The sequence below is a fragment of the Pseudoalteromonas sp. JC3 genome (assembly GCF_030291895.1).
GTDB lineage: Bacteria > Pseudomonadota > Gammaproteobacteria > Enterobacterales > Alteromonadaceae > Pseudoalteromonas.
In genome coordinates, this window is record NZ_CP127855.1 from 3,870,687 (window position 1) to 3,928,357 (window position 57,671).

Here is a 57,671-nt window from a genome sequence, read left to right on the forward strand (position 1 = left end):
GAAAAAAGGGGGAACGTAAAATTAGAGTAAAACGTTCCCCCTCACCGCAAAAACTCAAAAAGCAATTACCCTTTTAGTTACTCCATGCTTGGGGCACTGGAATACACCAACTCAACCAGATTATTCATCGTTTTTGACTTCTGCATGTAAGCCTTTTCCATATGGGCAAGCTCTTGCAGTTCAAACAAGGTTGTTTCCACCAGTGCTAACCATTTGGTTGTGGTGTCTGGCACCTCGTCACCCTGCCTTGCCGCCTTCTTGAGGGCATCGTAATAAATCGTTAAGTCATGATATTGGCGTAGATAATCCATATTGCTCTCCAACATGTCACTTTATTTCACACTAAAGTAACAAAAGCTTCGGGCAAAAATCTGCGCGAAGAAAATTTTTTTGAATTTATTTGTAAATTAATTAAAAACGCCAGCACCATCATAGCAACACCTCCGTTGACTCAAGAGTTACTCATCTCAGGCTTCGCCTAAAAAATCGAGCGAAGACTCATTAAATGCAACAAAATGTTCATTTTTCGACTGAATAGGCTTGAAAAAGAAAATTTCTACGATAGACTCGCGTTTACGGTTTAGATACAAAAATGCAACTTGGTTAAGCGAACAATAGAGACAAACAAATAGCATACATCCGGCTACATAGGGACTAATGCTGTTTGTGACGCGAGTGCGACAGGCAAAAAGGATTGAGTTGGTGGGGAAATTTGATAAGCGCTTTACAGGAGACGACCTGCGCCGCATGCGCAAAGTCGCCGGCAAAACCACGCAAGAAATGGCTAATTTGGCTGGCGTGGAGCGTGGCACTTACGAAAACTACGAAAAAGGCGTCAGCAAATTTCCCTACGAATATTTTGAAGTATGGTGCGACGCCTGCGGCATCAACCTTAATCCACTTAGAGAACAAATCCTTGCCTTAAGAGACAAAATTGACGACGCCAAGTTATGGCGCAAGTCTCCAACACCACGAAATAGCAAATCAAGTAACGAGGATAATAGCTAATGAAAGACGCGCACTTTCATTGCCCCTCACCACAATGGCAAACAATAAAGTTACGAATAAGGTCCATTTGCAACACAATGTTTTCAACTTTATTGTTAAGGAGTAAAGTGGAGTGGAAACTAAACACCGCAAAACTTAACTTAGAAAGGACGTCATTATGCGCTTTTTTATAAAAAATATAGCTAACCGACTCGTAACTTTAACAGCACTTTCCCAAAAACAAGCTAACAGGGTATCTGGTGGATCGCTTGGGCCAAAAGTAAAAGACCCAAAAGTCGAAAGTGACTCAGCAGCGCCAAGTAGACAATCATCACTTAGTGCTGATTCAGTTAATCAGGTGATTGGTGGCACAACAGGAGGACAAGCTGATGACCCTAGAGTACAAAACGACTCCATAACACCAAATAAAAAATCATCACTTAGTGCTGACTCAGTTAATCAGGTGATTGGTGGAAGCCATGCAGATAAAGGCAGCGATCCGAGAGCAAGAGGCGCAACAGTTCAATTAGATAAAAAGTCACCTCTAGAGGCTAGTTCATTCAATAAAGTCGTTGGAGGAAGTACTGGTGGTCAAGCTGAAGACCCTAAAGTAAAGGAAGGTGGCTAAGTTATGAAAACACAACAAAATAGAGAGGAATAAATGAAGCGTTCTTGGTTTGTGTTGCTACTCTGTGCAGTTCTAGCCCTTATTTTTATCGGTTTGCACTATCAGTCTATAAATGCCCTACATTTGTTATTTATGGGTTGTATAGCTATGACTAGCTTCTTTTTAAGAGGCCAAGAAAATATTAAGCATATTGTGCTGATACTATTGGTGTTGAGCTTTATTGAATATGGTTTTTTTAGTTACTTTATGAATCTTAACAAAGCAGGACTACCGGCCTATCAGACAAATGCATTCATATATAGCTTACACCTAGTATGTGATTTTATTGCACTAATGATTCTGAAGTACCGAGTTCGACTTTCCTTGAGATATGTGCGCTTTACTAATCCAGATAATTGGCGCGCAGTCTATATGACATACGCCGACCCAATACTATACGGAATTTACTTTGCGTTTGTAATAGTGGATTTAGCAGCCTTCGGTGAAAATATTATTCGTAATTTAGAGTATGTCGGCGTAAATGAAAGCTTTGCTAAACAGTTTTGGAGCTGGAGTTTCATCTACCAAAACTACGAAATCTTAAAGTCGATTTTACTTTCATGTGTGATCACCACTCTACTGGCCACTATCTTTGTCGAACGACAGCGCCCTGATACGCCAGATGAGGAATTGGAAAGCGAACCCAAATAGGGCAATAGCTTGTAAAAAATAAAGCCCGCTCCCGCGGGTTTTATTTTTTATTCTACTCAGGTGTAAGGCTAAAACTGCATCCCTTCTTCAAAATCGGACACTTTGACTAAGTTAACGCCAGTCGCCTTCTCCTCAAAAAAGATATCCGCAATTTTTTGATGGACAAAGACATACTTCAGACCACCAGCTTGTTTAAATATCAAACGCTCTTCCTCTGGGATTTTATCCAATACTTCACTATCTAAGTGGTATTTATAAACGTCGATTCTCGACATAAAGTATGGATCTGCTAATTCTTCTTTCGTCGCTTTCTCTGTTTTAGACTTTTCTCTATCCCAACAATCCAGTTCTTGCCAAAAGTTCATGCACCAATAATCTTCGTGATAGTTACCACCATCGTCAATGTAAACAGCTGGATATAGCTGCATCCCGACAAAATTAAAAAATTTTAGCCGCTCTCTAATTCGGCTACTAATTATAGGAGTCACCATGTTTAGCATAACGGTTGGGATAGGCCTTTTGATATTTCTTTTGATATCTTCTTGTTTGTAGCTATTTTCAAAGAAAAGCGGCTCTTGCCCCCAAGTTAATCGCTCAAATTCAAAGTCTCTATCCGCTGACTTTTGCAAAGCTGTAAGGTGCAATGTTACTTCGCTATACTTTTTTAAAATGATGTAATATTGGTCGTTAAAATCTCTTGCCATTGCACTGCCAATTATTTATTTAACGTAGTCTAATGACTAACTAAAACTGCATCCCCTCTTCAAAGTCGGATACTTTGACTAAGTTAACGCCTGTCGCCTTCTCTTCAAAAAAGATATCTGCAATTTTTTGATGGACAAAGACATAACCCATATCATCGGGCTCCATTTTAAAAATCAGCCGCTCTTCTTCTGGAATTTTATCCAATACATCGCTATCAAGGCTGTATTTATAAGTCGTTAAGTCATCTGCGTCTGGGTTCACTTTGAGCTTCTTTAATGTTGTCTTTGAAAATTTTGATCTCTTCCTATCTAGGCAATCCAACCTTTCCCAGAAGTTCATGCACCAATATTGCTCGTGATAGTGACCATCATCATCGATATAAACAGCGGGATAAAATTGCATTCCTTTAAAATCAAAAAACTTAAGCTTCTCCCATATATTTCTACTTATGATTGGGATCGTCGTATCGAGCATAACGCTAGGTATTGCTCTTTTGACACCTGATTTTAAGTCTTCATCCTTGTATCCATTTTCGAAAAATAGAGGCTCTTGACCCCAAACTAAACGTTCAAACTCAAAATTTCTATCCGCTGACTTTTGCAATGGTGTTAAGTACAGTGTGCTTTCAGTAATTCGGGGGAGAAAAATAAAATATATTTCATTATAGTTCACTAAAGTTCCTTGTAATATATAGTGCAAACATTACATCGTGAGTATTTAATTATAGAGCTTTAAAACTGCATCCCCTCTTCAAAGTCGGATACTTTGACTAAGTTAACGCCAGTCGCCTTTTCTTCAAAAAAGATGTCCGCAATTTTTTGATGGACAAAGACATAACCCATATCATCGGGCTCCATTTTAAAAATCAGCCGCTCTTCTTCTGGAATTTTATCTAATACATCACTATCAAGGCTGTACTTGTAGGTCGACAAACCGTCAGCTAGAGGATCTAATTTTAGTTTTTCAAGTGTCAATTTAGAAAACTTCGAGCGATTTCTGTCTAGACAATCCAGCTCTTCCCAAAAATTCATACACCAAAAGTTTTCATGATAATTTCCTTCATCATCTATATAAACCGCCGGATATAACTGCATTCCCTCAAACGCAAAAAACTTCAACTTTTCTCTTATCTTTGAGTTAACTACTGGAATAGTAGCACTGAGAAAGACATCAGGAACTTGACGACTCCTATTTGCCTTGAGATCTTTATCTCTATGTGCATTTTCAAAAAATAAAGGCTCTTGTCCCCAAGTAAGCTGTTCAAACCGAAAGCGACGTTTTGCAGTTTGCTTCAGAGGCTTAGGATACAAAGTATCGCCATCAAACTTTTTTAAAATGATGTAATATTGATCGTTAAAATCTCTTGCCATTGCACTGCCAATTATTTATTTAAAGTAGTCTAATGACTAACTAAAACTGCATCCCTTCTTCAAAGTCGGATACTTTGACTAAATTAACGCCTGTCGCCTTCTCCTCAAAAAAGATATCCGCAATTTTTTGATGGACAAAGACATATTTCAGACCGCCAGCTTGTTTAAATATCAAACGCTCTTCCTCTGGGATTTTATCCAAGACTTCACTATCTAGATGGTATTTATATATATCGCAACCTTTTAAATAGTCAGGCTCTAACATCTCCTCTGCAGTGAATTTTTCTATTTTTGACTTTGCTCGATCCCAGCAGTCAAGCTCTTGCCAAAAATTCATGCACCAAAAGTCTTCGTGATAGTTATCACCATCGTCAATGTACACAGCAGGATATAGCTGCATCCCAACAAAATTAAAGAGCTTTAACCGTTCTCTAATTTTTGAGCTAACGATAGGGATCGTAGCGTCTAGTAAAACACTGGGGATAGGACGTATAACTCCATTCGCATTATCTTTATCTCTATACGCATTTTCGAAAAATAGCGGTTCTTTCCCCCAAACTAACTGTTCAAACTCATAATCTCTATCCGCCGACTTTTGCAAAGCAGTAAGGTGCAATGTTACTTCGCAATAATTTTTTAAAATGATGTAATATTGGTCGTCAAAATCTCTTGTCATTGCACTTCCAACCTTTATGTAAAGTAGGCTCCTAACTAGTTGGCAAACTAAAACTGCATCCCTTCTTCAAAGTCGGATACTTTGACTAAGTTAACGCCTGTCGCCTTCTCCTCAAAAAAGATATCTGCAACCGTTTGATGAACAAAAATATACTTTACACCACCAGCTTGTTTAAAGATCAAACGTTCTTCTTCTGGGATGTTGTCTAACACTTCACTGTCTAAATGATATTTATATATCTCACAGTCCTCTAAATAATCTGGATCTAACATTTCTTCTGCTGTGAATGTTTCTATCTTTGACTTTTCCCGATCCCAACAGTCAAGTTCTTGCCAAAAGTTCATATACCAATAGTCTTCTATATAAGCTCCTTCATCATTAATAAAAACAGCAGGATAAAGTTGCATATCTTTTAGATATAAAAACTTTAACTTATCTCTTATTTTTGAGTTTATAATAGGTACTGTAGCATCAAAAAATACGTCCAAAATTGGACGTGTAAAATTATTTAAAGCATCCCTTTCCTTGTAACAGTTCTCAAAAAAAAGAGGCTCATCTCCCCAATTAAGCTTTTTAATACCAAAGTGACGAGTCGCACTTCGCTCTAGCGGCATTGTATACAATGTATTTTCATTGTAATTCGTGAGAAGTATATAGTATTCTTCATTGTAATTTTTTGACATTTAATTTTATAGTTCTAGATTTGCATCCCTTCTTCAAAGTCAGATACTTTAAAAAAGCGTATTCCTGTAATATTATTTTTCAAGAAGTAGGTGACAAGTTTTTCATGTATAAATATATGGCTATAAAAATCCCCACCCATCTTAAATATCATACGATTATTTTCTGGGATTTTATTTAGTACACTTTTATCAAGGTGATATTTTAGTACTTTCGTATCTTCAATATCTCTTCCAGCTTTTAGAGGTCGAGTGATCGATTTATCTTTATCCCAACAATCAAGATACTGATAAATATTTAAATACCAGTATCCTTCATCCCACCCTGTTGATTCAATAACTATAGCAGGACATAGCTGAATACCGTGCAAATCATATTTATCCAACTCTTTTTTTATATTGTTGTTAACAACAAAGCTCGGCCCGTCGAACATTACGTCTGTTTTTACTGAAGCAATACCCAGCTTTTTATTTCGCTCTTGAAAGCTAGGCTCAAAGAATATAGGCTCTCCTTCTTTGGTTAATTCACCATAAAAAAATAGCCATCAGACTTTTTATTAATTGACAATCTCATTTGCTCTTCATAGCTATTGCCACAAGCAACGTAATAAACTTCATTGAACCCGCTCATTCCCTTGCCCTTAAATTACATTTTACCGTTGCAATCTCGATAGTTTTTACACATTTTCCACTGCTAGCTTTGAATGTATTTCACTACTATGCTCTCTATCACTTACGTCACAATTCGATGCATCCAGCTAATGCTATAAAGCTAAAACTGCATCCCTTCTTCAAAGTCGGATACTTTGACTAAGTTAACGCCAGTCGCCTTCTCCTCAAAAAAGATATCCGCAATTTTTTGATGGACAAAGACATAACCCATATCATCGGGCCCCATTTTAAAAATCAGCCGCTCTTCTTCTGGAATTTTATCTAATACATCACTATCAAGGCTGTACTTGTAGGTCGACAAACCGTCAGCTAGAGGATCTAATTTTAGTTTTTCCATCGCTCGCTTTGAAAATTTGGACTTTTCTCTATCCAAGCAGTCCAACTCTTCCCAAAAATTCATACACCAAAGATTTTCATGGTAGGTATTATTGTCATCAATAAAAACCGTAGGGTATAACTGAACATTACTAAAGTTATAGAATTTTAGTTTGTTTCTTATACTATCGTTTAAAATCGGGATAGTCGCATAAAATGATACATCAGGTAATACGCAACAACGGCCTAAATTTTGATACTCATCCTTAAAAGCATTTTCAAAAAACAAAGGCTCTTCTCCCCATTCCAACCTCTCAAAGTCAAAATTCCTTCTCGCTGTTTTCTTCAACGGTTTTAAGTACATTGCCAATTCATTAAATCTGGGAATAATTATAAAATAAGCCGCATTGTAGTTCACTAAACTTCCTTTTTTGTAATATACAACGAAAAAATTATAACATGAGAATTTAATTATAAAGCTTTAAAACTGCATCCCTTCTTCAAAGTCGGATACTTTGACTAAATTAACGCCTGTCGCCTTCTCCTCAAAAAAGATATCCGCAATTTTTTGATGGACAAAGACATATTTCAGACCGCCAGCTTGTTTAAATATCAAACGCTCTTCCTCTGAGATTTTATCCAAGACTTCACTATCTAGATGGTATTTATATATATCGCAACCTTTTAAATAGTCAGGCTCTAACATCTCCTCTGCAGTGAATTTTTCTATTTTTGACTTTGCTCGATCCCAGCAGTCAAGCTCTTGCCAAAAATTCATGCACCAAAAGTCTTCGTGATAGTTATCACCATCGTCAATGTAAACAGCAGGATATAGCTGCATCCCAACAAAATTAAAGAGCTTTAACCGTTCTCTAATTTTTGAGCTAACGATAGGGATCGTAGCGTCTAGTAAAACACTGGGGATAGGACGTATAACTCCATTCGCATTATCTTTATCTCTATACGCATTTTCGAAAAATAGCGGTTCTTTCCCCCAAACTAACTGTTCAAACTCATAATCTCTATCCGCCGACTTTTGCAAAGCAGTAAGGTGCAATGTTACTTCGCTATAATTTTTTAAAATGATGTAATATTGGTCGTTAAAATCTCTTGTCATTGCACTTCCAACCTTTATGTAAAGTAGTCTCCTAACTAGTTGGCAAACTAAAACTGCATCCCTTCTTCAAAATCGGACACTTTGACTAAGTTAACGCCAGTCGCCTTCTCCTCAAAAAAGATATCCGCAATTTTTTGATGGACAAAGACATACTTCAGACCACCAGCTTGTTTAAATATCAAACGCTCTTCCTCTGGGATTTTATCCAATACTTCACTATCTAAGTGGTATTTATAAACGTCGATTCTCGACATAAAGTATGGATCTGCTAATTCTTCTTTCGTCGCTTTCTCTGTTTTAGACTTTTCTCTATCCCAACAATCCAGTTCTTGCCAAAAGTTCATGCACCAATAATCTTCGTGATAGTTACCACCATCGTCAATGTAAACAGCTGGATATAGCTGCATCCCGACAAAATTAAAAAATTTTAGCCGCTCTCTAATTCGGCTACTAATTATAGGAGTCACCATGTTTAGCATAACGGTTGGGATAGGCCTTTTGATATTTCTTTTGATATCTTCTTGTTTGTAGCTATTTTCAAAGAAAAGCGGCTCTTGCCCCCAAGTTAATCGCTCAAATTCAAAGTCTCTATCCGCTGACTTTTCTAATGCCATCGGATACAAGGTATAATCATTAAAATCCTTTAAAATTAAATAGTATTCTTCATTATAATTTTTAGCCACATTAATTCCCTACTTTAAGTTTATAGTAAGATTTCTCATATTTTATTTCTTGAGGAACCTTACGAACATTACCATATGGGTATAAATAATTTATCTGACCTACATGCTTCCTCTCATGGTTACAACGCGTTACCTGTTCTTCGCACTCATCAATTTCATTATTATTAGAACAACCTATTTTGCTTGAAGGCTTAAAGTTTCTAAAAACCGAGCTTAATGGGACTCTGAACTCTGCGACTTTTTTTAATATAGCCTTACTTTCAAGATCCAAGATATTTTGAATTTCACTTGTATCTTTTTGAGTTCGAGGTGTGCATTTTTTTAGATCTGATTTTATTTTGTTTATACCTGAAGCAACTTGATCGTGATAAGCCTCTTGTTTAGGCAGAGCATATGTGTGATCGCCACGATGCAATTGCACTCTCAGCTGACAAGCACCTTGTAAGGTGCTGGGTAAAAAGACCAAGTTTTCAACTAAATTTATGTTGTAACCTCTATGAATTAGTAAGCTCCCTAACTGAGCGACATTGACAGCCTCTTTCGAAATCAGATGATGAGCCGCCATATGAATACCATTATGGAACGGATGATCCTTCTTGTGTTTGATATTGGCGATCAGCCTATCTCGATATTTTTTGTCCTTATCAACCATCCCTTCAATTTGTTCTTCAATTTCTTCACTCATGAATCACTCCTTATTCATAATGAACAATGCCACGTAGACTGCGTGGTGTTGTGTGATCTGTTTTGCCACATAAGCGGCATCGTGTCTGTCGTTTTGTTGTTTGCTTTTTCGCAGTTAGCGTCGAGTTGGTTTTGCCTTTAAGTAGCAACCCACTTGAACGCGCGGTTGTAAGCTTTTTCCCGAGATTTTTTAAGGTTGTAGTGCTGTCGTTAAAGTCTTCAAGCGTGCGGATAAAAGCGCGGATTGCCGCTTGTGCTTTTTTAACTTTTACTGATGTACTTGCGGCTCTGGCACCGTTGGCTGATAACTTGGCAGCAAGTGCTGTTACTCTTGCGGCTGTACCCGCTCCTAATGTAAGTAATGACGTTGCTAGTAACAAACAAACCTCTATCGCGACATAAGCGCCGCCTTTTCCGCCAATGTATGCATAAAAATTAGGAGGCACAGCTTCCATAAAGAGTGAAGCGTAAGCAACATAAGTTAGTGCACTATCATGATCGTCTATGAGCGCCAACACTAAATAGAAATCAGGAGTGCTTTTTATGCTAGCGGCTAATTCAGGGTCAATATCAACTAAAGTGGTATCAACAAATTGTTGTACTTTAGCGACCTCCCCTTTCGCGATATCATCAAGTAAGTTGGTAATTGCATGACGATGCGTGTATAACGCATTTGCATAATGGCTTGTATTTTTAATTGCGTCTGCAGCGTCGTTAAGGTACTGAGTAGTATCATGATGTACATCGCGATAAGCCTGTTCGGCTGCATCTAATGCTCGCTGTGTATTGGCTTGATACCAGTTCCAACTGAGCAAGTCTTCACTGGCATCCTCTTCAATCCAATTGGACATTTCATTAGCACTTTGTCGCAATTGCTCAAAGCGCTCGCTAGCATAATCTGCGGTGGTATCATATGCGCTACCTGCGACGGACTTAATGGTTTTTCCTAAGTCAATCCATGTTTGTGCTTCGAACAAATCTGCTTGGTCTTCAAGCCACTTACTTCCACCTTGATACGCACCTTGCGCGCCATTAATTGCAATTGCAGCAAAACCATATTCGTCCCAATCAGATTGAAACCCACTCATATTCGATACGGTATCTCGATATGCACCATCAAGCTGCATGTGTAATGATGATTTGAGGTTATTGATTTCCGCTTCTAGCGCTTCGTTACGAGCAACTTCTACAGTGACTTGCCCCTCTTGTGGTAAGTCGCTTTTTACCACAACTCCAGCCTCATTTGCCGTTGACTCTGCTCGTTCAAGTGCATTTGCATCTGTGCTTTTATCACCACTTGAATTGAGTTTAAGTTTTCCGTGGATAAGTGTATTACCTAAATGAATATTGACTTGTTCAAGGGGAAGCGCGGTCTGCCATTCATCATCGTAATACGCCCTCACTTTTATCCATGCGGCACTTGACTTAACACCGAGTACTTCAACGTCAATACTATGATTGGCTGAACCTGCGCTCGCGGTAAGAACATAAACGCCGGGATCGAGTTTAAGTCGAGTGTCCCAAAAGTGTAATTGATCTGGTGGTAGTTTTGGTACATCAAGCACTGCGCTTCCCTTGCTTGGACCTTGCCACTGCAACCTTACTGCGCGGGCATTACTTACCGAGCCACCCACTTTAGTATCCCAACCACTCGGTACCCGTAAACGATCACCAGCCTTTGGAGGATTGTTGCGATTGACATGGTCGTTGTAACCATAAATCAGCTTAGGATCGGGCCTACCCGCATATTGGTTAGCGACGGACTCTACGGTATCTCCAGCACGAAACATGTGATCGCTAAAACGCATATAAACTTGTTGGGAGCGTTTTAGTTCCACTTTGGAATTGTTATTTGGATTAGAAATAAAAACTGTTGGCTCGAGTACCACTTCAGATTTTATTGCTTTACTGCCACCAAGTAAGGCGCGATTAATTTCAGCTTGACTAAGCCCTCGAGGCATATCTGCTTGCACCAAGCTATTAAAATCTTGCGCACTGCGATTTCCTCCCCCATAGCTTGTCAGTTTATCTTTTACATCAAGTGATTGATATGGCACAAAGGCATATCGCTCACCACTGTGGTGACTAAAGCTAGAATAATTCACTCGCTGCCAGCGCTTGCTTGCAAGTATCCAAAATTGAGCCTGAGAGTGATATCTAAAAAGCGGTGCTTGTCTAAACGGAATGATGCTCCAAATACGACCATGAAGCACATGCATGATTTCAATAGGAAGCTTTCGTCTTTGAATGGAGGACATCGCTGTTGCAGCAAGAAGTTGTACTTCACTTGACGCTTCATGCTCAGTGCTATTACTGGTGCTTTCCTGATTATCACCTAAGCGCGAGATGAGATCATCAAATGCCATTTTTTAGTCCTTTAATAGCGTTATGAAATGAGAGGTTAGTACCTAATCTGAGCCTCGGATAATTAATGTCTTCTTTCAGCTGGTTTCAGCCTGCACTATTGCCTACCGAATAAGCCCACCGATTAGATGCTTTAGCCGCTATTGATAGCGAGCAAATATTGTCCACATTTAAATTAAATGTAGGCTGAATATCTTACAAGTCTCAGACATTAAAAAAGGCGCTTGCGCGCCTTTTTTAATTCCTCAATTTACCGCTGATTATTCAGTTTCTGGTAAATTGCGACCGTAGAACACTTCCTGAATTTCACGATTCAGCTTAAGACGAATTTCTTCCTCTTCATCTGCGTCTAAATCATCAGTACTAATTCCAAATAGATATGCATTTAGGTCTGTTTCCTTAAGCATCATCTTAGTGTGGAATAGGTTCTCTTGATACACGTTTACGTCTACCATGTGGTATGCGTCTTTAGTATCTTCCGTCATGTAATTCTGGATCGAGTGAATTGCGTGGTCGATATAGTGTTTTACACCATTAACGTCACGAGTAAATCCACGAACACGATAGTCGATCGTCACCACATCTGACTCTAAAGAGTGAATTAAGAAGTTAAGCGCTTTAAGTGGCGAAATAATGCCACACGTTGAAACTTCGATATCTGCTCTAAAAGTACAAATGCCATCATGTGGGTGCGCTTCAGGATAAGTATGAACACAGATGTGACTCTTATCCAAATGTGCAACCACTGAATCAGGCAATGGTCCTGGTGCTTCATTACTATCAAAAGTCTGCTGTTCAACAGGCTCTTCTGATACTAAGATCGTCACACTCGCCCCTTGTGGTTCATAATCTTGACGCGCGATATTCAGTACGTTTGCACCGATAATATCCGTTACGTCTTTTAGAATATCCGTCAAACGATCGGCACTGTACTGCTCATCGATATATTCTAGATATTCTTTACGTTGCTGCTCGGTCTTGGCGTAGCAAATATCGTAAATGCTAAAGCTTAAACTCTTAGTTAAGTTGTTAAAGCCATGGAGTTTAATTTTATCAAAGGGCTTGTTCACGATAGACCCACCTTAATACAAAAAATCTGCGCTGCAGAAACAAAAGTTCGCGGATTTTATACGAAAATAGCGCTATGAAAAAGCGTTATTTTTCGTCAATTTCAACCACTTCATGGCTATGCGTAATTTCTACTGCTTTTTCAAGCATTAATGCCACTGAACAATACTTTTCAGCGGATAAACTTACGGCTCTTTCTAGGTGTTTTTCAGAGACATTACGCCCTTTCACCACAAAGTGTAAATTGATCTTGGTAAAAACCCGAGGTGCGCTTTCTGCGCGCTCTGCGGTTAATTTTACTTCCACGTCAGTCACATCCTGACGCGCCTTTTGTAGAATGCTGACTACATCGACTGACGAACAACATCCCGCTGACATTAATACCATCTCCATTGGACTTGGCGCGGCACTATCAGAACCGGCATCAAATACCACATTATGTCCCGACGCAGAGCGACCGATAAAGGTATCTCCTTCAACCCATTTTACGCTAGCTAACATAGTTATCCTCTATAAAGCATAACACCGCCAAATGGCGGTGTATCTTAAACCTAGAATTGCCTCTAAGTGTGTTTTCTACACTGTCGATAGTGATTGTGCCAAGCTATACAGCAGAATCAAACAGGTTTTTGACCAAACCTGCGAATTCTTCGATAAACTCTTTTTGTTCTACGGTGACACGTCTATCAACAACACTTGATAGCACTTCTTGTAAGTCGTACACAATGCCATCTACCTCACGCACGATCATGCTGCGCTGCTCTGTAGATAACTCAGTGTGCTGCTCGCATATACGGATAACGTTTTCAGCGATCACATCTTCGATTAATTCCATGACTGTTGGAGCCCCTGGTTCAACCGTCCCAGACTTCTCAAACAAGGCTAAGTTTTGCGTCAAATACATGACTAAATCATCGTACCCTTGTTTATCTAAAACCATACTTTGCTCACCCGAACCTATCAAAGACATCTCCTATTGATTTAAGCAGAAAGTTTTTTCGATTGCTACTTTTGTAGTCAACTAGACACAAAAAAGCAGCCGAAGCTGCTTTTCTAATCAATTTTTATTGAGTAAACCTCAATATTGGCATTTTAATCCAAAGATAAACCTGGGCTCAAGCTAGAAGGTAAAGTTACCTTTTCTAGTTCCACAGAAGCCACTGGGTATGCACAGTAATCTGCCGCGTAGTATGCACTTGCACGGTGGTTACCTGATGCACCGATACCACCAAACGGAGCTGCACTTGAAGCACCAGTGATTGGGCGGTTCCAGTTTACGATACCTGCACGAATACGACGTAAGAAACGGTCGTAATCAGCTTCGTTGTCGCCAAGCAGACCTGCTGATAAGCCAAAGCTTGTCTCGTTCGCTTTTTCAATAGCAGCGTCAAAGTCTGTGTAACGGAATATTTTTAACAGCGGACCAAAGTGCTCTTCATCAGGGAAGTCTGCAATGTTAGTACATTCGATGATACCTGGCGTCACAAAGCCTGTGCCTTCTGTGTGCGTCAGCTCGATAAGCGACTCACCACCGAGCTCAACAAGCTGTTGCTGTGCTTTTACCATGCCAGCGGCTGCTGCATTTGAGATCATTGAGCCCATGAACGGTTGATCAGCATCGTCAAAGTTACCCACTTTAATCGCTTTAGTTGCTTTGATCAGTTGCTCAAGGATTGTGTCACCTTGTTCACCTGCAGGAAGGAATAGTTTACGAGCACAAGTACAACGTTGACCACTTGAGATAAACGCAGATTGAATAATGTCGTGTACTGCCGCTTTGGTATCCGCTACATCTTTTACGATGAGTGGGTTATTACCGCCCATTTCAAGCGCTAGGATCTTACCCGGTTGACCTGCATATTGCTCATGTAGCAAGTGACCCGTACGAGAAGAGCCAGTAAAGAATAAGCCGTCAATACCCGCGTGTGACGCAAGTGCTTTACCTGTTTCAACTTCACCCTGAACTAGGTTAATCACGCCAGCAGGAAGACCCGCTTGTTGCCAGTATTTAAGCGTTAGCTCAGCAACATATGGCGTTAGTTCAGATGGCTTAAAGATAACCGTGTTACCAGCAAGTAGCGCAGGTACGATGTGACCATTAGGTAAGTGACCAGGGAAGTTATATGGGCCAAATACAGCAACTACACCATGTGCCTTGTGACGGATCACGGCACGGCCAACTGGCATTGGATTTTCAACAACACCTGTACGCTCTTGATAGGCTTTCTCAGAAATCGCGATTTTACCTACCATAGCACCCGCTTCTGTACGAGTTTCCCAAAGTGGCTTACCCGTTTCTTTAGCAATTGCAATAGCCAGCTCTTCGCTATTTTCTTTTAATACTTCAGCGAAACGCTTAACAATTTCTAGACGCGCTTCAAAGCTCATGTCGCTCCATGAATAGAAAGCTTCACGAGCCGCTTTTACCGCGCCGTCAACTTGCTCAGCAGTAGCTGCGTTTGCGCTCCAAATAACGTCGTTGTTTGCTGGGTTTACAGAGCTAAAGCTTGCGCCTTGTCCTGCAATCCACTCACCATTTATTAGTTGTGCTGCATGTGTTGTCATAATCTGTTCCCAATCTTAAATCTTTACTAGGCTTACTTGATCGCCTTCTTCAACTTTTAGCCCCGCGGCAACATGTGGAGCAAGCGTAACTTCATTGCCATCAGTCAGGGCTAACTCAATTACTGTCGCGCGATAATCAACAAGTTTACCATTTGCGACCATAACAGGGAATCCACCGTTGCTTTCGCCTATTTTCACAGTACGAGTTTCACTATTGCGAACCGTGCGGATATTCCCCACTTTTGCTTCTACCGTTGGACCCGCGTCGAAGATATCAACATAACCATTAAATGTGAAACCTTCGCTTTTTAGTAGCTCAATAGCAGGACGCGTATTGTCGTGAACTTCACCAATCACCGCTTGTGCTTCTTTACTAAGCAGGTTTACGTAGATTGGGTACTTTGGCATTAATTCAGCAATAAAGACCTTTTGGCCGATACCCGTTAGATAATCCGCTGTCGGGAAATCCATCGAGAAGAAATGCTCTTCAAGCCATTGCCAGAACGGGCTTTCGCCTTGCTCGTTAGAAACACCACGCATTTCCGCGATAACGGTTTCAGCAAAACGAGCACGATGTTGGTTAATAAACATAAAGCGAGAGCGAGATAGCAGTTTGCCGTTTGCGCCTTTGCGATAGCCATCTTTCAAAAACAGGGTGCATAATTCCGTCGCGCCAGTGTAGTCATTACATAGCGTTAAAATATCCACTGCTTTATAAACATCGAGTGTGCGTGAAGAGTGGATCACTTTGCTTAGGTGATAATGATAAAACGCATCATCTAAACCAACCGCTGCTTCGATACCGCTGGTACCAACCACCTCGCCTGTTTCAGTATCTTCTAATACAAATAAATAGCCTTCATCAAAAGGCTTGTCTGCTTGCTTGCCAAATGAAGCAACAGAGCGTGCAATCTTCTTCTGTAATAGCTCTTCGTTAACAGGCAAAGAGGTAAAACCGTGGCCTGATTCGTGAGCAATGTTTAAAAGCGCTGGATAATCGCTTTCTTGGATTGGGCGAAGGATCATCATGAGCCCGCTTACTCCTCAAAAATGTGGATAACAACAAGGCCACCAAAAGGTGACCTTGCAACCAGTATTAAGCGTTGTTAGCAACTACCGCAGCAACGGCTTTTTCAAAACGTGCCATCCCTTCGCGGATGTCAGCTTCTGGAATAACAAGAGATGGAGTGAAACGTACTACGTTTGCACCTGCAACAAGTGACATCACACCTTGCTTGATACCTTCAACCAAGAATTCTTTTGCTTTGCCTTCGTACTTTTCAGTGACTACCCCACCAAGCAGTAGACCTTTACCACGTACTTCGGTAAATACGTTGTACTTTTCGTTGATGTCGTTTAGTAGTTCACGGAACAGCTGCTCTTTTGCTTTTACGCCATCAAGTACTGCTGTTGTGTTTACTGTGTCAAATGCCGCTTCTGCAACCGCACACGCCAGCGGGTTACCGCCGTATGTAGAACCGTGAGTACCCACTTTTAGGTGCGCAGCAATCTCAGTTGTTGTGATCATCGCGCCGATAGGGAAACCACCGCCAAGTGCTTTAGCCGTTGTTAAAATATCAGGGGTTACGTTTAAACCTTGGTATGCATACAAATCACCAGTACGGCCAACACCTGTTTGCACTTCATCAAAAATAAGTAGCGCGTTGTGCTTGTCACACAGCTCGCGAACACCTTTTACAAACTCAGCCGTTGGTGAAATGATACCACCTTCGCCTTGTAGCGGCTCCATCATCACGGCACAAGTGTTGTCTGAAATAAGCGCTTCAAATGCCGCTAAATCGTTATAGTCTGTGTGAACAATGTCGCCCGGCTTTGGACCAAAGCCATCAGAGTATGCAGCTTGACCACCTACGGTCACAGTGAAGAAAGTACGGCCGTGGAAACCTTTGTTGAAAGAGATGATTTGCGACTTTTCAGCACCAAACTTATCTAGTGCCCAACGGCGTGCTAGTTTAAGCGCCGCTTCGTTCGCTTCTGCACCTGAGTTTGCAAAGTAGACTTTTTCTGCGAACGTGGCATCGGTTAGCTTTTTCGCTAAACGTAGTGCAGGCTCATTGGTCATCACGTTAGATAGATGCCAAATTTTCTCGCCTTGCTCTTTAAGCGCGCCCACCAAAGCTGGGTGACAATGACCTAGACAGTTAACTGCGATACCACCAGCAAAGTCGATGTACTCACGACCTTCCTGATCCCATACTCGAGAACCTTCACCTTTCACTGGAATTACCGCTGAAGGTGCGTAGTTAGGTACCATTACGTCGTCAAACAATTCACGATTGATAGTCATTTTATTTCCTCATATTTGGTGAGTGAAAGTGCAAACAAGGAGTCATTTCCTTTTGGAGGTCGGCGCGTTGCCGCCACTTGATAGGATATTTATTCACACCAATTCGGTGCTATGTATTTTGACCCGCCCCTTGATGGCACAAAATTCATACGCTCATTATTCCAGAAAAAGCGCCATTTGTCTCACTTATACCACGTTCTCAGCCCTTAGTATTCAAGGGTTTAACATATATTCTCAACTCAAGTGAATAACTATCTAGGGCAGATATTTAGGGCAAAGCAAGCGCCGTGCAGCCTTGCACAGATCATTTAAGATTAGGTTTTGAATGAATAGTCGCAAAAAAAATTTCAATTTTTTTTACAAAATCGTCAACTGCAGGTTATGGAACGCACATTTTGCCAATTGCTGACGCATTTCCTCGGTAAGTTCTAAATGATTGAGCAAAATCTCGGCTTCGTCGTCTTCAATTAACTGGCTATCTTTTAAAACAAGCAGTTGTGCGTAGCCATAGGCTTTTTGCATCACTTGTGTCAGTGGTAATGGGTCGGCAATGTTTTTATGCGCATTTGGTAGATAAGTTTGCGCATACTCTTCCATGACGGCATTAAAGGGCAAATAACGTAACTCCATTTTTTCAATTAGCTTACGTGAAATCTCTGCTGAATGTTCTATCAACAAGTTACGTAAAAATAACGGATCAGGAGATAACTCCATTAATGCGGTGTGTAGGTCTTTTTGCTTTTTGTCTCGTGCTATTTGCACCTTGGCTTGCCACACCTTTTCGAAGGTGCGTAAATAAAGACGGATCAAGGCCACTTTCCCAAGTTCTAGTAACATGCCTAAAGTAAACGCATGCTGTTCTTTTACCCCAAAAAATGGTGCCAGCTCTTTTGCCGCAATGGCCGTGCTCATGCTCAGCTCGCGTAATTTACGCTTCATTAAGCCAAATGGTTCTGTAGCATGCGGCATCCAGTGTCTTACCGCCATTGTCGGGATCACCATTTGCAAGTTCTCAAGGCCTAAATACCTTAATGCTAATGCCGGCGTGTCGACCTTAATGGACGTGCCTTTACTGTTTTTTTTGCGATACTGTGGCAAGTTGACTAGCGAAACCAGCTCACGACCCAACCAACTTAAGTCATTAACCAAAGGTTCTAAACGCCCAACTGAAGCTGAGCGCACGGCAAGAATGTCTAAAATTGCAGGAACGGAGTCTTGAATGCCAATGACTTCATGATAGATATTATCAAGGTCATGCAGTTGCTTTGTGATAGCTTCTTCGATAACTGAATGTAGATGCTTACTCGCTTTGGCAATATATTTGTGATGGCTTGTGCTGCTTTCTTGGCGTTTTGCAGCCGCTGCAATTTCCACCTCTAGCATAGTGCGCTGTGCGATATTCTCCCCATAGCTAATATCAAATGTATGGATATAGCCTATTTGCTTTTGCGCAAAGTTGAGGCTGATAAGAAGGTCATGGGCACGCTCGGATAGCGCTTGTGCCATTCTAATTTGCTTATTTTCTTGCGTCATGCATGCTACTTATCTAAAGGAAAAACACTGAGTTAAGCACTCAACAGAATCGTCTTACTGATTAACATTATACCAGTAAAAGCAATATTATGATTTGATATTGCGCACAATAGAATCAAAAAGTTACGTATCAAAAACTAGTCTAACCAACAAAAACGCAGCGAATATGGATGTATAACACCTAGGCGAAATCCTGTTGGTTTTGTTTAAACTTTAGAAGCGTTTTATAAAGTTATCAAGTAATGCTAAGCCGTGTTCAGTGAGGATAGCTTCTGGGTGAAATTGCACACCTTCAAGTGCTCTATCGGATGCCAAAAGTCCCATAATTTCATCACGCTCACCCTCTTGTGTCTGTGTCCAAGCCGTTACGGCTAGAGACTTTGGTAAGCTACTTTGCTCAACAACCAAAGAGTGGTAGCGGCATACTTCGTATGGTGATGGCAGGCCTTGAAATACGCCTATATTGTTATGGTGCACTTGAGACGTTTTCCCATGCATCACTTGTTTTGCGCGAATGACTTTGCCACCTAAAGCTTGTGCAATAGTTTGATGACCAAGGCAAATGCCGAGAATAGGGATTTGTCCCTGTAGACGTTTTACGACTTCAAGCGAGATCCCCGCTTCATCAGGACTGCAAGGGCCAGGAGATAGCACAACATATTTGGGATTAAGCTGCTTGATTTGTGAGGTGCTGATTTCATCATTTCGCTTTACCAGCACATCCACATCTAAGCGCTGAAAATACTGCACTAAGTTGTAGGTAAAGGAATCATAGTTATCAATCATCAACAGCATGTAGGTACCACTAAAAGAACCAAGCGGCCTATTTGCCACTGGGGTAAAGATGTTCGTTATAAATCTATTTTATCACGAACTCAACAGGAGGATTTTCTTATATCTAGTATCTGCTTTAAACCAAAGGTCTGCAGACCCTTGTAATACAAAAAGACACCATTTATGGTGTCTTTTCATTGTGTTTTATTAACCGCGAGGAATAAAACCGACGGCGTCATACACAGCTTTCAGTGTTTTTTCGGCACGAATACTTGCTTTTTCCGCGCCTTTTTTCATGATTTCGTTCAGCAGAGTTTGATCTTCACGGATTTCTTTAAAACGCGCTTGAATAGGCTCCAGCATATTCACGACCGCATCGGCAGTGTCTTTCTTTAAATGACCGTACATTTTGTCTTCGTACTCTGGCACTAACTCTTCAATTGAGCGTTTAGTTGCAACACTTAGTAGAGTCAGTAAGTTGGATACTCCTGGCTTTTCAACACGATCAAAGTAAATGCGTGCTTGCTCATCTGAATCCGTTACCGCTTTTTTCAGCTTTTTCTCTATCTTCTTAGGTTCGTCCAACAGCATCACAAAACCATTTGGGTTTTCGTCTGATTTTGACATCTTCTTGCTCGGGTCTTGCAAGCTCATAACACGAGCGCCAAACTCTGGAATATAAGGTTCTGGGATCTTAAAGACATCGCCGTACAAGTTGTTAAAGCGCGTTGCGATATCGCGGGTCAACTCAAGGTGTTGCTTTTGGTCTTCACCAACCGGTACTTGATCCGCTTGATACAATAAAATATCCGCAGCTTGCAATACTGGATAGGCGAATAAGCCAACGTTTACGTTATTGGCGTGCTTTGCTGACTTATCTTTAAACTGCGTCATGCGGTTTAACTCACCCATCTGTGCATAACAGTTCAGCACCCAACCTAGCTGTGCATGCTCAGGAACCTGTGATTGTACAAATAGTGACGATTTATCTGGATCGATGCCGCAAGCAGTATATAGTGCTACGCCGTCTAATACGCGATCGCGTAGTTGCTGTGGCTCTTGGCGAACCGTAATGGCATGCAAGTCAACCAACATAAAGTAACAATCATGATCGTTTTGTAGTTTAAGCCACTGGTTAATGGCACCTACGTAATTGCCTATTGTCATACCACCGGTTGGCTGAATACCACTTAATACTACAGGTTTACTCATGTCGTTCCTTTATTTCTTCATTGAATTAACGTTGATTGATAATGGGAATAATATCTAAGAATCCATCACAAAGGTACTGTGGATTGAACTCTTTCAAATCGAATCCCTGATTATACCCATAATTTAGCGCAATCACAGGTATCTTAGCGCCCTGAGCGGCCAAAATATCGCTTTTAGAGTCCCCAACCATAATAAGCTTATCCGCTGATATACCAAGACGCTCGGCAGCCAGCAATAGCGGAGCTGGTGACGGCTTTTTGTCAGTGTCATCACCACAGACGATACAATCAAAATGCGATGTGAGATTTAATTTATCCAGCAGTTTTAGCGTAAATGCACGATTTTTATTTGTCACGACGGCTTTTGGCACTGTGGCAAATGCAAATAGCCCTGTCTCAACATGCGGATACAAACCCGCATACTGACCAACTAATTCGTCATAATGCACTTTAAAACGCTCAATGGCGGTGTGCGCTAAACTTTCGGATAAGTCTTCGCTAACTTCATGGCTACCGCTTAGGCCTCTTTTTACTAACATATCGATGCCGTTACCTACCCATTCACGCACCAGAGCATGACTAACAATTGGGTGAGCAAGCTCAGACAGCGTTAAATTGAGCGCCATGTACATATCCTCGACGCTATCAACTAACGTGCCATCAAGGTCAAATAAAATACCCTCAAAACGCATTATTTTACCTTTGCTAATTCTTGACGCATGGCGTCTATTACCGCTTTGTAATCGGGTTGATTAAAGATAGCGGAACCCGCAACAAACATGTCTGCACCTGCCGCTGCAACCTCAGCAATGTTGTCCACCTTAATTCCCCCATCCACTTCAAGACGAATATCGCGACCGGAAGCGTCAATGCGTGCTCTCGCTTCTTTTAATTTCTCAAGTGTATGTGGGATAAAACTTTGGCCACCAAAGCCCGGATTTACTGACATCAAGAGGATTTGATCAATTTTATCCATCACATGATCAAGATAATGCAGCGGTGTGCCCGGATTAAATACCAAGCCAGCTTTACAACCTGACTCTTTAATCAGCGCAAGGCTTCTGTCTATATGCTCGCTGGCCTCTGGGTGAAATGTAATAATGCTCGCTCCGGCTTTAGCAAACTCGGGAATTAGACTATCTACAGGCTTTATCATCAAGTGTACGTCGATAGGAGCTGTAATTCCGTAATTTCTTAATGCGTCACAAATCATTGGACCAAAAGTTAAATTTGGCACATAGTGATTATCCATTACATCGAAATGAACCACGTCGGCACCTGCTGTCAGTACCTTTTCAACATCTTCGCCTAACCTCGCAAAATCTGCGGATAGAATGGATGGTGCAATTAAAAAATCAGACATACTTTTCCCCTAAACGTAAGACCGCGATACTGTACCGTAAATTGCCCAAAATGTCTGCGATTTAAGGCGCTTTATGATTGTGCAATAAACGAACATTGTGTATCATTATGTGATATCTAACTTCTGGGGATAGGGTTATGGTTTCTAGATATAAAGCACGGATTGCTCTGCTTGGGACGGTATTAGCCGTGTCGGCAGGGGTATTTTCTTTCGACAATGATGAAAGTCTTGCCGCAAATTACTCCGCATGCACTTGTAGCACTGGCAATTTAAGCAGTCGAATAAATGCAGTGGAATGTCAGCAAGAAGCGCACACCAGTTGGGCAGCGTGGTTGACTGGCGGTAGTTCGAGTGGCCAATTCCATTATTTGGATTTGCTTGAGTTATTACTTGGCTCTAAAGACAATCAAAGCAGTAGTAAAGTTTCATCTCCTTACTAATACCAGTTGAGCCAATCAACTGGTAAGAGGTAAACACTATGGCTTCTTCCAATAGTAAATTCGCATTAATTCAAAGTGTCTGTGCGGCAATGTTTGGTGTGCAGAGCGGTCAAAAACAAGCATATGACTTTAACAAAAAGCATTTTTGGCCGTTTGCTTTTGCGGGCATCGTTTTTGTCGCCGCTTTTGTCATTGGCTTAATTTGGTTTGTAAATGGTGTAGTTTTGGCTTAGTCCTTTATGCCGCGGCAAATTACGAACGGTGATATAGCGCCATTAGCTCGTCAACTTTATTCCGCCCATTACCCTTTGGGCTAATTGTACGTTTCACCTTTATCACATCTAGCTTCGCTTGATTGTAAATCTTTCGTGTCCACACCGTATCGTGATTGGAGATTAACACTGGCGTTTGCTTTTCAAAAGCCGCAGTTTCCGCAAGATTCGCCAGCTGTGCTTGATCGTCTAAGTTAAACCCACCTTTTGCATAGCTAGTAAATGACGCAGTTTTGCTCAAAGGTACATACGGAGGATCGCAATACACTACCGCATTCTTTGGCATGGTTTCAAATACTTGGCTGTAACTTTGACAGGTGAAAGTAGCCTGTTGAGCCTTTTCAGCAAACACATATAACTCGCGCTCTGGAAAGTAAGGCTTTTTGTATTTACCAAAAGGGACGTTAAAGATCCCCTTGAGGTTATAACGACATAAACCATTGTAGCCATGGCGGTTCATATATAGAAATAGAATCGCACGCTCATACACATCAATGCTTTCGTTAAACTGTTGTCGATACGCGTAATACGCATCTGGATGGTTATTCAGCTCGACGAATAGCCTTTTAGCGTCACTGATAAATTCATCAGGAATACGCTTCAACTCTTTATACAGGTTGATAAGATCAGCGTTAATGTCATTTAAGACATAATGCTTAAACTGAGTGTTAAGGAAAACAGATCCCGCTCCAACAAAAGGTTCTACTAGCGTGTCGGCTTCATTACTTGCTGCTTGTAGGCGCTTAGAAATATCTTCTACTAAGCTGTATTTTCCGCCTGCCCATTTTAAGAAGGCTCTAGTCTTTTGTTGCATGCTCGTTCTATGTCGTGAGTGGTTGCGCGATTTTACACTAAATGTGGCTAATTACCGAGAGACTGAGTAATTTCTTGTTTAATTTTACTCATTCTCTTAAAAAATGGCTGACCTTTTTGTAGCGCTTCTGGCAATACTGCCTTTGCTTGCTTCGCTGATGCCAAACTCTGGTAAGCATCAGTAGTAACTACAAACCAAGTTCGGCCATTTCTTAAAACAGTAAACTGCTGTGTCACTACCTCGTTATGCTCCGCCATAAACCCAGCTGCAATCTCACTTTCTGTCACTGCAAGTAACTGGATCACCCATTCACCATCTGAGCGACTGAGATACCAAGGGTTTCCCGTCAATAGTTCAGGCTCCGCGTGCTGAAGCTCTGTTACTGGCGATAAAGTGGCAGGAGTACTATCAACATCGGCTTTTTCAGGTGTAACCGCTTGCTCTGATAGTGCGTTATTGTTGTTTGTCGTATCTTCTTTTGTTTCGGTTAGTGCAGATAAAATACTGCCAACAGGCGCAGTTTCGACTTGCGTTGGCGCTTCGGTTGGCAACTCTGGTTGCACATCGTTTTCAATTTCAACTTTGGTATTTGGCGCCTCAAATACCTCTTGCGCATCAATAGCGGTGGCTACTGTTTCTTCATCACCTTGAGTCGGTGTCCAGTATCGTTTTAATTCTTGCTTATACACTAAAGCAACCATCAACGCTGTTAATACCAAACAAAGCGCAATGACATACCATTGCCATTGTGATTTGCTACCTACTTTGGAGCTTTGTTCGCGTAAATTTAGACTCTGCTGCTGTGGCTGCCAAGAAAGTAAAACACTCGGATTACCTCGAGCTTCAGCAACAAACGTATTAAAAATAGGATCTTCGTCAGGCGGTAAGTCTTTGTAAAACATGCTCATCAAGCGCTTACTCTCGAGCACGGATAAAGGCTCGATATGAATATCCAGACTTTCAGGGATCAGCTGAGGCTGCTGCGCCGTAGCGAGTATGTAAATTGTTTCGCGAGAAGATTTTGCGAGCTTTTGTAGTTGTTCCGCAAGCTCTTGGGTTAAATGCCTGACGTTGTCTAACACCCATAAACATGGCCCACAAGCTTGTTCATCATGGAGCAACATGAAGTTTTCACTTAGAGATAACTTCTGATCAATGAGAGGACTGCGAAAGCTATGCTCAAGCAGCTGCCGTACCACATCAAACTCTTGAGTATTGGCAGTCAGCTTTACAAACGCTTTGTTAAAGTCTGGGTATTTATCAGTAAGAAACGATTCCGCAAGGTAGCTTTTACCAAGACCTGAAGAGCCAACTAAGGTTATCAGGTTTTGGCCATAGTCGAATTGCATAGCAATTCTATCTACCAATGCAGCTCTGCTTGGTAAAATTTGCGACTGCATTTAACGACCTATTAGAGTTACCACGGTTTCATCGCTAACATCATCCACTAGCGCACATTGGCCTAGTTGCGTAGGAAGAATAAAGCGAATTTTGCCTTGTTTGTTCTTTTTGTCTTTGCGCATATGTTGTAAAAACTGCGCTGCGGTCATCTCGCTTGGCGCTTCTGTCGGTAATTGATAAAGCGCAATAACACGACGGATCTTTTCAACATCAGTAGTACTAAGCGCGCCGCGCTGACAAGCCAAATTTGCAGCTATCATCATACCGGCAGCAACGGCTTCACCATGCAACCAATTACCATAGCCCATTTGCGCTTCAATCGCATGGCCAAAGGTGTGACCCAGATTAAGTAATGCACGCAATCCCGCTTCGGTTTCGTCTTTGGCGACGATCTCGGCTTTTATCGCACAACACTTATAAATAACTTGTTGAAGGCTTTCAGCATCTAGTGCGCTGAGCTGAGGATGCTGATCCGTTAATGTATCAAGAAAAGATGCGTCATAGATCAACGCATATTTAATGACTTCAGCCATACCCGCAGCAAACTCTCTTGCAGGCAATGTACTTAAGGTCTTGGTGTCGATAAAAACCGCTTTTGGCTGATAGAAAGCACCAATCATGTTTTTACCTAGCGGATGATTTACCGCTGTTTTACCACCAACCGATGAATCTACTTGTGACAGCAAAGTCGTAGGGATTTGAATAAACGGAACACCACGCTGGTAGCATGCCGCAACAAAACCAGTCAAATCGCCAACCACACCGCCACCGAGGGCAATCAAACACGTATCACGACCACAATTATGCTCGAGCAAAAAGGCAGAGATCTTTTCAAACCATTCTAGCGATTTGTATTGTTCACCATCAGGAATAACAAAATGTAGCGGTTTTTGAGCATCAAATATTGCTAACAGACTATCTAAATATAGAGGTGCAATGGTGGTGTTGGTGATGATAACAGGACGACTTTGCCCAACGTACTGCTTAAGTCGTCCTTCATCTGATAAGAGATGTTCACCGATGAAGATGGGATAGCTCCGCTCGTTTAAATCAACCTTTAATTCAAGCATGGCGTCCCTCCTACGGTGTTGTTATATTAGAAATCTAATTTTTCAATAATTTGGTTTGCAACTACTTTAGCGCTTTGCTCATCCGTGCGAACAACGTGATCTGCCACTTCTCTATATAGTGGTTCACGCTCATCAGCTAAGCGCTCTAGTACGTCACGTGAGTCTTCACTGGTTTGTAGTAATGGACGACGCTTATCACGCTGAGTACGAGCTACCTGTTTTTCGATCGGCGTTTCTAGGTAGACAACAATACCGCGCGCAGACAACTTGTTGCGCACTTCTTTGCTGATCACAGAGCCACCACCTGTCGCTAACACAATGCCTTGCATTTCTGTTAGGTCAGAGATGACGCTTTCTTCACGCTTGCGGAACCCCTCTTCGCCCTCGATATCGAACACCCAAGAAATATCGGCACCTGTGCGGCGCTCAATTTCCTGATCCGAATCGAAAAATTCAAGGTGTAATTGATCTGCAATGTGACGACCAATCGTGCTTTTACCAGCCCCCATCGGGCCTACTAGAAATATATTACGTTTCTCAGCCATATCTTTTTAGTACAAACGAACTCTAAAATTTGAAATAAAACCCCGCCTAACGACCTGGCCCCAAAATTAAGGAGGGGATTATCTCAGTAATCCGTGAACAATTTCAAGTCAAACCACGCAAAAAGCGCAATACTTTTACTGTCAACGGGCCTATAAACTGTCTTGAATGATCTTAGGCGTCACAAATATCAGCAATTCTCGCTTTTCATTAATATCACGAGAGTTCTTAAACAATAGACCTAAATATGGGATATCGCCCAAAATTGGGATCTTACTTACTGCCGTTTTCACTTCTTGCTGATAGATACCACCCAGTACGATAGTTTGACCATTTTCGACCAGTACTTGTGTTTGGATCTCTTGGGTATTGATTGCCGTCGCCGGGCCATTTGGCGTTTGCACGGTATCACCTTTAGTGTCTTGTGTAATCACTAAGTCGAGAATTATTTTATTATCAGGTGTGATTTGCGGTGTCACCTCCAAGCTTAAAACCGCTTTTTTGAAGCTCACCGTCGTTGCACCACTTGATGATGCCTCTACGTAAGGAATCTCTGTACCTTGCTCGATACGCGCCTTTTTCTGGTTAGCTGTCGTGATGCTTGGCGTCGCGATTATCTCACCTTTATTTTCTTGCTCCAGTGCAGACAACTCAAGATCTATCAAAGTGCCATCAGCTAATTTCGCAATGTGCATACCAATACTGCCAGCAGGGACTCCTTTTACGCCTAAATTAACGTTTAAGCGGTTTTCCAAAGACGGAATATTGCCATTGGATAGCGCATTCGCACCGTCTAGCGTACCAGAGATGGCATCACTGCCTTGCTGATCGCTAAAGCCCCAGCGGACACCTAAGTCTTCTTGTACTGTGTCATCTACAGTAACCATGCGTGACTCTATACGCACCTGTTTTACCGGCACATCTAAGGTTTCAACCATCCGACGTACACTTTCAATACTGCGTGAGGTGTCTTTAATTAATAAAGTATTGGTACGTTTATCAACCGATACACTACCACGATGACTAATAATAGAGTTGATATCGGTTTTGAGTAAGTCAGCAAACTCTTCCGCTTTCGCGTAATTAAGTTGAATATACTCGCTATATAATGGTTCCAGCTCTTCTACTTGCTGACGCGCTTGTAATTCCTTGGCTTCTCTAGCAGCGAGCTCTTCAGATGGCGCGACCATCAAAATAGAGCCATCCATACGCTTATCTAGCCCTTTCACACGTAACACAACATCAAGCGCTTGATCCCAAGGTACACCATCTAAACGCAAGGTTATATTGCCAGATACGGTGTCACTCGTTACTAGGTTAAAGTTGTTTGTATCGGCGATGATCTGTAGTACGGAGCGAATTGGAATATCCTGAAAATTCAACGTGATCGGCTGACCTCTATATTCTTTTTTATCGCCAAAGGTTTTATTACCTTCGTCTTTTTCAACTGATAAGGTAAAGATGTTATCAAGCTGTTGATAGGTAAACTTGAATGCCGCATTTGGCTCAATCACAATGCGGCTTTTATTGTCTTCTTTAAAGGTTTCTATGCGAGATACCACAGTGCCAAAATCTAACACATCGAGTTCGTATAGCAGGTCTTCTGCAATATCGATATGGTGGAAGTCCGCAATGATTTTACCACCGCGCTCTTGTACATCGATGGCCGCTTGGTTGTGCTCAAGAAACGCAAGTACTTTAGCTTCACCTTTCTCACCGCGACGAAAATCGATAGCTTGAATTTGGTTGATAAACGCAGTGACTTTTTGACTTTGATCTTGTTCAGAGACAATCGGTTTATTAGACACTTCCACTATCACAAGGTTATTCTTAACCTCGGTTTTATATAGCTTCAGCTCATCCATGTTGATGGAAACGGCAAAACCACCATCTCTGAGTTCACTGGTAATGCCTTGAATACCAGCTTTATCAATACTCAGAGCTTTTAAGCTTTCTTCAAACTCAGCCTGCTGGAAAAACAATTCAATACTGGTGCTTTCGCCGACAACACGAACTTGTGGCTCTGTATTGAGTTTTTCATCAAACACCAGTTGTAGCTGAGTTTCCCCTGTCGGAACGGGGTTATAGCGAATGTCATACAACATAGGAATGGCATGCGTAATTGACGAAAGGCCAACTAAGGCAACACCGAGCACAGAACGCCATAATGTTCGAGTGCTTTTAATGGTTGATTTTATAACGTTATTGTTAGTATTCACTCGTGCCACCTTGTTCCGCTTCTAACATTTCCACTTTTGTTAGCCTTTCTTTCCAACATCCCGTTCCATCTGGGATCAATTCTAATAATTCTAAATGATCGGCATGTACACTCAGCACTTTGCCATGATACAGGCCCATATATTCACCACGCTTTACACGATACAAGCCTTGCGTCGCCGCTTCGATTAGCGCCCAACGACCATCAGACTTGGCAATAATGCCTTTCATACGTAGATTATCCAACGGAAATTTCTCCAATGGATAGCGATCTCTATCTGGATCTGGATGTAAACAGTTTTTAATTTGAACTAGTTTATTTTCAATCACTTCAGGCTGGGGCGCAACAAAAGGGCTACGCAATTCTGAAGCGCTATACTTAAATGGCTCATAATTTTGCATTTCAGGTATAGGCTCGATTTTTGGTGTTGAGCTTGCTTTTACCTGATCAATAAATTCTTTTTGTTCTGCAGTACTATCATTACAACCCGAGATGAACATCAACGAGGTCACGCAGAGCATCAGTCGGATCATTTCTGACCTCCTTGCTCATAACGATAAGTTTTTGCCACAACACTAAATACCAGCTCGCCATTTCCTGCATTTTCGATTCTAAAATCATGTAGGCTGACTATACGAGGTAATTCAGATACCTTACTCACAAACTGACCAAATTCATGATACTTACCTATCACTTCTAGCTTAATCGGCAATTCGGTATAAAACTCTTTACGTACCTCTGGCATCCAGCCAATTTTTAGGAAGGTTAATCCGCTTGAGGTACCAACGTAAGTCAGATCATCAAGTAGTCCAGGCGTTTCGTTGGAGCTTGGCAGTCGTCTCAACAGCTCAGTGAATTGCGCTTCCATATCAATCATTTGCTGTTTATATAGCTCTAGATTGTTTGCTCTTGCGTATTTAATCCGGTAGCTCGTTCTCAGCTCTTGCTCTTTTTTAACCGCTTGGTCGTAGCGGTCAATGGAACTTGAGACCATCAGGTTATAACCCAATACCATCATTAGTAAAACCACCAGAACGGAGCATAAAACTTTTACAGGAAATGGCCAATGACCAATATTATCGAGCTCCAGCTCATTCCAATCTATTTCTTTTAAACTGTTTAAGTCAAAATTCATGCACTGTGCCTCCGCCCTATTTCGCTTTATCGGCTAAGTGGATGTCGTCATGAGACTTAATATAAAAGTGCATCGTAAAATCACTCAGTAATTTTGAACTTTGCTCACCGGCTACTATGCCTTGGATCACCGGCCGCTCTATTAAATATGATGATTCAACTTGTCGTAGCATTTGCGATAAGCGGTTGTTTGATTCACTCCGACCAATGACTTTTATCATATTGTCTTGCCGCTCAAGACTGGTGAGATAAACCCCAGCCGGAACCACTCGCGCTATTTCATCGATAATTTGCGTGCCGAGACTGCGGTTGAGTTGCAACTCCTCAATAAGCCGAATACGGCGCTGTAAATTTTCTTTTTGCTTATTCAGGTCGTTAATCGCAACTATCCGTGAATCTAGTTGAGTGATCTCGCTTTCGAGATAGCGGTTTTTAATTTCTTGCCCGGTTTTTAAGCCGTCATAGAAGCTGCCAAGCATGTACATTAACAACAGACAAGCCGCGATGATCACCGCAATGATAGTCAGAAAGATTTGTTGCGACGCTTGCCTTTGCTGCTCGCGCCAAGGAAGCAAATTTATATGTGGCATGATGAGAAGCTCCTTAATGCCAAGCCTGTCGCTAAGGCGAATTGCGCTTTATGCTTTTGCAGCACATGCCTATCTACTTTTGGTGCAATCTCCATATCAGTAAACGGGTCTGCCACTATTGTGTGGATCCCAAGCTCATCAATGAGCAGTTTATCTAAGCCATCCACTAAAGCCGTTCCACCCGTCAACACGATGTAATCGATATGATCTTTACCACTGGTCGTCATAAACATTTGCACTGCTCGACGAATTTGCTGCAGCATAGAAGTTTGGAAAGGAGCCAAGACTTCAAAGGTATAGTTTGGAGGTAAATCCCCCGTCGTTTTCGCCAGTTCTGCTTCATCGTAGGTTTTGTTGTAATAAGCAACAATGCTGTTGGTATATTGCTCACCACCAAACACTTGGTCACGAGTGTAAATCGTTTTCCCAGATTGAATAACGCTAATCAGCGTAAGCACTGCGCCAATATCTATCATTGCTACGATTTTATCAAAGGCATCATTTGGCAGTTCAGGGTAAATGACATCCATGGCTCTACTTAGTGCGTAGTTTTCTACATCAACAACTTTCGCTTTGAAACCCGCTTCTTCCAATGCGCCAACCCGTGCTTGCACGCTTTCGGTACGAGCCGCAGAGAGCAGCACATTCATTTTTGACGGATCGGCTTCGTTTACTCCAATTTTTTCAAAATCTAGACTAACTTCATCTAACGGGTAAGGGATCAGGCTATCTGCTTCTATTGCTATCTGAGACTCGAGTTCAGCATCAGTTAATGACACATCCATAAAGATCACTTTTGTAATCACGGTCTGACCGGATACGGCAACTGCTGCATATTGCGTGAGCTTTGGAATGCGCCGCTTCATTTTAGTTATCGCGTTGCCGATCGCTTCAATGTCTTGAATGGCCCTTTCATTTACTGCTCCTTTCGGAATAGGTTCAATCGCAACGGCTTCTACTCGGTAGCTGGAACTTGTCTTCGACAGCAACACCGCTTTGACACAATGGGAGCCGATATCGATCCCTATCATCAGAGGTGCTTGTTTTTTTAGTAGTTGGCTCAGCATGTGAAGCGCCCGTTTCCTTTTAAGACTGTGTACCATAAAAATTTAGCACACAAAAATATTAATCGTTTTTTAATCAAGATATACTAGCAGTGTCTACCTGTAATTGGGAGTCTAACTAGGGATAATTCCGTGAAATTATTGAAAAGATTTTTACAATTCGTTTTTGTTTGTACCCTTTTAGGCGTGTTGACACTTATCAGTCTTTATTATTATGTCAAATCTGACATACCAAGTGTAGAGGTTTTGAAAGATGTTCAACTACAAACACCCATGCAAGTCTTTACACGAGACGGAAAACTCATCAATCAATTTGGTGAAAAGCGCAGGATCCCTGTACGTTTGCAGGATGTTCCACTCCCCATGCGAAAGGCATTCTTAGCGACAGAAGATAACCGCTTTTACGATCATTTCGGTATTGATCCGATAGGTATCGTCCGCTCCGCTATAGTACTTATCACCACAGGGCAAAAAAAGCAGGGAGCCAGTACGCTCACCATGCAACTTGCCAGAAACTTCTTCTTAACAAGAGAGAAAGCCTATATTCGTAAAGTGAAAGAAATCTTTATTGCGTTGCATATTGAGCAACTATTAACGAAAGATGAAATTTTTGAGCTTTACTTAAACAAAATTGAACTGGGCAATCGCGCCTTTGGTATCGGTGCTGCAGCGCAAGTCTACTACGGTCGCTCACTATCAGAATTAACTTTAGCAGAAATGGCAATGATTGCAGGCCTGCCAAAAGCGCCTTCTGCGTTAAATCCAATTCGTAACCCAGAGCGCGCGCAATTGCGCCGGAATGTTGTGCTCGGACGAATGCTTGCTGAAAAGTATATTACTCGAGCAGAATATGATGAGGCAACACAAGCTCCTATCACGGCTAAATTCCATGGCGCCGAAATCGAGCTTTATGCACCTTACATCTCTGAAATGGTTCGCGCCTATATGGTCGAACGCTACGGTACTGATAAAGCTTATAACTCAGGCATGAAAGTTTACACCAGTGTGGAATCAGACATGCAACAGGCTGCTCAGCATGCATTAGTTGATAATTTACATGCCTACGATATGCGTCACGGCTTTAGAGGCGCAGAAGAAACCTATTGGCATGCTGAAACGGAATCGCCGCTAAGCCATGAAGGCATTATTACTCGCCTTAAAAAGGTCAATGAAATTGGGCCGTTAAAAGCAGCTGTGGTGCTAAGCATTGCAGAGAAAACGGCCGACCTGCTCTTAAAAACCGGTGAGCAAATTACATTGGAATGGTCAGGCTTAAGTTGGGCCAGACAATACATCAGTGAAACGCGTCAAAGCCTACCACCAAAAACAACCGCAGATATCCTCGCGCCGGGCATGCAAGTGTTTGTACGCAAACAAGACGACGGCTGGATGTTAAGTCAATTGCCGCAGGCATCCAGTGCCCTCGTCTCACTTGACCCGCAGGATGGGCGTGTAAAGGCGATTGTGGGCGGCTACAGCTTTGAGCTTAGCCAATACAATCGTGCTACCCAAGCTAAGCGCCAGGTGGGTTCAAACATCAAACCCTTTATTTATTCATCCGCATTAGAAAATGGCTATACCCTAGCCACCATTCTTAATGATGCCCCGATTAATCATTGGGACAGAAGCGTTGGCGTGGCTTGGCGTCCGAAGAATAGCCCTGAAGTGTATAACGGCCCAATCCGTATTCGCCGAGCGCTTGCACAATCGAAAAACGTGGTATCTGTTCGTTTGATCAAAGGCGTTGGCATAAATAAGGCTGCTGATCATTTGCTTAAATTTGGTTTTCAAGACGCAGATATTAATCGCAGCGAGTCATTGGCGCTTGGTAGTGCTGCACTGACTCCTATTGAAATGGCGCGCGGCATGGCCACTTTTGCCAACGGCGGTCACCTCATTGAGCCGTATTTTATCGATAAAATTACCGACTCATTCGGCACTGAGCTGGGTTCTGCAGAGCCGCTATTGGTCTGCGACGAACAGCAGATGGAAGAACAACCTGAGCGCTGTGCACCGCAAGTGATTTCGGAGCAAAACGCATTTCTGATTGCTGATGCGCTTCACAGTGCTATCTGGGGTGGTGGTAGTTGGAAACACGATACGGGCTGGAGCGGCACAGGCTGGCGTGGTCAATGGTTAAAACGTCGTGACCTTGCTGGAAAAACGGGTACCACCAATGACTCAGTAGATACTTGGTTTACGGGCTTTAACCGTAATGTCCTCACCACAGTCTGGGTTGGCTTTGACGATGCGAGTAAATCCTTGGGTCGTGCGGCCTACAACGCTAACCTTGGTAATAATCAACTTGTTGGCGCAGAAGCCGGAGCGATTTCAGCACAACCTGCTTGGATAGACTTTATGCGTGAGGCGCTTAAAGACGAGCCTTTGGCTCCGATAGAGCCGCCTCCAGGGCTTATTTCAACTCGGATTGACTTAAAGACAGGGCTTTTGTCTCGCAAGAACGATTACACATCTCGGTTTGAATATTTCGAGCAAGGTACAGCCCCAACCAAGTACGTATTGGATACGGATAGCAGCACACCGTTTGACGATACCGCGCCGCTACCGACTCACGAAGAGTTATTCTAAAATAGAAATGCCGATACAGATGTATCGGCATTTTTGTCTTATACCAGTTGTATTATATCTATTTTCTTAAAAGAGTTATTTTAGATTTTGCGTCAGCCAGAATAAATCGGAATGTATTCCCGCTGCTGTCACTTCTTTACCTGCCCCCGGGCCTTGGATCACCAGCGGATTTTGTTCATACCATTTAGTGTGGATCACAAAAATATTATCACCCGGTGTTAAATTCGCGATTGCCGAGCCATTTGGTACCTGTGCAATGCCTACTTTTGCAGACACTTTGCCATTGCTTGCAATTTCAAGCGCACCAGTATAACGAAGCGCAGCGTCATTCGCTGTGGCCTTTGCATAGTGTGTCGCATAAAAGTCATCGAGTTGCTGGCGATTTTCTAAAAACGTTTGCCATGAACCCACACTCAAGGACTCTGGCATTAACGCCTCTAATTCAATATCGTCAAGCTCAAGCTCAATGCCTAACTCTCGTGCTAAGATCAAAAGCTTACGCTGCATATCTCGGCCAGATAGATCTTCGCGCGGATCGGGCTCGGTAAAACCAAGTTCTTGCGCCCCAAGCACTAGCTCAGAAAATGCTTCAGAACCATCATAGCGACTACAAAGCCAAGATAAAGTGCCGGAAAAGACGCCTTCAATTCTCACCACTTCATCGCCACTATTTTGCAGATCAGCCAATGCAAAGTTAATGGGAAGACCTGCGCCAACACTGGTATTGTAACGCCATAATAGGTTACGATCTTGTAACTGCTGACGCAGCTTTGAGTACCAACCTTGTTGTGCCGTGCCGGCATATTTATTAGCGCTGATCAAATGGCAGTCATGTTCAACAAACTGTGGATACAACTCGCTGAAACGCTCGCTCGCAGTAATATCGACCACCACTTTATGCTCGTAATCTAGCTCTTTAATACGAGTGAATAGCTCTGCTTCATTGTATTCGATGGCCTCATTTTGCCATTGCTGTTGCCACGATGCTAAATTCAACCCGCTTGGACAGAACAACATTTGCTTAGAACGCAGTAAGCCAACCAACTTAAGATCAAAGTGCTCACTCAGCTTAGCGACTTGGTTTTTGCATTGTTCGATAAACACTTCACCCACATTGCCAACACCAGCTACAATCACAGCAAGCTCTCTGCCTTTATTGACCAAACGTTCGTGCAATATAGCAAGTAGATCGCTATCAATTGCTTGATCGGTTAACACTAAGCTGTAATGGCGCTCTTGCAGCACAAAACGGGTGACAATCGCATGTTCATCCAATAATTCCAGAGCTTGCTGATGTAAGCCAGCAACATCCTGACTTGGGGCAACAATAGCAAAGCCTTGTACTTGCGACTCAATAATATTGGCTCGCGAATCCAGCGCTTTAATCACAACATGGCTAAACTCAGATGGCACCAGTAAGTGTGCCTCTCCACCTTTAACAAAATGATGAATGCTATGCTGAATAAGCTGGCTTAGCTGTTTCACTTCACCACTTTTTAGCTGCTCAACGCGTAACAGGTCAAGTTGTCCAAAAGTGGTAATAAAGCGCTTCTCTTTGCTATAGCCTGCCTTTACTATCTCAGTGCCAAGTGCATCGGCGTCAAAGCTGCTGCGAACTTGCAGTTTTATATCAGTATCTTTAAGTGGAGACAGCGTTTTTGCATGTAGTACTGGATTACCTAATCGTGCGAGTAATTCAGCTTGGCCACGACATACCTTTGTGTATTTTATGGCATTGGCGACTTTACGTGGATCAGTGCTGAATACACCCGTTGTATCCGTCCAAATTGATACTTGAGCCGCATCAAGATAACTTGCCAACAAAGTCGCGCTATAGTCACTGCCATTTCGGCCTAAAGTCACCGTTTCACCTTGTGCATTTGCGGCAATAAAACCGGTAACGATATAGATAGCGTGATCATCAATTGCGCGATAGCACGCTTCTTTGTTATGGGCGTGTAGTAACACCCCCTCTTGTTGTACAAATAACGTACGAGCGTCGATAGCTTTGGCTTCGATACCTTGAGAACTTAGGTAGTTTGCTAATATACGAGCCGACCATAGCTCTCCATGTGCAAGTAAACTCGCGTAGTGAAGATGCTGTTCTTCTCGTCCTGAAGCGATTGCTTGCAGCTCATTGACAAGCTGTTTGAGTAACACACTGTGTTGTTCACCTACAAACAGGGCATCAATTAATTCACGTTGATGATTTTCAACTTGTAATAAAACATCGTTGAATGCGCGAACATCTTGCTGCTCAAAGCTTTGCCATAACTTCACTAGGGTATTCGTTGTTTTTCCTGCAGCAGAAACCACAACACTGTCACCTAGTTGACATTGCTCTAACACTATCTTGGCAACCGCCTGATAACGCTCTGGCGAGCTTAAACTCGAACCACCAAACTTATGTACTACTTTTGCCATTTACTCACCACAACGCTACTGTATGTGCAGGCGTTAATTTGAATGACTTAGCATCATCACTCGCCTGACTTTCATCAATACATGCAAATCCCGATTCCAGATCTGCAATGAGATCCTGTGCATCTTCAATGCCTACAGAAATACGAATCAACGTGTCGCCCACTCCCGCTTCTAAACGTGCTTGCGGATCCATACCCGCGTGTGTCATCGTCGCTGGATGACAAATAAGACTCTCAACCCCACCTAAAGATTCTGCCAATGAAAAGTGCGTTAGAGACGTTAAAAACTTCGCAGATGTTTGCAGATCGCCTTTGATATCAAAGCTCACCATGCCACCAAAGCCGAGCTGTTGTTTTTTCGCAAGTTCGTGTTGAGGATGCGACTCAAGGCCAGGGTAATAAACTTGGCTAACATACGGCGACTTTTCTAAATATTCTGCAATAAGCTGAGCATTTTCTTGATGTTGGCGTAAACGTACATTTAAGGTGCGCAGTCCACGTAGGGTAAGGTAACTATCAAAAGGTGCACCGGTAATACCGATATTATTCGCCCACCAAGCTAACTCATCACCCAATTCCTGTGTACGCGCGATCACCGCGCCCCCCACTACATCAGAATGACCATTGATATATTTAGTGGTTGAATGCACGACGACATCCACGCCAAAGGCAATGGGGTTTTGTAATGCAGGAGACAAGAAGGTGTTGTCAGCGGCGACCAAAGCCCCCACAGCGTGTGCTGCATTTACGACAGCTTCTATATCCGTTAACCGCAAAATTGGGTTACTTGGTGTTTCAATCCAAACTAATTTAGGTTTGATCTGCTGCAGCTGCGCAAGACTTTCAGGTTGCGTGAGATCCAAGACTGTTAATTTGAGCAATCCACGCTTTGCAAGCGATGTAAACAAGCGATAGCTACCACCATAGCAGTCATGTGGAATAACCAGCGTATCGTCATGGTTAAGCAGTTGAGTTACTAGGTGAACGGCAGCCATGCCAGTGGCGGTAATAATACCACGAGCACCACCTTCAAGTTCGGTAAGTGCCTGTGCAAGCACATCACGATTAAAGTTACCGCTGCGGCCATAATCGTAGTCGCGTTTGGTATCAAAATCGGCAAAAGAATAGGTGGTAGAAAGGTAAAGCGGTGGCACTACTGCCCCATGCGCTTTATCAGCTTCTATACCGTGACGCACTGCTACCGTCGATTTATTAACTTGACTCATAAGGTCACCTAGATAGTTGGATGTTTAGACGTCTAAAAGGTTAGAACAACAGAAACCAGAAGTCAAAACATTTATACTGCTAAATGGCTAAATAACTAGTATTTGACTATCTTTTTTAAACCGATAAAATTTCGCCACTCTAGGCGTTGCTAATACGACTGAGTTATTGAAAACTATGGCAGAGATTCTTCTATCTCGCTATGGCGGATTAGTTTATTCATCTATTTGAGTTTGGGATTTATCTTTAATTCGTAAGGTTATCCCTATATTCATGCGGTTGGTGAATAATGTAGACCAGAACCCAGTCATATTGGCATTGATGTAACTGAGGCAAGTACACAATTATGGCAAAATGGAACGGTGAGTATATTCACCCATATGCAGAACACGGTAAGAAAGCAGAGCAAGTAAAAAAGATCACGGTGAGCATACCTCTGAATGTACTCAAAGTGCTAACTGATGAGCGTACACGTCGCCAAGTGAATAACTTACGTCATGCCACGAACAGTGAGCTTTTATGTGAGGCGTTTCTACATGCCTTCACAGGTCAGCCACTGCCGAGCGATGAAGACTTGAGAAAAGATAATCCAGAGCGTATTCCTTTAGAGGTAAGACAAATAATGGAAGAGCGCGGTTTGGAGATCCCAGAAATAAACGAAGAGTGATAACTGCTCTTTCGCTCTGGAAATACAGACACAAAAAAAGCCTCAATCGAGGCTTTTTCATTTGAATAATACCAATGGTATTATTCCATATATCCAGCTGGCATATCGATTTGTGCCACGCCTGATTCAATTGCAGCTACCGCTACCGCTTTTGCGATACGAGGTAACAAACGTGGATCCATTGGTTTTGGAATAATATACTCAGGACCAAACTCTAGACTATCTACGTCAGCCGCTTTTAACACTTCAGCAGGTACAGGCTCTTTCGCAATCGTTCTAATTGCTTCAACCGCTGCAATCTTCATCTCGTCATTGATAGCGGTTGCGCGTACATCAAGCGCACCACGGAAGATAAACGGGAAACACAGTACATTATTTACTTGGTTTGGATAATCCGAGCGGCCTGTCGCCATGATCAAATCATTACGTGCACCGTGTGCAACTTCAGGGCTGATCTCAGGGTCTGGGTTAGAACAAGCGAATACCACTGGCTTGTCAGCCATTAGCTTTAGATCCTCAGCAGAAAGTAAGTCTGGGCCAGAAACACCAACAAATACGTCCGCATCTGCAATCACGTCTTGTAACGTACGCTTATCCGTGTTGTTTGCAAACAGCTCTTTGTATTCATTTAGGTCATCACGACGAGTATGGATCACGCCTTTTCTGTCCAGCATATAGATGTGCTCACGTTGAGCACCGCATTTGATCAGTAATTCCATACAAGCAATAGCGGCTGCACCCGCGCCAAGACACACAATAATCGCATCATGAATATCTTTACCTTGGATTTCCAACGCATTCAGCATACCCGCAGCGGTTACAATTGCAGTGCCGTGCTGATCATCATGGAATACAGGAACGTCACAACGTTCAATTAGCGCGCGCTCAATTTCAAAACACTCTGGCGCTTTAATATCTTCAAGGTTAATACCACCAAATGTGTCTGCGATATTTGCCACAGTATTGATGAAGTCTTCAGTGGTGTTGTGCTTAACTTCGATATCGATTGAATCAAGGCCCGCAAAACGCTTAAATAATAGTGCCTTACCTTCCATAACAGGCTTTGACGCCAAAGGACCTAAGTTACCCAAGCCAAGAATTGCCGTACCATTACTGATCACCGCAACCATATTTCCTTTACCCGTGTAACGGTATGCATTCGCCGGATCAGCCGCGATTTCACGTACTGGCTCTGCAACACCTGGGCTGTATGCAAGTGCTAAGTCTTTTACGGTCTCGGCAGGTTTAGTGAGTTCAACACTGATTTTACCTGGAACGGGCTTCTCGTGATAATCTAGAGCTTGTTGACGAAAGTCTGTCATGGCGCGATATTTTCCTACGAAGTTAATGTGAGAGTGTGGTAAACGTTCGCATTCTGAATGTTGGCAACCTAGCTAGCTGGTTACAGCAACACACAGTGCGATTAACTATATGAGCGACGACATTCAACCACTCAACAAGCGTATGTGCTTTGCTGTCGCGGTATGTCAATAGGACATATAGTTAATCGACCGTATTCACACAATACCGAGTTTTGCTCATTATTCAAGTAAAATCAGGTCTATCCACTAGCATGGTATTTTCTATACTTTTCCGAGAAGATAAGCTCAATTTTAAGAAATATTTCACAAATAAAATGACTAAAACTTAAAAAACAAGACGCTAAAACCAGCACGGAATGTATAAAATTAGCACAAATGTACACCAACTATAAAAACAATAAGAAAATTGCAACTTAACCAACTTTAACGTCAAGATACCGACATTTAATCGCAATATACTGACTTTAGTTTATATTAAGTGCTCATACCTGATACTATTTACTATATGAGCTTTGATTATTTTCACAACTTAAGCTCGTAAATGTTCAATATTTATCTGCTAAATAGAGTTTTTACTCTACCCAAGAGATCAGTAAAGTTTTGCTGCCAAACTGGCAAGTTTTTTATTTTAGAAGAATAAAAGACACAATAAGACGGGATGACTGACGGTCTATCTGCTGATGCAGAATAGGATGTATAAATCGAGAAGGTATTTTCAAACAGGCACAAAAAAAGCACCCTAAAGGTGCTTTTTTCGACTAGACCAACAAGATTACTTCTTGCTGCTAAGTGCACCGAAACGCTTGTTAAAGCGATCTACACGGCCACCTGTGTCAAGGATCTTCTGCTTACCAGTGTAAAACGGGTGACATGCAGAACATACGTCTAGGTGAATATCTTTACATAGCGTTGAACGAGTTTCGAACTTGTTACCGCAAGAGCACGATGCAGTGATCGTCTCGTAATTAGGGTGAATACCTTCTTTCATAGCAACCTCTAGTTAAGGCCGTATCGCTCTCCAAACCCGAAGTCTGGCACCATACGTAGTTATACAAAAATGTGGACGCGTATTTTAGTGCTTAACTGAACAATCTACAAGCAATATTTCAGAGTTTTTTATCACCGTCGCAGAGTACGTTTTCAATTCGTACCACCTTAGGTATATACTTCGTCACTGCGCTCACTTTATGGAATTGTAATACATGCTCATTCTTGAAGTAGCTTTAAAGCTGCCACTGCACCGAACATTCGACTATTTGCTAGCACCAACCATGCAAGTTGAAGCAGGAATGAGAGTCACCGTCAATTTTGCCAACCGTCGCTGCACAGCGATTGCGCTTGCTAAAAAAGACGACACCGATGTACCAAAAGAAAAACTCAAGCAAATTATTGAGGTGTTGGACGAGCATCCTGTCTTTAATCAAGCACAACTTAGCTTTTTACACTTTGTCTCCCAGTATTACTGTCATCCAATTGGCGATACCTTATTCACAGCACTACCGGCAGTACTCAGAGATGGTGGAAGCCCAGACAAAACTCAGATCCCTATCGTCAGATTAACGGAAAAAGGGCAGAAACTACCAACACTGCGAGCCAAAAAGCAACAAGCGCTGCTTTCTCAATTATATGAAGGTGGTGCAATAAAATTAAGTGAACTCAAAGCGCTCGGATTTGCTAGCCAAACAATTAAAGCATTAGAAGAAAAAGCGCTTATCTCACAATCTATTGAGCATGATAGTGATTGGTCGCAAAACGAATTACAGCTAGGCGAAAAGCCACGCCTAAACGACCAGCAAGCGACTATTTGCAGCGCCGTTAATGCACAAGTCGGTTACCGTACCTTTTTAATCGAAGGTGTAACGGGAAGTGGTAAAACCGAAGTCTACTTACAGAGCCTTGAAAACATAATAAAAGCGGGTAAACAAGCACTGATCTTAGTGCCTGAAATTGGACTCACACCACAAACGGTCAACCGCTTCAAAAAACGCTTTAATAACCTGCCCATTGATTTATGGCATTCAAATCTAACCGATAACGAACGCCTACATACTTGGCGTCGCGCCGAAAAGGGTCTGAGCGCTTTGGTCATCGGTACTCGCTCGGCCATTTTTTTGCCATTTCAAAATCTCGGCATGATCATCGTTGACGAAGAGCACGACAACTCGTTTAAACAGCAAGAAGGCCTGCGCTATCACGCCAGAGATCTCGCTGCATTTCGAGCGCATCAGGCACACTGCCCTTTGCTTTTGGGAACCGCAACACCGGCATTAGAAACATTACACAAAGCCATTACCAACAAATATCAACTCGTCACACTGAGTAAACGAGCGCAGACCCAGCACGACAACCAATTTCACCTTGTCGACATGAAAGGTCAGCCAGAACAAGGCGGGTTTTCACCAATGAGTTTACATTGGATGGAAAAAACACTCGCTCGCGGTAAGCAAGTTATGGTGTTTCTAAATCGTCGGGGCTTTGCACCAACATTGATGTGTCACGAATGCGGATGGCTTAATACCTGTAAACATTGCTCTACCAGCGCCACGTACCATAAAAACATGAACCGCTTGGTATGCCATCATTGTGGTGAACAGGACTTTGTACCGAGACAGTGTCCAGATTGCGGCAGCACCCAAATCATGCCCACAGGGCTTGGTACAGAACAACTCGAAGGCTTTTTAAGCGAACGCTTCACTGATATTCCCGTTACTCGCATTGACCGAGATTCTACGCGCCGTAAGGGCAGCCTTGAAAGCGCCCTTGAAGAAATTAATCAAGGTGGCGCGCGAATTCTGGTCGGCACTCAAATGCTTGCCAAGGGCCACCACTTTGCCGATGTCAGCCTTGTGATTATCTTGGATGTGGACTCAGGACTTTACTCTTGTGACTTTAGAGCAACCGAGCAAATGGCACAGCTCATTACGCAAGTTGCTGGACGAGCCGGACGTGCCGGTGAAGCGGGAACCGTGTTATTGCAAACGCATTTTCCAGAACACCCATTATTGCAAGATTTAATTAATAATGGTTATGGCGACTTCGCGCGATATGCCTTACAAGAGCGTGAAGAAGCTATGCTTCCCCCCTTCGCACACTTAGCTATCATCCGCGCCGAGGCAACAAATATAAATACAGTATTGCGCTTTTTGTCGGATTTGGTTCCAGCTACCCCCTATCCTGGTATACAATTGCTGGGTCCAATTCCAGCACCACTTGAACGAATAGCTGGAAAGTTCAGATATCAATTACACATACACGCACAACAACGCACTGTGCTGCGGGGCTACCTTTCGCAACTTGCGCGCTATATCGCTACGCATGAGTCTGCCAATCGAGTACGCTGGAGCATAGATGTTGATCCAATGGATAGCTATTAAACTCAAATAATCTATGGCACAGCACGATTACATCAATAAGAAACCTAAAGGCAAGGGGAAAGACAAGCCAGAAAAATCGGCGAAATTTCCTGTTATTGCTGCTATTTTTGCATTTCTACTAATCGGAGGGTTTGCCTACGGTCTTTGGTTTATAAAAACCAATGCCGATCCTAAAGAAGTAGAGCAAGCCAAAAACCCACACCCAGTTGCCGAGCAAAAGGTTATTAAACCAAAGCCTCGCCCACCTGAGTTCATTGAAGAAATTAAAAATCATGAAATCAAGGTCGAAGTTAAAGAGATCGAGAGCAAAGGTCCCTATCAAATGCAGTGTGGTTCATTTAGAACCCATAGCCAAGCCGAAGCCATGAAAGCCAAAGTTGCGTTTGCTGGATTAATCGCGGAGATCCGTCGTACCGAAGGGAGTAACGGTGTCTGGTATCGTGTCCGTCTTGGCCCCTACGATACCAAGCGTTTAGCAGAAAGCGATAAAAACAAATTACAACGCGTTGGGATATTTGGCTGCGGGATTTGGGGCTGGACTTGATTTTTATAAGTCCACCCATATTTCCTACTAATCTAGAGTTACACGGGCACAGGCCCAGATAAGGATTACTATGACTACCATCGTTAGTGTTCGTCGCGATGACAAAGTGGTTATCGGCGGTGATGGCCAAGTTTCGCTTGGTAACACAGTTATGAAAGGCAACGCACGTAAAGTACGTCGTCTATACAATGGTAAAGTACTGGCAGGTTTCGCTGGCGGTACAGCTGATGCATTTACATTATTTGAACGCTTTGAAGCAAAGCTAGAGATGCACCAAGGCCATCTCACTAAAGCAGCCGTAGAAATGGCAAAAGACTGGCGTACCGACAGAGCATTAAGAAGGCTTGAAGCCCTACTTGCGGTAGCCGATGAAACCGCCTCGCTTATCATCACAGGTAACGGCGACGTGGTGCAGCCAGAGCATGATCTTATTGCTATCGGCAGTGGTGGTAATTTCGCACAGGCAGCTGCAACCGCACTACTTGAAAATACCGACTTAAGTGCGAAAGAAATCGTGGAAAAGAGCCTAAAGATCGCCGGCGATATCTGCGTATTTACCAATAATTTCCAAACTATCGAAGAATTGTAATAGGACTCGTCATGACAGCTATGACTCCAAGAGAGATTGTGCACGAGCTTGATCAACATATTATCGGTCAGGACAAAGCCAAAAAAGCCGTCGCGATTGCACTGCGCAACCGTTGGCGTCGTATGCAGCTTGATGAAGAGCTGCGTGCAGAAGTTACACCCAAGAATATTTTGATGATCGGCCCAACGGGTGTAGGTAAAACTGAAATTGCCCGCCGCCTAGCAAAACTTGCTAACGCACCATTTATCAAAGTAGAAGCGACTAAGTTCACCGAAGTGGGTTATGTTGGTAAAGAAGTTGAAACCATCATCCGCGATCTAGTCGAAGTTTCTTTTAAACTAACACGTGAACAGCAAACCAAGAAATTCAAATTCCGCGCTGAAGAAGCCGCCGAAGAGCGTATTTTAGATGCACTTTTGCCACCAGCAAAAGACGCTTGGGGTGAGTCTCAGCCAAATGAAAATTCGTCAACACGTCAAGTATTTCGTAAAAAACTACGTGAAGGTCAGTTAGACGACAAAGAAATTGAGATCGACATCGCAGAAACGGCGCCTCATGTTGAGATCATGTCACCTCCTGGTATGGAAGAAATGACCAGCCAGCTACAGAGCATGTTCCAAAACATGTCGGGTGACAAGAAAAAGAACCGTAAGCTGAAAATTAAAGAAGCACTTAAGCTATTGATTGAAGAAGAAGCTGCAAAGCTTGTTAATCCAGAAGAGCTTAAAGAGCAAGCTATTGAGTCAGTTGAACAAAACGGTATCGTGTTTATTGATGAAATCGATAAAATTTGTAAGCGCGGAGAATCTTCTGGCCCAGATGTTAGCCGTGAAGGTGTACAACGCGACTTACTACCACTTATCGAAGGTTCAACCGTTAATACTAAACACGGCATGGTAAAAACCGACCACATTTTATTTATCGCGTCAGGTGCGTTCCAAATGGCCAAGCCGTCGGATTTAATCCCTGAACTACAAGGTCGTTTACCTATTCGCGTTGAACTAGAAGCACTAACTGCGGGTGATTTCAAACGTATTCTAACTGAGCCAAATGCATCTCTTACAGAGCAGCAACAAGCGCTACTGAAAACAGAAGACGTCACTATCGACTTTACCGATGACGCTATCACTAAACTGGCTGAAGCTGCATATCAGGTCAACGAGAAAACTGAAAACATCGGTGCGCGTCGCCTTCACACTGTGATGGAAAAGCTGATGGAAGAGATTTCATTCGATGCCAGTGAAAAGGCTGGTGATACCTTGACGATTGATGCCGCCTACGTTGAACAGCATTTAGACATGCTTGTTCAGGATGAAGATTTAAGCCGCTTCATTCTGTAAATTAAAATAAAAAGCGGAGCCTTGCTCCGCTTTTTGAGTTATACCAATTATGTATCAAGTCACCAAACTTCATTATCATACGCTCAGTAAAGTACTCGATGTTTATTTTGAGGACGGCCGCTGTTTTACGCTAAGTGCCGAATTCTTACGAACACATTCACCATCCGCCGAAGTGCAAGGGCATAGTCCGGCGCAAAAGCAACTCGTGCTAAACAAACAGAATGTCGCCATAAAGAAAATTGAACCCGTTGGTCACTATGCTGCACGCTTTGTTTTTGATGATGGCCACGACTCAGGGCTCTACAGCTGGCAATACTTATACACTATAGCTACACAACACGATGTGCTATGGCAGGAATATGTAAACGCTGTAGAAGAGTATAAAACCCAAAAGGACAGCGTACCTATCAAGTTTGTGCCTTAAATTTACTGTTGATAAGCAGCCTGATACGAAGATTTGACATTATCGACCAAGCTATCTAAAACCTTTAAATTCATCTTATTAGGGAAGAAATCAGCTTGTGCCGCTAGCTTGTTACGCATCTTCATTAGTGTCACTCGATCTTCTTTTAAAAACGCAACACTCGCGGCTATATACTCTACCCAAAGGAACTCGGCAGGATTATTCTTCGCAGAGAGCAGAAGTGCCTCTCCAACCTCTATCGCCTGTTCTCGCTTTCCCGCCATAGCATAATTCTGAAATAAATGCCATTGCAAACTTGCTTGCTGCTCTCCAGTCATGGTTTTATATTGCTCAATGAGCATTGCAGCTTCTAAATAACAACCCTGATTATACAGTACTCGCCACCCAGAGTTAGGTGTTTGATCAAAGCTTTTATAATTCATATTAGTCATGTTATTGCGTACAGTATCGAAGCTATCTCGACATAACATCGAAGCTTGAACAGAAAAGTTTCCCATAGCCAAAAGTAAAAATAGCCCCCGGATACAAGAATTACGTGTGGAGAGTTTCATTTAAATATTCCTTTTCAACATGTGATTTTCTCTTTATAAAACATACCTTTTAAAGATGCAAACCCCTACCTAAGACGATCCGGAAAATTTCTACAACAGTACATATTACTCACGATGTTGAATAGAGTCACCTTAAATGCAATACGCTTCTCAATATTCAAAATGACAATCAACCTGAACCTTAAAAATAATAAGCAAGCTCATTTCTTATCCGAGCCTCAGGTTTAATAAAAAACCCCACTATAAATTAAGTGGGGCTTTGACATTAAGAACCTCAGGTTGAATTGGTGTTTATACCTGATACTTAGCCACGGCTTCGTGTAATACGCGCGCTTGCTCTGCGACTTCTTCACTACTTTGCGCATTAGAGCGAGCATGCTCTGAGGCACCTTGCGCAATGTCTCTGATCTTAACCACGTTTTTATTCACTTCTGAAGCAACTTGGTTTTGTTCATCAATTGCCGTCGCGATATGCGTGCTCATTTCCATAATCGTTTGCACATCTTGGGTGATCATGCTGAGCAACTCCCCAGCCTTTTCGGCTTGCGACACACTTTCATTGCCTTGTTCACGACATTGTTCCATGATGTTCACCACTTCTCGTGTACGCTGTTGCAGTGTAGAAATGATACTTTCGATTTCTTGCGTGGAGTCTTGAGTACGCTGCGCAAGTGACCTAACTTCATCCGCTACAACAGCAAAACCTCGACCTTGCTCTCCCGCACGTGCAGCTTCAATAGCAGCGTTTAGCGCAAGTAAGTTTGTTTGCTCTGCAATACCACGGATCACATCCAATACCGAGCCAATAGTTTCACCGTCACGCTCTAACTGAGCAACAACACTTGAAGCACCACCTAACGATTCCGATAACTGCATGATGTGCTCAATTGTTGCTGTGACCTCACGGCGACCTTGTTGCGCATTTTCATTCGTTGTCTCGGCTTTATGCGCAGCTTCACCCGTATTATGAGAAATGTCTTGGATCGTCGCTTGCATCTCGGTCGCAGCGGTTGCAACCATATCCGCTTCGTGCAACTGCTCAGCCATACCAGTACTCGTTTGGGCTGTTGTCTCCGTTAAATGATCCGTGGCTTCATTAATAGTTGCCAACGCTCCATTCACATCAGCAATGAGATCTCTGAAGTCAGAAATTAAGCTATTAAAATCACGGGTCATAATCGTGATTTCGTCATTACCGCTTTGTTCAATTTGTAGACTTAAATTATTTTCACGACGAATGCGCTCAATGGTTTGATAAACGCGCTCTACGGGCTGAATAATTGAGCGACTAGTCGATAACACCAAAGTCATCACGATAATACCAGCCACAACAAATACACCGATGGCAAGCATCTGAGTTTTATCAACGTTTTCTTTGATCTCTGCCTTTGCCTGCTCCACGACTTCAGAGACCACCGCATCACTTTTCTCAACACTCACTTTCATCTTGCCAAGCGCACCGCTCGTTAAATCTAAGCCAAGTGCTTCTTGTGCTCGAACTAAACCCGCAAATTTGGATTGATAGGTGCTCAATAAACTAAGTAGCTTAGATTGATATTGAGCGTTAAACCCAGCACTACGAATTTCCTGAGAAAACTGTGCAACTAGCTCGTCAAAACGCTTAAGATATTTGGTATCAAAACGTAACATAAAGTCTTTTTCGGCTCGACGAAGCTGCAGCATGGTTGAAAGGAGTTGATAATTCTGCTGCTCTTTTAGTAGTGTTTCTACCTCGTGTACCGCACCACGAAGCTCACCGTAAAGAGCATCCTTTGGATGCAAGCCAATTGTTTTTTGTAATTGCACCACTTTTTGAAAGTCATCGTAATAACTTTTTGCTAAGCGTTCAAATTCGTTGATCCGACCTAAATCGATATCAAAATCAGAAAAAGTACCTTGCAACAAAGCGAGCTTAGTTTGCAGCTCACGATACTCGTTTTCAAACTCATCGAGTGAATCTACATGCTTGTAAAAAAGGAAATTTTTCTCGTGTTTGCGCATTGCTAATTCATGAATATCGAGCTCTTCTGCATATTGAATGGTTTCATTCAATTTCAGCATAGTACGAGCTTCGTACATGATCATAATTAACATAACAACCAAGGCAATCCCTACCACTAATGCATTCACTTGCAAACGACGTCTGATAGTCAGATTTTCTAATACCGCCATCGGCTTACCTACAATGTTAATAGACTGGCTAAAGTATAGCTGAAGCCTTTCAGCCTTGCCTCATAATAGGTAATTATTCTGGGTTCATATTACAAATTAATATATTTACGCCGCTTTTACATACAAATTATTAACACCGTTCCAAAGTTGATTGTGCAATAAATCAATATTGTGCCATTGACCTCCTATCAACCACTCCACTAGCAAGCTAGGATCGGATGGAAAATAAAACGATGCCTTCGCGTCTGTTCGCAGCCATTCTTCCAGCGCCCCAGCATTGAGATAATTCATCACTTGGGCATGACCGAGTTCGGCTAGCGTCTGTGCATTATTCTGCTGTTCAAATTGACCATCTAATGGTTTAAGTAGCAGTTTTTTACCGAGTTTTAATGCTTCACTAGAAAGCTCAAACCCGGCATTTGCAATCACACCACTGGTATTTCTTAAGTCCTGAATAAACCCAGAACGACTCGGTTTTCTTAGGTGAATATGTTGCAAAGAAGCATTGTCAGCATCCGGGTGATAGCAGTAAAACTCCTTATCAGGGAAATCTTTTAACAACTCAATAATGCTATCCAAAGCTTCAAACGGCAGATAAACCAAAACTTTGTTAATTATCGATGCACATTGCTCCTGCTCAGCCTCGTAAGGAATAAAAGGCGGAATAATATGCTTATCAAACGGTTGCCAGTGCACCCCAAGATGAATATCAGCTGGTGCAAAATACCGGATAAGGGCTTTGTGCCAAGGCTGTACGGCAAATTGTGGAACAGCATCATATAAATATGACGCTTGATGACTCATTGCTATCACCGGAACCTTTGCCAGCTTTCCTGCCCACGCACTGACAGGCTCAAAGTCGTTAAAGATCAAGTCATAACCTGATACATCTAATTTTCTAACGTCGCGAATAAACTCACCAAACTTGAGCGACTGAAAAGTTTTTAAACGATTTAACTGGCCACGCTCGGTAACGAATGACAACCCTCGGCAACTGCGATAATCACCAAAATCATGCATATCGAAATAGTTTTCCGAAGGACGTCCAGAAAAAAAGTAGTCAACAGAAATTCCCATGTTGCGAAAGCAATTTGCCATTACCCGAGCTCGAGTCGTATGGCCATTTCCCGTTCCTTGAACACCATATAGTATTTTCATACGCTTCCTAATATCACTATCGCTAAACTTGCACAGGCAACACCCATTGCCGCACCAAGCACCACATCAAGTGGATAATGTACCCCTACAATTACGCGTGACAATGACACTCCTGAAGCCCAAATCATCAACGGAAACGCAGCTAGTGGAATTTGCTCCATCAAGCAAGTCGCATATAGCCAAGCGCCAGCACTATGTCCCGAGGGCAGACTAAACTTATCACTCGGCGTCAACAAGGCTTTCACTGCGTAGCAGTCACATGGTCGTAATCGTGCAAAACGATTTTTTAGATAGAAGTAAAGCGGCCTTTCAATTGCAAAGGCCAAAATCACGGTGAGTGCAAATTGCTGACCTAGCTGCTCCAAAAACAGAGCGCACGCAATTGCGACCAACACATAGAGTCCACCGTTGCCACTTTTGGATAGACCTAATGCTATCAATCTAAACCAGTTTCTTGGTTTAGGGCAAAACACCACAAAGTATAATGCAGCGTCCAGCTCGGCTAGTTTTGCTTTCATCATTCGAGTCACGCCTAATTGCTCACAATATCAGCATAGAAGAGCAAAATAACAAATAGGTGACACTTTTAAGACACAAATATGTAAGTTGAATCAAAGCATTGCTAAGCACAAGTATGAGAGTATACTGGTTATCGACAATCAATATTCGAGGATTCAATATGGAATACAGCACTTCTGATCTTTGCGACCACTTTGCTGATGTGGTTGATGTGCTAGAGCCTATGTTCATCAATTTTGGCGGCCAGACGTCATTTAGTGGTCGTATCACTACCGTCAAATGTTTTGAAAACAATGAGCAGATCCAAGATGTACTACAACAAGACGGTACTGGTCGTGTGCTGCTCGTTGATGGTGGTGGTTCAACTCGTCGTGCACTGGTTGATATTGATTTAGCTGAGCTGGCGGTCGAGAACAACTGGCAAGGCATCATCGTTTACGGCGCGGTGCGCCATGTTGATGAATTAGAAGAAAGCGATATTGGCATTCAAGCAATCGCTTCTATCCCAGTAGCAGCAGATAGCAGTGGCAGCGGCGAAGTCGGCATTCCCGTTAATTTCGCAGGTGTCTCTTTTTACGAAGATGATTTTGTTTACGCCGACTCCACCGGCATTATCATCTCTGCGGAAGAGTTAATTTTAGAAGATGATAACGAAGACAATTAAGCGCTAGAAGTAACAGTCATGAGTACAGCAGTCCGTATATATGATGAAAGTAATATTGCCACTTTTGTCAGTGCAAGAGCCGGTGAAACCAGAATTTGGCAAAGCATAAGCTTTTTACAATGTGATCATGACTACGCGGCTTCGCTTAGAGACGCGGCCCAATTTGGGATCCGTTACGTGTTGTTGGGGATCCCCGAGGATATAGGTCCGCGCGCCAATTGCGGGCAAGGCGGCGCCGAGCTCGGTTGGCAAGCCTTCTTAAAACGCTTTTTGAATCAGCCCGATAACCAGTTTTTGTCAGGCGATAAGGTTTTGTTGCTAGGCGAGGTGGATACCCTCGCTATTCAAACGCGTGCACTATCGCTCGATAACGCTAATAGCGAACAGCTAGCGCAGCTACGCACTCTCTGTGCTGACCTCGACAACCAAGTTATTGCAACCCTAGCACCTATCTTTGCTGCAGGCTTGGAGCCAATTATCATTGGTGGTGGTCACAATAATGCTTTTGGTATTTTGCAGGCACATTTTGAGGCCAGCAAGCATGCCGCTGGTGCCATCAACTTTGACCCTCATGCTGACTTTCGAGCTTGTGAAGGGCGACATAGCGGTAATGGCTTCAGTTACGCGCATCAAGCTGGTAGTTTGTCGCATTATCATGTCATCGGCTTGCACGAGCACAAAAACAACCAAACAATCCTTACTCAATTGCAAAACGCTGGATTCGGATTTTCAAGTTATCAAGCGATAAAAACCAGGCAAACTCAGAGTTTATCCGCATCACTCGACAAAGCGTTGGCAACGATGCCAAGCGACATTCCATTAGGCGTAGAGTTAGACGTTGATGCCATCGTCGGTATGCCTGCAAGTGCCCTGACCTATCAAGGCTTCACAAGTAGCGATGCCGAATATTTTGTGTACCGTATGGCTCAGGCTCGACATGCTAAATATTTGCACTTATGTGAAGCAGCCCCGGCTAGACACCCACTTGGTGAGCAGGCGGGTATCGAACATTGTGGCCAAATACTAACGAACCTTGCGAACGCTTATTTAAGTACCCGTCAACAGAGGCGCTAAACACTGTCACAGCCAAACCAATGTAAAGGTAAGGCGCTCCTAGTTATTGAGGTAGCCTTTGTTTCAGCCAACTGATCAAAATATTGCTGTTCTGTGGTCGAGAAAAGTAAAACCCTTGCGCTGCCACCGTGCCAATGCTTTTTACAAACTCGAGTTGCCCGAGAGATTCAATACCCTCGCCAATCACGCGACAGTGCTTTTCTTGATGCATCTCTACAATGCCTTTTACCAAGGATTTGGTATGCCCCATATGCTCTGGTTCTTGCGTCATATTGCGCGACAGTTTCACGTACTCAAAACGCAGTGCGGGTAATTTAGCAAGTACCAGCGGCGCATCACCAAAGCTATCGACACACATTTTTACACCCAAGTTCTTCAAACGACTGATCATCGCAATTTCTTGCTCATCTAGTTCGGCAAGCATACTAGCTGGACACTCGATAATGATAGCGCCAGGGCTTAACTGATGGTTGAGCATAGTGTAGTCAATAAACTCGATAAAGCTTTCGCTCAAGAGCTCAGCACCAAAGACATTAATACTGATGGGAACGCTGATCCCTTCCATTTTCAGTGCCAATGCAATTTCGCATGCACGCTCTAATACATATTCAGCAACGGGAATGGCAAGTCCAACTAAACGAATATCATCAATAAACTCATTGGCACTTAAAATCCCTTGCTTTGGATGCTGCCAACGCAACAATAATTCCACAAACTCAATGCTGTTATCTTCATGACGAACGACTGGATGAAAATAGAGCTCAAATTCAGATCTAAAGTTGATTTTAGCTAACTCCGACAACCTAACCTGTTGCTCCAGCCGATGAATTTGCATACGTTGTTGATACGGCACGACCTGTTGATGGCTATGCTGATGCGCTTCTGATTGTGTATCTAGCGCTAAAAACACGCAAGAAATCAGGTTCTCAAGCTGCCCCATTTCTTCATCGCAATTCACATAACTCGCACGCATCATGATCTCTAACGTACAGCTACCAACATTGAATGGCTTTAAAGTGCTGTTTGATATTTCCTCTATCAGCTGCTCATGAAAGTGCTTACCATGCTTTAACGAACATACAAACGCAAAGTTAAGACCACCTAGATGCGCCATTTTCGCAGTTTCATTGCCATGAGTGATGGCCATAACATCACCTGATTGCAAACATTGCGCAATACGATTAGCCGATTGAGCTAACAGCAAGTCACCAAACTCACGCCCTAAATGAAAATTTACCTGCTCGAAACCCATGAGACGGACTAGCACGAGCATACAAGGGCTCCCTTCCGTTTGGCGATATTCATTAAAAGCACGTTTAAAACTTTGCCGACCAGGTAACCCCAAACTTTCATGCTCGGTGTGGTCATCATTGTGTTCTTTCAATTCAAATTCATTTGCGCTGCTATACGCTTGATAGGCAAGGAAAAGAATATACATAAACACAATGACAATTGCGCCATGCTGGGCAGGAAATGTCCATAGATATTCAGACACAGTCCACATTACCAAAGTGATTATCGCCGCAGCACTTATCAACAATAAGCCACTTTTGTGCTCCTGTAAGCCATGGAATAGATACAGGAGTATCGTTAGAGTAAGTAAATGTAATGTAGTGATATTGCCCGTAAAGGCGAGCAGTATTGCAAGTGTTGCACTGCTAAGGTGAGCCAGCTTGAGCATACCAGAGGGGCGCTGCAACATTAATGCTAACGCCCCCATTACAATGGCTCCGGCCATGCCAGCCATCATTGGCGTAATTAGTATCGCTATTCCTTCAGACAGCAATAATTCCGTGGCTCCGCCACTAGCTGTTGAAATTGAAAGCATAATTTGTTGCTTATAAAAGGATCATTACTGATTAAGTTTACCTAAGATCCACAAATTTGACAGGTCCGCTACTCCAAATTGATAACTTAACTGTGCAGGATGGGTAATGTCCCATAACGCTAAGTCTGCGCGCGTTCCAACTTTCAATACTCCACGGTCGTTCAACCCCAAGGCTTTCGCAGCATTAACCGTAACACCGCTAAGCGCTTCTTCCGGTGTCATTCTAAATAATGTGCATGCCATATTTAGCATTAATCGCAGTGAGCACAAAGGCGCAGTACCTGGATTGAAGTCGCTCGCGAGTGCCATTGCTACTTTATGCTTTCTGAGCAAGTCAATTGGTGGTAATTGCGTTTCTCGTAAGAAATAAAAAGCGCCGGGTAAAAGTACCGCAGTCACATCCCCTCTCGCCATCGCTTCCACACCAGCTTCATCAAGATATTCAATATGATCCGCTGAAAGCCCTTTAAACTTTGCCACCAGCTCGCTGCCATGTTGATTAGATAGCTGCTCAGCATGACATTTAACCTGTAATCCCAACTGTTGTGCTCGAGTAAATACTTGCTCAGTTTGCTGATAGGTAAATCCGACGTTCTCACAAAATACATCAACAGCCGTTGCTAATTGGCGCGAAGCAACTTGTGGCAGCATCTCATCACAGACTAAATCAATGTAGGCTTGGCTATTATCTTTGTATTCTGGGGGTAATGCATGTGCGCCCAAGAACGTGCTATGCACATCAATCGGGTGATGCTCATTAAGTAGTTGATTAATTTCTAGCAGCTTTAGCTCATTTTCAACGTCTAGGCCGTAACCCGATTTACTTTCAACCGTGGTAACCCCTTCTTTGAGTAAACTATTCAAGCGGTTCTTACCGTTAACATATAGCGTTTCTCTGTCTGCCAATCGTGTCGCCTTAACGGTACTTGCGATACCACCACCTTGCGCGGCAATCTGTTGATATGACGCCCCCAGTAATCGTTGCTCAAATTCGTTGGCCCGAGAACCTGCAAATAAAATATGCGTGTGGCAGTCGATTAACCCTGGGGTCAACCATTGGCCATTGGCTTTATGAATAGGGGTTGCTATGGCGTCAACCTCAGGTAGTTCACTACGAGGGCCTAACCAATTAATTTTGCCATCTTTAATAGCGATCGCTGCGTTTTCTATCGCACCATAAGGGGTATCCAAATTGGGATCCATAGTTGCAATATTGACATCGATAATAAGCAAATCGGCTTCTAACATCATACTTGTCCTAATCTAAATCAAATCCATATGCCAACACATTAAAAGAAACTCGCTCACTGCGAGATTTATCCATTGAGTCTATCAGGGATACTTGTATATACAAGAGAAGTGTGCCATCTTTATTTACATAAATATGAACTCGAGACAACAATTGTGCCTGAGCTTCCTAAATTTGCGCTGATAAAACAATATATTATCGATAATATTCGCGCCGCGCGCTGGCTCGAAAACGAGCGCGTGCCGTCGGAGAATGAGTTAGCTGACCAATTTAATGTTAGCCGAATGACCGCAAGACGAGCACTAAGCGAGCTAACTGAAGCCGGAATTTTAACTCGTAGCCAAGGCCTAGGTACTTTTGTTGCCAGTTTTAAATCTCAGTCTTCGTTACTTGAGATCCGAAATATTGCCGACGAGGTCAACGCACGCAATGGCAAATACTCATGCACCGTACTAACGCTTGAACTTATTGCAGCAGTAGCACCTATCGCTATTGCACTCGGTGTAGAAGCGGACGCGCCAGTCTACAGAAGCGTAATTGTACATAATGAAAATGAACAACCACTGCAAGTCGAAGAGCGCTTTGTCAATCCACAGTTGGCACCGGAGTATTTAGACCAAAACTTTGAACTGACTACCCCTCATGAATATTTATCTCAAGTCGCGCCACTCACTGAGGCTAGACACACCGTTGAAGCAGTTATGCCATCACCAGAGGTTTGCCAGTGGCTTGGGCTTTATAATGAAGAACCATGCTTACAAATGATCCGCCGAACTTGGTCTGCAAAGGGCATTGTTAGCTTCGCGAGATTAATTTCGCCAGGCAGTAAATATCGCTTAGGTGGTCATCTCACCTTTAAGCAAAGGTCGTAACACATAAAGTGTCGCCAAATATCGCGGCAGATAAATCAAAACGACATGGCAGCCTCGGTTGTCATGCAATACAAATAGACTAACAACCTAGTGAAACTAAGCAATCGCAGCAACTAGACGTTTCACTTAGGTTGTATATACAACAGGAGAGAGCAGAATGAGTGATAACCCAAGATTAGATCCTAGCCGCGAGATCCGCGCGCCACGAGGTGCAGACATTACCGCAAAGAACTGGCTGACTGAAGCGGCAAAGCGAATGTTGATGAATAACCTTGACCCTGAAGTTGCTGAGCACCCAAATGCACTAGTAGTTTATGGCGGTATTGGCCGCGCCGCTCGCGACTGGGCATGCTTCGATAAAATCGTCGAAACGTTAGACCGCTTAGAAGAAGACGAAACTTTACTGGTGCAATCAGGTAAACCTGTCGGGGTATTCAAAACTCATAGCAATGCTCCTCGCGTCTTAATTGCTAACTCAAATTTAGTACCACATTGGGCTAACTGGGATCACTTCAACGAACTCGATAAGAAAGGCCTGATGATGTACGGCCAGATGACCGCTGGTTCTTGGATCTATATTGGCTCACAAGGCATAGTGCAAGGCACATACGAGACCTTTGTAGCAATGGCAAAGCAACACTTTAATGGTGAGGCGAAAGGCAAGTGGATCTTAACGGGTGGCCTTGGCGGGATGGGCGGCGCACAACCACTCGCGGCAACAATGGCAGGCTTTAGCGCCCTCGTTGTTGAGTGTGATGAGTCACGAATCGATTTTCGTCTTAACACACGTTATGTGGACCGAAAGGCAACCACACTTGATGATGCATTAGCTATTATTGATGAAGCTAAGGCTGCTGGACAACCAGTATCGGTTGGCCTGCTAGGCAATGCCGCGGATGTGTATGCTGAATTGGTTGAGCGCAATATCACGCCTGACGTAGTGACCGATCAAACTTCTGCGCACGACCCACTAAACGGCTACTTACCGCAAACGTGGACTATGGCTCAGGCAGCCGCGCTTCGCGAAAGCGATCCACAAGCAGTTGTAAAAGCCGCAAAACAATCTATGGCAGTGCAAGTACAAGCCATGCTAACGCTGCAATCGCGCGGGGCTGCGACAACTGACTACGGGAATAACATTCGCCAAAT

Annotated in this window: 58 protein-coding genes (1 of these 58 only partly in view); 16 read left to right on the forward strand and 42 right to left on the reverse strand. The window is 42.8% G+C overall.

Annotated features, from left to right (window positions below):
- Positions 1 to 77 precede the first annotated feature (77 nt).
- Positions 78 to 311 carry a hypothetical protein gene (locus tag QSH61_RS16825; RefSeq protein WP_010607079.1) on the reverse strand — a complete coding sequence of 78 codons (234 nt, stop codon included), beginning with the start codon at positions 309 to 311 and terminating at the stop codon, positions 78 to 80.
- Between the two features lie 346 nt (positions 312 to 657).
- Here QSH61_RS16825 and QSH61_RS16830 point away from each other — a divergent pair, with 346 nt between their 5' ends.
- The 3 genes from QSH61_RS16830 to QSH61_RS16840 all read left to right on the forward strand — a co-directional run bounded on the left by QSH61_RS16830 (position 658) and on the right by QSH61_RS16840 (position 2,305).
- On the forward strand, positions 658 to 1,008 hold the full coding sequence (locus tag QSH61_RS16830) for a helix-turn-helix domain-containing protein (protein WP_206473006.1): 351 nt from the start codon (positions 658 to 660) through the stop codon (positions 1,006 to 1,008).
- A 157-nt stretch (positions 1,009 to 1,165) separates the two neighbouring features.
- Positions 1,166 to 1,615 carry a hypothetical protein gene (locus QSH61_RS16835; protein WP_206473004.1) on the forward strand — a complete coding sequence of 150 codons (450 nt, stop codon included), beginning with the start codon at positions 1,166 to 1,168 and terminating at the stop codon, positions 1,613 to 1,615.
- A 33-nt stretch (positions 1,616 to 1,648) separates the two neighbouring features.
- Positions 1,649 to 2,305, forward strand: a complete 657-nt coding sequence (locus tag QSH61_RS16840; RefSeq protein WP_206473002.1) for a hypothetical protein — start codon at positions 1,649 to 1,651, stop codon at positions 2,303 to 2,305.
- Positions 2,306 to 2,373: 68 nt separating this feature from the next.
- Here QSH61_RS16840 and QSH61_RS16845 read toward each other — a convergent pair whose 3' ends face one another.
- The 22 genes from QSH61_RS16845 to rpe all read right to left on the reverse strand — a co-directional run bounded on the left by QSH61_RS16845 (position 2,374) and on the right by rpe (position 22,393).
- A complete protein-coding gene (locus QSH61_RS16845; protein WP_286122601.1) occupies positions 2,374 to 3,009 on the reverse strand; it encodes an imm11 family protein in 636 nt (211 codons plus the stop codon).
- A 40-nt stretch (positions 3,010 to 3,049) separates the two neighbouring features.
- A complete protein-coding gene (locus tag QSH61_RS16850) occupies positions 3,050 to 3,682 on the reverse strand; it encodes an imm11 family protein (protein ID WP_099028956.1) in 633 nt (210 codons plus the stop codon).
- 59 nt (positions 3,683 to 3,741) lie between these two features.
- The gene (locus QSH61_RS16855) at positions 3,742 to 4,380 is read right to left on the reverse strand and encodes an imm11 family protein (RefSeq protein WP_206471091.1); all 639 of its coding nucleotides are present in this window, start codon (positions 4,378 to 4,380) and stop codon (positions 3,742 to 3,744) included.
- Positions 4,381 to 4,420: 40 nt separating this feature from the next.
- Positions 4,421 to 5,056, reverse strand: a complete 636-nt coding sequence (locus QSH61_RS16860; RefSeq protein WP_206471092.1) for an imm11 family protein — start codon at positions 5,054 to 5,056, stop codon at positions 4,421 to 4,423.
- 47 nt (positions 5,057 to 5,103) lie between these two features.
- Entirely contained in the window at positions 5,104 to 5,739 is a 636-nt protein-coding gene (locus tag QSH61_RS16865) for an imm11 family protein (protein ID WP_206471093.1), read from the reverse strand.
- Positions 5,740 to 5,753: 14 nt separating this feature from the next.
- Entirely contained in the window at positions 5,754 to 6,170 is a 417-nt protein-coding gene (locus tag QSH61_RS16870) for an imm11 family protein (RefSeq protein WP_248298618.1), read from the reverse strand.
- 338 nt (positions 6,171 to 6,508) lie between these two features.
- A complete protein-coding gene (locus QSH61_RS16875; RefSeq protein WP_286122605.1) occupies positions 6,509 to 7,141 on the reverse strand; it encodes a hypothetical protein in 633 nt (210 codons plus the stop codon).
- A 63-nt stretch (positions 7,142 to 7,204) separates the two neighbouring features.
- Positions 7,205 to 7,840 carry an imm11 family protein gene (locus QSH61_RS16880; protein WP_206471094.1) on the reverse strand — a complete coding sequence of 212 codons (636 nt, stop codon included), beginning with the start codon at positions 7,838 to 7,840 and terminating at the stop codon, positions 7,205 to 7,207.
- 47 nt (positions 7,841 to 7,887) lie between these two features.
- Positions 7,888 to 8,523 carry an imm11 family protein gene (locus QSH61_RS16885; protein WP_286122607.1) on the reverse strand — a complete coding sequence of 212 codons (636 nt, stop codon included), beginning with the start codon at positions 8,521 to 8,523 and terminating at the stop codon, positions 7,888 to 7,890.
- A gap of 1 nt (position 8,524) precedes the next feature.
- The gene (locus QSH61_RS16890; RefSeq protein ID WP_017217242.1) at positions 8,525 to 9,208 is read right to left on the reverse strand and encodes an AHH domain-containing protein; all 684 of its coding nucleotides are present in this window, start codon (positions 9,206 to 9,208) and stop codon (positions 8,525 to 8,527) included.
- Positions 9,209 to 9,218: 10 nt separating this feature from the next.
- Positions 9,219 to 11,573 (reverse strand): spectrin repeat-containing protein, encoded by a 2,355-nt coding sequence (locus tag QSH61_RS16895; protein WP_206472687.1) that lies wholly within the window; start codon positions 11,571 to 11,573, stop codon positions 9,219 to 9,221.
- A 258-nt stretch (positions 11,574 to 11,831) separates the two neighbouring features.
- The gene (speD, locus tag QSH61_RS16900) at positions 11,832 to 12,641 is read right to left on the reverse strand and encodes an adenosylmethionine decarboxylase (RefSeq protein ID WP_095726638.1); all 810 of its coding nucleotides are present in this window, start codon (positions 12,639 to 12,641) and stop codon (positions 11,832 to 11,834) included.
- An 85-nt stretch (positions 12,642 to 12,726) separates the two neighbouring features.
- The gene (locus QSH61_RS16905) at positions 12,727 to 13,140 is read right to left on the reverse strand and encodes an OsmC family protein (protein ID WP_010607074.1); all 414 of its coding nucleotides are present in this window, start codon (positions 13,138 to 13,140) and stop codon (positions 12,727 to 12,729) included.
- A 103-nt stretch (positions 13,141 to 13,243) separates the two neighbouring features.
- A complete protein-coding gene (locus QSH61_RS16910; RefSeq protein ID WP_029215895.1) occupies positions 13,244 to 13,579 on the reverse strand; it encodes a DUF3802 family protein in 336 nt (111 codons plus the stop codon).
- Between the two features lie 152 nt (positions 13,580 to 13,731).
- Positions 13,732 to 15,204, reverse strand: a complete 1,473-nt coding sequence (gene astD, locus QSH61_RS16915; protein ID WP_010368876.1) for a succinylglutamate-semialdehyde dehydrogenase — start codon at positions 15,202 to 15,204, stop codon at positions 13,732 to 13,734.
- Positions 15,205 to 15,219: 15 nt separating this feature from the next.
- Entirely contained in the window at positions 15,220 to 16,233 is a 1,014-nt protein-coding gene (gene astA / locus QSH61_RS16920) for an arginine N-succinyltransferase (protein ID WP_206472685.1), read from the reverse strand.
- 67 nt (positions 16,234 to 16,300) lie between these two features.
- Positions 16,301 to 17,512, reverse strand: coding sequence for an aspartate aminotransferase family protein (locus QSH61_RS16925; RefSeq protein WP_206472683.1), 1,212 nt, complete (start codon positions 17,510 to 17,512; stop codon positions 16,301 to 16,303).
- A gap of 357 nt (positions 17,513 to 17,869) precedes the next feature.
- Entirely contained in the window at positions 17,870 to 19,045 is a 1,176-nt protein-coding gene (locus QSH61_RS16930; RefSeq protein WP_010607070.1) for an HDOD domain-containing protein, read from the reverse strand.
- Between the two features lie 213 nt (positions 19,046 to 19,258).
- Positions 19,259 to 19,840, reverse strand: coding sequence for an anthranilate synthase component II (locus QSH61_RS16935; RefSeq protein WP_010607069.1), 582 nt, complete (start codon positions 19,838 to 19,840; stop codon positions 19,259 to 19,261).
- Positions 19,841 to 20,026: 186 nt separating this feature from the next.
- The gene (trpS, locus tag QSH61_RS16940) at positions 20,027 to 21,031 is read right to left on the reverse strand and encodes a tryptophan--tRNA ligase (RefSeq protein WP_039494036.1); all 1,005 of its coding nucleotides are present in this window, start codon (positions 21,029 to 21,031) and stop codon (positions 20,027 to 20,029) included.
- Positions 21,032 to 21,056: 25 nt separating this feature from the next.
- Positions 21,057 to 21,722, reverse strand: coding sequence for an HAD-IA family hydrolase (locus QSH61_RS16945; RefSeq protein WP_102057628.1), 666 nt, complete (start codon positions 21,720 to 21,722; stop codon positions 21,057 to 21,059).
- On the reverse strand, positions 21,722 to 22,393 hold the full coding sequence (rpe, locus tag QSH61_RS16950; protein WP_010368892.1) for a ribulose-phosphate 3-epimerase: 672 nt from the start codon (positions 22,391 to 22,393) through the stop codon (positions 21,722 to 21,724). Before rpe ends, QSH61_RS16945 begins: the two co-directional genes overlap by 1 nt.
- Positions 22,394 to 22,530: 137 nt before the next feature.
- On the opposite strand from rpe, the gene QSH61_RS16955 reads away from it, so the two are divergent.
- Together QSH61_RS16955 and QSH61_RS16960 are read left to right on the forward strand one after the other, a co-directional pair.
- Positions 22,531 to 22,833, forward strand: coding sequence for a hypothetical protein (locus QSH61_RS16955; RefSeq protein ID WP_010368894.1), 303 nt, complete (start codon positions 22,531 to 22,533; stop codon positions 22,831 to 22,833).
- Positions 22,834 to 22,871: 38 nt separating this feature from the next.
- Complete coding sequence (locus tag QSH61_RS16960) at positions 22,872 to 23,066, forward strand: DUF2970 domain-containing protein (RefSeq protein WP_010607066.1); 195 nt, start codon at positions 22,872 to 22,874, stop codon at positions 23,064 to 23,066.
- A gap of 19 nt (positions 23,067 to 23,085) precedes the next feature.
- Here QSH61_RS16960 and QSH61_RS16965 read toward each other — a convergent pair whose 3' ends face one another.
- The 9 genes from QSH61_RS16965 to QSH61_RS17005 all read right to left on the reverse strand — a co-directional run bounded on the left by QSH61_RS16965 (position 23,086) and on the right by QSH61_RS17005 (position 31,942).
- A complete protein-coding gene (locus tag QSH61_RS16965; protein ID WP_010607065.1) occupies positions 23,086 to 23,919 on the reverse strand; it encodes a Dam family site-specific DNA-(adenine-N6)-methyltransferase in 834 nt (277 codons plus the stop codon).
- Positions 23,920 to 23,966: 47 nt separating this feature from the next.
- Entirely contained in the window at positions 23,967 to 25,319 is a 1,353-nt protein-coding gene (locus QSH61_RS16970) for an SPOR domain-containing protein (RefSeq protein ID WP_174170536.1), read from the reverse strand.
- The gene (aroB, locus tag QSH61_RS16975; protein WP_010607063.1) at positions 25,320 to 26,390 is read right to left on the reverse strand and encodes a 3-dehydroquinate synthase; all 1,071 of its coding nucleotides are present in this window, start codon (positions 26,388 to 26,390) and stop codon (positions 25,320 to 25,322) included. It abuts the gene before it with no gap.
- 26 nt (positions 26,391 to 26,416) lie between these two features.
- Positions 26,417 to 26,935, reverse strand: a complete 519-nt coding sequence (gene aroK / locus QSH61_RS16980) for a shikimate kinase AroK (protein ID WP_010607062.1) — start codon at positions 26,933 to 26,935, stop codon at positions 26,417 to 26,419.
- 150 nt (positions 26,936 to 27,085) lie between these two features.
- Positions 27,086 to 29,152, reverse strand: coding sequence for a type IV pilus secretin PilQ (locus QSH61_RS16985; RefSeq protein ID WP_206472681.1), 2,067 nt, complete (start codon positions 29,150 to 29,152; stop codon positions 27,086 to 27,088).
- Positions 29,142 to 29,684, reverse strand: coding sequence for a pilus assembly protein PilP (locus tag QSH61_RS16990; protein ID WP_010607060.1), 543 nt, complete (start codon positions 29,682 to 29,684; stop codon positions 29,142 to 29,144). The genes QSH61_RS16985 and QSH61_RS16990 overlap by 11 nt, the downstream gene beginning before the upstream one ends.
- Positions 29,681 to 30,286, reverse strand: a complete 606-nt coding sequence (locus QSH61_RS16995) for a type IV pilus inner membrane component PilO (protein ID WP_010607059.1) — start codon at positions 30,284 to 30,286, stop codon at positions 29,681 to 29,683. The genes QSH61_RS16990 and QSH61_RS16995 overlap by 4 nt, the downstream gene beginning before the upstream one ends.
- Positions 30,287 to 30,302: 16 nt before the next feature.
- Entirely contained in the window at positions 30,303 to 30,875 is a 573-nt protein-coding gene (locus tag QSH61_RS17000) for a PilN domain-containing protein (protein ID WP_010607058.1), read from the reverse strand.
- The gene (locus tag QSH61_RS17005) at positions 30,863 to 31,942 is read right to left on the reverse strand and encodes a pilus assembly protein PilM (protein WP_010368913.1); all 1,080 of its coding nucleotides are present in this window, start codon (positions 31,940 to 31,942) and stop codon (positions 30,863 to 30,865) included. The genes QSH61_RS17000 and QSH61_RS17005 overlap by 13 nt, the downstream gene beginning before the upstream one ends.
- 129 nt (positions 31,943 to 32,071) lie before the next feature.
- Between QSH61_RS17005 and QSH61_RS17010 the strand changes: the two genes are divergently transcribed.
- On the forward strand, positions 32,072 to 34,528 hold the full coding sequence (locus tag QSH61_RS17010; protein ID WP_206472679.1) for a penicillin-binding protein 1A: 2,457 nt from the start codon (positions 32,072 to 32,074) through the stop codon (positions 34,526 to 34,528).
- A 75-nt stretch (positions 34,529 to 34,603) separates the two neighbouring features.
- Here the strand turns inward: QSH61_RS17010 and metL are convergent, their stop codons facing one another.
- Together metL and metB are read right to left on the reverse strand one after the other, a co-directional pair.
- Complete coding sequence (gene metL, locus QSH61_RS17015; RefSeq protein WP_206472677.1) at positions 34,604 to 36,952, reverse strand: bifunctional aspartate kinase/homoserine dehydrogenase II; 2,349 nt, start codon at positions 36,950 to 36,952, stop codon at positions 34,604 to 34,606.
- A gap of 4 nt (positions 36,953 to 36,956) precedes the next feature.
- Complete coding sequence (gene metB / locus QSH61_RS17020) at positions 36,957 to 38,177, reverse strand: cystathionine gamma-synthase (RefSeq protein WP_206472675.1); 1,221 nt, start codon at positions 38,175 to 38,177, stop codon at positions 36,957 to 36,959.
- Between the two features lie 344 nt (positions 38,178 to 38,521).
- On the opposite strand from metB, the gene metJ reads away from it, so the two are divergent.
- Positions 38,522 to 38,842: a met regulon transcriptional regulator MetJ gene (gene metJ / locus QSH61_RS17025; RefSeq protein WP_010368921.1), complete on the forward strand. Its 321-nt coding sequence runs from the start codon at positions 38,522 to 38,524 to the stop codon at positions 38,840 to 38,842.
- A gap of 80 nt (positions 38,843 to 38,922) precedes the next feature.
- On the opposite strand, the gene QSH61_RS17030 is transcribed toward metJ, so the two are convergent.
- Both QSH61_RS17030 and rpmE read right to left on the reverse strand, forming a co-directional pair.
- Entirely contained in the window at positions 38,923 to 40,164 is a 1,242-nt protein-coding gene (locus tag QSH61_RS17030; RefSeq protein WP_069020522.1) for a malic enzyme-like NAD(P)-binding protein, read from the reverse strand.
- A gap of 772 nt (positions 40,165 to 40,936) precedes the next feature.
- A complete protein-coding gene (gene rpmE / locus QSH61_RS17035; protein WP_010607053.1) occupies positions 40,937 to 41,152 on the reverse strand; it encodes a 50S ribosomal protein L31 in 216 nt (71 codons plus the stop codon).
- Positions 41,153 to 41,366: 214 nt separating this feature from the next.
- Here rpmE and priA point away from each other — a divergent pair, with 214 nt between their 5' ends.
- From priA to QSH61_RS17060, 5 genes are all read left to right on the forward strand, one after another.
- Positions 41,367 to 43,538: a primosomal protein N' gene (gene priA, locus QSH61_RS17040; protein WP_206472673.1), complete on the forward strand. Its 2,172-nt coding sequence runs from the start codon at positions 41,367 to 41,369 to the stop codon at positions 43,536 to 43,538.
- A gap of 13 nt (positions 43,539 to 43,551) precedes the next feature.
- Entirely contained in the window at positions 43,552 to 44,082 is a 531-nt protein-coding gene (locus QSH61_RS17045; protein WP_017217264.1) for an SPOR domain-containing protein, read from the forward strand.
- 70 nt (positions 44,083 to 44,152) lie between these two features.
- Positions 44,153 to 44,671 carry an ATP-dependent protease subunit HslV gene (hslV, locus tag QSH61_RS17050; RefSeq protein ID WP_010368932.1) on the forward strand — a complete coding sequence of 173 codons (519 nt, stop codon included), beginning with the start codon at positions 44,153 to 44,155 and terminating at the stop codon, positions 44,669 to 44,671.
- Between the two features lie 11 nt (positions 44,672 to 44,682).
- A complete protein-coding gene (gene hslU, locus QSH61_RS17055; RefSeq protein ID WP_010607051.1) occupies positions 44,683 to 46,011 on the forward strand; it encodes an ATP-dependent protease ATPase subunit HslU in 1,329 nt (442 codons plus the stop codon).
- A gap of 49 nt (positions 46,012 to 46,060) precedes the next feature.
- Positions 46,061 to 46,435 carry a gamma-butyrobetaine hydroxylase family protein gene (locus QSH61_RS17060; protein WP_010607050.1) on the forward strand — a complete coding sequence of 125 codons (375 nt, stop codon included), beginning with the start codon at positions 46,061 to 46,063 and terminating at the stop codon, positions 46,433 to 46,435.
- A 2-nt stretch (positions 46,436 to 46,437) separates the two neighbouring features.
- Here QSH61_RS17060 and QSH61_RS17065 read toward each other — a convergent pair whose 3' ends face one another.
- From QSH61_RS17065 to QSH61_RS17080, 4 genes are all read right to left on the reverse strand, one after another.
- Positions 46,438 to 46,986, reverse strand: coding sequence for a hypothetical protein (locus QSH61_RS17065; protein ID WP_010607049.1), 549 nt, complete (start codon positions 46,984 to 46,986; stop codon positions 46,438 to 46,440).
- Between the two features lie 291 nt (positions 46,987 to 47,277).
- The gene (locus tag QSH61_RS17070) at positions 47,278 to 49,158 is read right to left on the reverse strand and encodes a methyl-accepting chemotaxis protein (RefSeq protein ID WP_206472671.1); all 1,881 of its coding nucleotides are present in this window, start codon (positions 49,156 to 49,158) and stop codon (positions 47,278 to 47,280) included.
- A gap of 105 nt (positions 49,159 to 49,263) precedes the next feature.
- On the reverse strand, positions 49,264 to 50,316 hold the full coding sequence (locus tag QSH61_RS17075; RefSeq protein WP_010607047.1) for an MJ1255/VC2487 family glycosyltransferase: 1,053 nt from the start codon (positions 50,314 to 50,316) through the stop codon (positions 49,264 to 49,266).
- Positions 50,313 to 50,837 (reverse strand): phosphatase PAP2 family protein, encoded by a 525-nt coding sequence (locus tag QSH61_RS17080; RefSeq protein WP_010368944.1) that lies wholly within the window; start codon positions 50,835 to 50,837, stop codon positions 50,313 to 50,315. Before QSH61_RS17080 ends, QSH61_RS17075 begins: the two co-directional genes overlap by 4 nt.
- A 158-nt stretch (positions 50,838 to 50,995) precedes the next feature.
- Between QSH61_RS17080 and rraA the strand changes: the two genes are divergently transcribed.
- Entirely contained in the window at positions 50,996 to 51,499 is a 504-nt protein-coding gene (rraA, locus tag QSH61_RS17085) for a ribonuclease E activity regulator RraA (protein ID WP_010607046.1), read from the forward strand.
- 18 nt (positions 51,500 to 51,517) lie between these two features.
- Positions 51,518 to 52,573, forward strand: coding sequence for an arginase family protein (locus tag QSH61_RS17090; RefSeq protein WP_174170531.1), 1,056 nt, complete (start codon positions 51,518 to 51,520; stop codon positions 52,571 to 52,573).
- Between the two features lie 43 nt (positions 52,574 to 52,616).
- Here the strand turns inward: QSH61_RS17090 and QSH61_RS17095 are convergent, their stop codons facing one another.
- Both QSH61_RS17095 and hutI read right to left on the reverse strand, forming a co-directional pair.
- Positions 52,617 to 54,401 carry an EAL domain-containing protein gene (locus QSH61_RS17095; RefSeq protein ID WP_010607044.1) on the reverse strand — a complete coding sequence of 595 codons (1,785 nt, stop codon included), beginning with the start codon at positions 54,399 to 54,401 and terminating at the stop codon, positions 52,617 to 52,619.
- A gap of 24 nt (positions 54,402 to 54,425) precedes the next feature.
- The gene (gene hutI, locus QSH61_RS17100) at positions 54,426 to 55,649 is read right to left on the reverse strand and encodes an imidazolonepropionase (protein ID WP_206472688.1); all 1,224 of its coding nucleotides are present in this window, start codon (positions 55,647 to 55,649) and stop codon (positions 54,426 to 54,428) included.
- Between the two features lie 111 nt (positions 55,650 to 55,760).
- Here hutI and hutC point away from each other — a divergent pair, with 111 nt between their 5' ends.
- Positions 55,761 to 56,522: a histidine utilization transcriptional repressor HutC gene (gene hutC, locus QSH61_RS17105; RefSeq protein ID WP_138582995.1), complete on the forward strand. Its 762-nt coding sequence runs from the start codon at positions 55,761 to 55,763 to the stop codon at positions 56,520 to 56,522.
- A gap of 157 nt (positions 56,523 to 56,679) precedes the next feature.
- Positions 56,680 to 57,671 carry the 5' portion of a urocanate hydratase gene (hutU, locus tag QSH61_RS17110; RefSeq protein WP_010607042.1) on the forward strand. It continues 688 nt past the right edge of the window, so the window shows 992 of its 1,680 coding nt (coding positions 1–992); the start codon lies at positions 56,680 to 56,682; its stop codon lies off the right edge, out of view.

Excerpts from the sequence above, each read along its gene's own strand:
- QSH61_RS16830 (WP_206473006.1), top strand. The coding sequence starts at position 658 with ATGCTGTTTGTGACGCGAGTGCGACAGGCAAAAAGGATTGAGTTGGTG.
- rpmE (WP_010607053.1), bottom strand. The coding sequence starts at position 41,152 with ATGAAAGAAGGTATTCACCCTAATTACGAGACGATCACTGCATCGTGC.
- QSH61_RS17070 (WP_206472671.1), bottom strand. The coding sequence starts at position 49,158 with ATGGCGGTATTAGAAAATCTGACTATCAGACGTCGTTTGCAAGTGAAT.
- QSH61_RS16935 (WP_010607069.1), bottom strand. The coding sequence starts at position 19,840 with ATGCTGTTGATGATTGATAACTATGATTCCTTTACCTACAACTTAGTG.
- hslV (WP_010368932.1), top strand. The coding sequence starts at position 44,153 with ATGACTACCATCGTTAGTGTTCGTCGCGATGACAAAGTGGTTATCGGC.
- aroK (WP_010607062.1), bottom strand. The coding sequence starts at position 26,935 with ATGGCTGAGAAACGTAATATATTTCTAGTAGGCCCGATGGGGGCTGGT.
- hslU (WP_010607051.1), top strand. The coding sequence starts at position 44,683 with ATGACAGCTATGACTCCAAGAGAGATTGTGCACGAGCTTGATCAACAT.
- QSH61_RS16865 (WP_206471093.1), bottom strand. The coding sequence starts at position 5,739 with ATGTCAAAAAATTACAATGAAGAATACTATATACTTCTCACGAATTAC.
- astD (WP_010368876.1), bottom strand. The coding sequence starts at position 15,204 with ATGACAACACATGCAGCACAACTAATAAATGGTGAGTGGATTGCAGGA.
- QSH61_RS16990 (WP_010607060.1), bottom strand. The coding sequence starts at position 29,684 with ATGATCCGACTGATGCTCTGCGTGACCTCGTTGATGTTCATCTCGGGT.
- metL (WP_206472677.1), bottom strand. The coding sequence starts at position 36,952 with ATGGCAAAAGTAGTACATAAGTTTGGTGGTTCGAGTTTAAGCTCGCCA.
- trpS (WP_039494036.1), bottom strand. The coding sequence starts at position 21,031 with ATGAGTAAACCTGTAGTATTAAGTGGTATTCAGCCAACCGGTGGTATG.
- QSH61_RS16945 (WP_102057628.1), bottom strand. The coding sequence starts at position 21,722 with ATGCGTTTTGAGGGTATTTTATTTGACCTTGATGGCACGTTAGTTGAT.
- QSH61_RS16970 (WP_174170536.1), bottom strand. The coding sequence starts at position 25,319 with ATGCAGTCGCAAATTTTACCAAGCAGAGCTGCATTGGTAGATAGAATT.
- QSH61_RS16895 (WP_206472687.1), bottom strand. The coding sequence starts at position 11,573 with ATGGCATTTGATGATCTCATCTCGCGCTTAGGTGATAATCAGGAAAGC.
- QSH61_RS16870 (WP_248298618.1), bottom strand. The coding sequence starts at position 6,170 with ATGTTCGACGGGCCGAGCTTTGTTGTTAACAACAATATAAAAAAAGAG.
- QSH61_RS16905 (WP_010607074.1), bottom strand. The coding sequence starts at position 13,140 with ATGTTAGCTAGCGTAAAATGGGTTGAAGGAGATACCTTTATCGGTCGC.
- QSH61_RS16835 (WP_206473004.1), top strand. The coding sequence starts at position 1,166 with ATGCGCTTTTTTATAAAAAATATAGCTAACCGACTCGTAACTTTAACA.
- hutI (WP_206472688.1), bottom strand. The coding sequence starts at position 55,649 with ATGTTAGAAGCCGATTTGCTTATTATCGATGTCAATATTGCAACTATG.
- rraA (WP_010607046.1), top strand. The coding sequence starts at position 50,996 with ATGGAATACAGCACTTCTGATCTTTGCGACCACTTTGCTGATGTGGTT.
- QSH61_RS17075 (WP_010607047.1), bottom strand. The coding sequence starts at position 50,316 with ATGAAAATACTATATGGTGTTCAAGGAACGGGAAATGGCCATACGACT.
- metJ (WP_010368921.1), top strand. The coding sequence starts at position 38,522 with ATGGCAAAATGGAACGGTGAGTATATTCACCCATATGCAGAACACGGT.
- QSH61_RS16965 (WP_010607065.1), bottom strand. The coding sequence starts at position 23,919 with ATGCAACAAAAGACTAGAGCCTTCTTAAAATGGGCAGGCGGAAAATAC.
- rpe (WP_010368892.1), bottom strand. The coding sequence starts at position 22,393 with ATGTCTGATTTTTTAATTGCACCATCCATTCTATCCGCAGATTTTGCG.
- priA (WP_206472673.1), top strand. The coding sequence starts at position 41,367 with ATGCTCATTCTTGAAGTAGCTTTAAAGCTGCCACTGCACCGAACATTC.
- QSH61_RS17045 (WP_017217264.1), top strand. The coding sequence starts at position 43,552 with ATGGCACAGCACGATTACATCAATAAGAAACCTAAAGGCAAGGGGAAA.
- QSH61_RS16860 (WP_206471092.1), bottom strand. The coding sequence starts at position 5,056 with ATGACAAGAGATTTTGACGACCAATATTACATCATTTTAAAAAATTAT.
- QSH61_RS16845 (WP_286122601.1), bottom strand. The coding sequence starts at position 3,009 with ATGGCAAGAGATTTTAACGACCAATATTACATCATTTTAAAAAAGTAT.
- QSH61_RS17095 (WP_010607044.1), bottom strand. The coding sequence starts at position 54,401 with ATGCTTTCAATTTCAACAGCTAGTGGCGGAGCCACGGAATTATTGCTG.
- QSH61_RS17030 (WP_069020522.1), bottom strand. The coding sequence starts at position 40,164 with ATGACAGACTTTCGTCAACAAGCTCTAGATTATCACGAGAAGCCCGTT.
- QSH61_RS16930 (WP_010607070.1), bottom strand. The coding sequence starts at position 19,045 with ATGACGCAAGAAAATAAGCAAATTAGAATGGCACAAGCGCTATCCGAG.
- QSH61_RS16960 (WP_010607066.1), top strand. The coding sequence starts at position 22,872 with ATGGCTTCTTCCAATAGTAAATTCGCATTAATTCAAAGTGTCTGTGCG.
- QSH61_RS16840 (WP_206473002.1), top strand. The coding sequence starts at position 1,649 with ATGAAGCGTTCTTGGTTTGTGTTGCTACTCTGTGCAGTTCTAGCCCTT.
- QSH61_RS16890 (WP_017217242.1), bottom strand. The coding sequence starts at position 9,208 with ATGAGTGAAGAAATTGAAGAACAAATTGAAGGGATGGTTGATAAGGAC.
- astA (WP_206472685.1), bottom strand. The coding sequence starts at position 16,233 with ATGATGATCCTTCGCCCAATCCAAGAAAGCGATTATCCAGCGCTTTTA.
- QSH61_RS17060 (WP_010607050.1), top strand. The coding sequence starts at position 46,061 with ATGTATCAAGTCACCAAACTTCATTATCATACGCTCAGTAAAGTACTC.
- QSH61_RS16825 (WP_010607079.1), bottom strand. The coding sequence starts at position 311 with ATGGATTATCTACGCCAATATCATGACTTAACGATTTATTACGATGCC.
- aroB (WP_010607063.1), bottom strand. The coding sequence starts at position 26,390 with ATGCTTGAATTAAAGGTTGATTTAAACGAGCGGAGCTATCCCATCTTC.
- QSH61_RS16995 (WP_010607059.1), bottom strand. The coding sequence starts at position 30,286 with ATGAATTTTGACTTAAACAGTTTAAAAGAAATAGATTGGAATGAGCTG.
- QSH61_RS16880 (WP_206471094.1), bottom strand. The coding sequence starts at position 7,840 with ATGACAAGAGATTTTAACGACCAATATTACATCATTTTAAAAAATTAT.
- QSH61_RS17000 (WP_010607058.1), bottom strand. The coding sequence starts at position 30,875 with ATGCCACATATAAATTTGCTTCCTTGGCGCGAGCAGCAAAGGCAAGCG.
- QSH61_RS16910 (WP_029215895.1), bottom strand. The coding sequence starts at position 13,579 with ATGGTTTTAGATAAACAAGGGTACGATGATTTAGTCATGTATTTGACG.
- metB (WP_206472675.1), bottom strand. The coding sequence starts at position 38,177 with ATGAGTCAAGTTAATAAATCGACGGTAGCAGTGCGTCACGGTATAGAA.
- QSH61_RS16855 (WP_206471091.1), bottom strand. The coding sequence starts at position 4,380 with ATGGCAAGAGATTTTAACGATCAATATTACATCATTTTAAAAAAGTTT.
- QSH61_RS17005 (WP_010368913.1), bottom strand. The coding sequence starts at position 31,942 with ATGCTGAGCCAACTACTAAAAAAACAAGCACCTCTGATGATAGGGATC.
- QSH61_RS17065 (WP_010607049.1), bottom strand. The coding sequence starts at position 46,986 with ATGAAACTCTCCACACGTAATTCTTGTATCCGGGGGCTATTTTTACTT.
- QSH61_RS17080 (WP_010368944.1), bottom strand. The coding sequence starts at position 50,837 with ATGATGAAAGCAAAACTAGCCGAGCTGGACGCTGCATTATACTTTGTG.
- QSH61_RS16925 (WP_206472683.1), bottom strand. The coding sequence starts at position 17,512 with ATGACTATCAATCGTGAATTGTTTGACGACGTAATGGTACCTAACTAC.
- QSH61_RS16955 (WP_010368894.1), top strand. The coding sequence starts at position 22,531 with ATGGTTTCTAGATATAAAGCACGGATTGCTCTGCTTGGGACGGTATTA.
- QSH61_RS17090 (WP_174170531.1), top strand. The coding sequence starts at position 51,518 with ATGAGTACAGCAGTCCGTATATATGATGAAAGTAATATTGCCACTTTT.